The sequence below is a fragment of the Shimazuella sp. NTD247 genome (genome assembly GCF_059510415.1).
On sequence record NZ_JCAJZU010000009.1, the window covers coordinates 1 to 57,671 of the forward strand.

Consider the following 57,671-nt stretch of genomic DNA (forward strand, 5'->3'; position numbering starts at 1 on the left):
ACAAGACTATAAGAGATAGTACCAAGAAAGGAGAACTTGAAATGTCTAAACATAACGAGTTAGTCACTACTCACACTATCAATACACCACGGGAACTTGTATTTAAGGCGTTTACCGAGATTGAACATCTAAAGCACTGGTGGGGTCCGGGTTACAAGATGAATGTCATCAAGTTCGATCTCCGTCCTGGAGGTGTATTTCACTACAGCAAACGGTCGCCTGGAGGTCGAGAATTGCGGAATAAATTTGTTTATCGCGAAATTGTAGATCCCGAAAAACTCGTCTATACAAATTCCTTTTGCGACGAAGAAGGAAATACCATTCGGGCCCCTTTTGGCCCAACATGGCCCTTGGAAATCCTAAATACATTTATATTTACCAAGAATAATGGCAAAACGATCCTCACCATGAGCGCTGTTCCTCTAGCGGCTTCAGATGAGGAGTTCCAAACCTTTGAAGCAGCACACGATATGGTTAAGATGGGGTTTGAAGGTCTCTTACACCTGCTCGATAACTATCTAACTGAATATGTTTGAACCAAACAATAAAAAAGCTAATATTAAAAACGCCTCCTCTTAACTTAGGAAGGCGATTCTCCTTTTTTTAGCAAATAAAAAAACCCTAAATCACTGCATATTTTTATTACTATCTTCTTAGAGATCTGGATGGTCATTTGCTTTTCACTAGTTTTTTAATTTTAACACTTCAAGCGAAACTGAATTAATCATATCCAACTCTTCAGGTTTTAAAGTAATGCTCATCGCCTTAACGTTTTCCTCAGCATGATGAACCTTTGATGCTCCAGGAATAGCAAATACAGTTTCACCATTTGCATGAATCAACCAATTTAATGCAATCTGTGTGGGAGATGCATCATATTTTTGTGCAAAATTTTCAAGAATATCTATAAGGGCTTTTGACTTTTTCAAACCTGATGGACGAAATGATGATGCCCATTTACGCGGACCAGTAAGTGACTTCACAAGCGCAGGATTTTTATGAAATTTCCCACTTAAAATACCTTGCTCAAGTGGAGACCAAGCAATAATTGCAATACCTAGCTCTTTTGCTGTATCCAAAACACCATTTTTTTCTATTCTTCGATCCAATAGGCTGTATTTTACTTGATTCGATACTAGTCGCAACCCGTTTTCCTTCAATACACGGTCTGCTTCGCGCATATTTTTTGCTGAAAAGTTACTCACTCCTACATTTCTGATTTTTCCTTGTTTTACCAATTTTGCCATCTCTCTCATTTGACTTGCAACGGAAGATAAAGAATAAGGCTGATGAATCTGATGAAGATGTATAGTTCGGTGATCAAGCATTTGCATCCGCTCTTCTATTGTGTTAGAAATGCTGCTGGCAGTACGAAAAACAGGCCACCATTTCGTTGCAATGTGTGCTTTATCCGCTAAACTTCCAACTTCTTTCAAAGCTTTTGCAAGCATTTGTTCTGATTGCCCTTTACCGTATACTTCTGCAGTATCGAACCAATTAATACCTCCCTGTAAACTTATCCGAACGATTTGAGACACATCTTCCTGATGAAGTACAGGCCAAAACTTTCCTACTATCCCATTCCCATTACTAAATTGCCAACAGCCCAGACCGAGTGGGGAGAGTTCTAGATCCGAATTTCCCATCTTTCGCAACTTGTATGATGTTACCTGTTCAACCACAAATATCACCCTTCTCTGTTTGTAGCTATCGTCAAGGTCGAATGCCTATTGCATTTGTATAGATATTCAAACTATATCGATGAATATTTCTTATAGTTTAACGAGCTTTTAAGACATTTGTTACTTGCATTATGTTTCACCGGCTTTGTTCCAAATTTCCAGCTTTCTTCTAAGTTACTTTTGTTTCATTTATGCCTTCTTTAACGCTGATGGTGGGTAACCAAATCGATTTTTAAACACTTTTGAAAAATGTGCCACATTCTCAAAGCCAATCGTAAAACAAATATCTGTAACGGATAAATTCGAATGAGTCAGCAGTTCTTCTGCTTTATCCAAACGACGTTTGCGTATCCATTGCAGAGGAGACGTATTGTAGATGGCTTGAAACTCTCTTTTAAAAGAAGATAAACTTCTTCCAGATAAGTATGCAAGATCACTTATTGATACAGGGTTCATAAAGTTTTCTTCCACAACTTCGGCAATATCTCTCCTCTCTTTCTGTTTAAGCTGTAAAAACTGAAGCAGAAACTGTTCATCTGCATCCGCTACATCAAATAACAATTCCAGCAACTTCAATTTTATTAACCCATCATTAATTTTCTCAGGTTCTTTGAAGTAAGGATTGAGAGAATGCAAATAACTGACAAGTCGATCATTTACCTGATGAACGGACACTGGAACAAGCAGTGCCGGATATGTCAATTTATAATCTGCCATCTTCAGAAATTCACGGAGCACATCTTCTTTCAGAAAAAACATCATGTAATCCAATTTATGTCCGGCATCTGGATCTCCTGATTTTTCATATTCAACAGCAATTGATTTTTGTAAAAGTAACATTTCATTTTTACGAACGGTATACTCCTGATTTCCAAACCTTACTATATACATTCCTTCGAGTACGAAGAGTAGGAGATGATCCTCTAAAAACATTGTCCCTTTTGTTCCTTGAGTATGTGTACACGCTTCAATCACAGACAATCCATTCAATTTTAAAATATCTTGGTTATTTGGAGAATTGCTCAGAGCTTGAGGAGCCTTCACAATCACACTATTTCTTACATCCATCATCCATTCTCCCAACTTGTTTGAAACTATGCAAATGAACGAAATGAACAAAAGTATCGAGCTTTATAGCAAAGTAAAGGATGTAGAGCTAAAGTAAACTTACTTCATCAGCAAAAAACAATCAAGTTGGAACAAGAAAGGAAAGAGATAGAAAATGACAAAACAAAAGGTTTGGTTCGTAACAGGAGCATCAAGAGGTTTTGGATTGGAAATTGTAAAAGAAGCACTGGCATCTGGCGATAAAGTTGTTGCGACGGTGCGAAAGTCACCCGAATTATTGACAAGTAAACTTGGTAATCCAGATAACCTTAGTGTGGTCGTACTTGATGTCACCAATAAACAACAAGCTCACAAGGCAGCAGGACAAGCAATCGAACGTTTTGGCAGAATTGATGTACTTGTCAATAATGCAGGATTCGGCATACTTACTGCGGTAGAAGAAGCGACAGACAAAGAGGTAAGGGGAAATTTTGAAGTTAATGTATTCGGGTTGTTAAATGTGACTCGTGCAGTTCTTCCTTATATGAGAAAAGAACGTTCCGGACATGTGATCAATATCTCCTCAGTAGGCGGACTAACAGGGATCGTCGGATGGGGGATATACGGCTCTACTAAATTCGCTGTTGAAGGTTTAACGGAAGCAATGGCAAAAGAATTGGCTCCACTTGGTATCCATGCCACTACTGTAGAGCCTGGCTTCTTCCGTACGGAATTCCTTGATGTAACATCCCTGACTCGCACCAGCAATGTAATCGATGATTACGCGGAAACCGTGGGGGAAATGAGAAGTTACGCAACAGAAGTTAACAAAAAACAGCCCGGTGATCCTGTCAAGTTGGCCAAAGCAATCGTCCTCATCGCAAATGCGGAGAAACCACCTGTGCATTTGCCAATGGGAAAAGACTCTCTTAATTTCTTCAAAGAAAAAATGGAACTTTTCGATAAAGATATCGAGACATGGTATGACATAATAGCAGGTACAGACCATGATGATGTAACTTCTTGACACTCCACATGGCTGAAGCCATGGGATTCTTGGGACGGTAGCCTTCTGACTACTTCATTACCAAGCTAACTCCGTGAGCCCCACGGTTGAACAGAATTTTTGTTGCTATGTTATAGCAAAGACTTACTGCTTGGTTTTCGCATTTCAGTCTAGCCATTTTTCGGTACGCATAGCATTTTACGTGCAAAACGATTGATTTGCACAACCCTATATACTATCCACTTTTCAAAGAGCAACTATCGATAGTTTAACAACAGAATGTATGTTTGTAAAGTGTTTTTTGAAAAATTTGTCAAATTCGCGAGAGGTAGAAACCTCCCTCGTCTACAAAGTGAGACTTGCCACTTTAGTGGATTGACGAAACCTGCGTTCCCGTTGTAGTGATGCCCTCTAACATCCCACGATTCACACCGTGGGTTTTCTCACTCGCAAGACTATAAGTTTTCGCTTAAAGACCACAACATTTACTAACCAATGTAAATACCGTTTAGGAGTAAACATAATGTCTCTAATCATAAAGTTAATTTGTACCGTCAGCCTTGACGATTTGCATATTTGCATTTGAGACATGAATGTATTTACTCCTATTTAAATCAATAAAAATCTGGAGGATTTTATAATGAAGAAACGAATGTTAGGTGAATTGGAAGTATCCGCTATTGGTCTGGGTTGTATGGGAATGTCAAGCTTTTATGGAGAAAGAAACGATAAAGAATCAATCAAAACCATTCATCAAGCACTTGAACTTGGAGTCAATTTCCTTGATACAGCGGATATGTATGGTGTTGGTCATAATGAAGAATTGATCCGAAAAGCACTGGCTGATCGAATTCGTGATGAAGTCGTCATCTCCACTAAATTCGGGTTTGTGATGAGTTCAGAGGGAGAAGTTCTGGGTATCAATGGGCATCCTCAATATGTAAAAGAAGCTGTCGAAGCTAGTTTGCGACGTCTAGGTCTCGATGTCATCGACTTATATTTCCTGCATCGCGTCGATCCAAACATACCTATTGAAGAAACAGTGGGTGCTATGGCAGAATTAGTGAAAGAAGGGAAAATTAGAAATATTGGACTTTCAGAAGTATCTGTTAATAGTATTCGTCGTGCGTATGCAGTACATCCAATTACTTCAGTACAAACGGAGTACTCCCTATGGACACGTGATGTAGAAAAAGAAATTCTACCTCTTTGCAAAGAATTGGGAATCGGCTTTATGCCCTACAGCCCTTTAGGGAGAGGGATGTTAACAGGTCGATTAAATAAACTTGACGAATTAGCCGAGGATGATTATCGGCTAAGCAATCCTCGTTTTACGGCAGAGAACTTTCAACAAAATCTCCAATTGCTTCAAGTGCTAAACAATATGGCTCAACAAAAAAGATGCCAGCCTTCCCAACTCGCTCTAGCTTGGCTTTTAGCACAAGACGAACATATCGTCCCTATCCCAGGTACAAAACAAAGAAAGTATTTAATCGAAAATGCTGAATCTGTTGAAGTTCAACTTACGCCAGAAGATTTAGCTGCGATCAATGATGCTTTTCCCATCGGATTTGCAAGAGGAGAAAGATACGAAGAAGACCCTTCGGTTTAAATCAACCACTCCTTTTCGATTTGTAAATAAGCTCATTAAAAAAATTCATTTTAGCTTTCTTTCATTTAAATTCGTCCGGTGTCCATCGGACGTTTTCATTTAGTCCATTTTCCCTCACCTTGAAGAGAAACAAAAATAAAACGGTTACAACAAATGAAAAAATCGCCATCCACAAACGGAGGCGATTTCGCTTTTGCTGAATATATCGGTGATAATTCAGAGAACAAACATCTCACGGAGTCTGCTCTTACCTGACATCCCTAGTTGAAAGTACAATACTGTTTACTCAGCAGGTACAATGTGAGGATGTCCAGCTAGAAATCCTCCATCGACTGGCAAGGCCACTCCTGTAATAAACGAAGCAGCGGATGAAGCTAAAAAGCACACTGCTTCTGCGACTTCCTCAGGCTTCCCGAACCTTCCTTGGGGAGTCTTTTTTAGAAGGTTGTTTCTATATTCCTGTAGTTTCATCACGTTTTCCGATAGTGAAGTTTGGATATATCCCGGACTAACCGCATTCACTCGAATATTATGTTTTGCCCACTCGACGGCAAGAATCTTTGTGTACTGGAGCAACGCCCCTTTTGACGCAGCATAAGCTCCTTGGTAAGGTGCCGTTATATGAGACATCATCGATGTAATATTGACTATGGAACCATCTCCATGCAGGATCATTCGCCTTCCCACCTCTTGGCACATTCTGTATGTTCCTGTTAAGTTAATATTTAGAATGGTCTCCCATTTATCTTCGGGATAGTCTTCAGCAGGGAAGCGCGAGTTAATACCAGCGCAGTTAACCAATACATGTATCCGATTGTACTTCGAATATAATTTCTCGACGAATTCGGAACAACTTACACGTTCGCCAACATCCAGTGCATATCCTTCCGCGCGACCGCCGTTCTCTCGAATATGCGCTACTGTATTGTCAACTTCTGAAATTGTGCGGCTCCCGATCACTACTTCGGCTCCGTAAATTGCGAATTTTTCTGCAATAGATCGTCCAATACCACGTGAACCGCCGGTTACAACTACAACTTGATCTTTAAGCCCCTTTATCTAAATCACCCCATTAATGTTTTCTTGAAATATGTAGCGGATTCATGATACCCAATAGCGCTGTAAAAATTCCTGGCTCTTCTAGTAGCAAGTGCAACCAGTTTTGAACCACGCTCAACTGCTTTTTCTTCTATTAGTACCATAAGTTTCTTCCCAATTTTCATTCCCCTATATTCGCCTAAAACAAATAATTCTTCCACCCAACTTACTAGACCATTGGCGTAAAAAGTTGAGTGATGAAATGCTAATACATATCCTATTATTTTTGATTCTTTCTCTGCAATAAATAAATCAGCATTTTCGTTGCTCAAAACCCCTTTGAAAACTGTAGAAAAATCCCTTTCATTTATTTGAAAACTTGTCGCAAGTTTTGCTGCTAATAAAAACAAATTCTCTTCATCTTCAAGAAGTGCTTTTCTGAAATTAATATTAATACTCATCTCAACCACCTTAAACAACTTATTTAAATATCAGCAGGAATCACTTTAATATGGGGAAAATAATCATATATAAAAATATTTCCATAATAGTTATCAACCTGCTGTATATATAGGTTTATATTTTATTATCAAACAAACTGTAAAGTCAGAAATACAGATGAAATAAGGAAAATAATCAATCGCCTATGGACACACCCGGAATCAATGAGGTGAATTTTGCTATTCTCCACTTTTTTGGTTATCCATTTGCATCCCGTTACAAGGATTTTCATGATAAAGTTAGTTCCTCATTTTATGGATTCAAGCATCCCATCCAATATGGAAATATGTTAATCAAATCTGTTAGAAAGATCAATACGAAGCACAGATATCCAGCCAGTATAATTCGCTGAATATTTTCTCATTCTTCAATAATGAGCTCTACATCTCTGCTGCTTTTAATAAGTTGAAGTTATTTTGGATTGGTGTTTTGGTTCTAAGATAGATAACATAGTTTTACATAAACAGTAGTTTTTCATTTATATTCAACATCGTACTCATCTTTTTTGATCTATAAAACTGGAAAAATGTTGATCAAATCGAGTAGGAGTAAATTGGAATGTTTCATAAGTAGCTACGCCATTTTGATAGAAAGGGTCCTGCTTTTTAATATCTTCAAGTTCATTTTCAGATGAAACATTGGCTAATATAATCCCGCCTATCCTTTGATATCGTGGTCCAGAAAAGATAAACTTATTTGCTTTATATTGAACATCCAAAAACTCATTATGTTCAGAAAGTAAAGCATCAATTTCTTCTAGTGGTTTCACATAGGTTAATAAGATCATATACATGTATAGATTCCTCTCTGACTATAGTAGTATTTCATTTCTATTTCTTGTGGAGTTCATCTATTTTTTTTGTGATTTTATCTGCATAAAGACGTAGCTTGTTTCCCAAAGTTTCGGTGTTAAATTCGTTTACAGAAGCTACAGGGTAAAAACAGCTGATTACAAGTATAAGATTTTTGTTTTCATCAAAAATGGGAGCAGCTATAGCGGCAATGCCAGAAAGATTTTCTTCAGAACTCACTGCATAGCCCTTTTTCCGAATTTGATTCAATTGTTCCTTATACTGTTCCTCTGTTTGAATATAACCATTGGTATAGTGAGGCAATGATTGTTCTTTCAAAATGTCATTCAGAATATTTTTGACTCGATCATTTGGTTGATAAGCCATATAACATTTGCCAATTGCTCCTGAAATGAGTGGAAATTCATCTCCGATGGATACTGTAATACGAATTTGTTGTTTCGTTTCTTCTTTCGCAACATAAGTGAGATTACTAGGAGAAGCTCGTTTTGCTAAGACGGTAGTCATCTGAAAATCATCAGCAATCATCGACATGAAGTGTTGTGCAATTTCGAAGTACTTTTGTTGCAGACTAGCTCTTTCTCCAATAATAGCTAAGGTAGAGCCAAGTCGATATCTCTTCGAAGTTGGATGGTAACTCAGCATTTCATTTGCATGAAGCGTTTTAAGAATTCGTAAGCATGTGCTTGTATTAATCCCAACAGCAGATGCTATTTCAGTTAAAGTACTATCTTGGTATTCATATTTAGCAAGTAGCTTTAACACGTCAATTGCTGCTTGCAAAGATGGAATAGTATAGTTTCTATTCAATTTATTATTCCACTTCCTTAACGTCCGCCTGATACGGTATGGATTTCCCCTGTTATATAAGATACATAATCAGAAGCTAAAAATACCGCTAAGGGGCAGTATTTTCAGGCTTTCTAATTCCTAATCCAGTATCTGTAACGAAATCTGTTTTTCCGCTTAAAAAACTCACAAACACCCTACCAATATTTCATATATGAAATTCGAATTTTATATATGGAATTATTATAATCCTTATAAATTCAATAGTAAAGATCCTGTTCATTAATGCATGTTAGAAGTCATTTCATAAAGTATAAATATGAGAAGCGATGAATCAAAATAAGATATTAAAAATAGATAAATATCTACTAAACTAAAAAGTATGAATTGACATGAATTAACCGATCATCAGTGGAAAAAGAGACGAGAATACCTTCTAAAACCTTGGAACAGAAGAGGACTATCGAAAGCAGACAGAAGATCAACGGTGAACGGAGTCATCTATACCCTAAAATAGGGTATAGATGACTTGTTGAAAAAACATCATCATTAAGTAAAGCTTGAAATTTGGGATCGGATCTGGAGTTTTTTTATTAAGGGACCTGCAGAGTGGAGGAATTCTGGAATTGGAGTGTGTACATTTAGATGGAAGCTATGTTCCAGCCAAAAGAGGAGGATCAAAAGTCGGGAAAACCAAGATGGGAAAAATTCTCAAGTTTTGAGTCTCGTAGAAAATAAAAAGGGCTACTCTTAATTAGTGGAAGATACAATCCCTTACGAGGTCCACTTTGCCAAGAAAATCGTAGAAAAGATTCGCACCCACAAAAACGGGGAGCATTCTAAAAATATATAAATAATTACCGAACAAAAGACAATAGATCAAACTAACATAAATAAATCACCTTCTTATCACATACAAGAAGGCGATCTCTCTTTACAGCCTTTTTTTCACTTGAAAGAAGTTTTTTAAAGCATCATACTCTTGGCTTTTTTCTCGAATTACTAAATACCGGTAAGCTTTCATAAGAGTGTTGTGGTGATTGTATTGATATAATTGTGCAGGCACAATTCATAAAGAGACATGCTCTTGTATTGCATTTATTACACCTATCATCAAAAAGATAAAACAAAAAAGAACGAACTCCACACAACTACATATTAAGTCATATCACAAGTATTAATAATAGGACTATTACCTCCCCTGTTTAATGAGTATAACTAGACAACTTTTTAATAGAAAATTCCCTGTATTCCTCTTATTGAACAAATTATAGTTCACAGTTCATTTACTGGTTCTAGGATACCAAATTAATTTTCTTCAACTGGATGCAAGTTTACTTGCTTACTATTTTTCCTATTTTACGTCTAACTAATAATGTTAGAAATAACACTAATAGTGTCAGTAGTGCAATAATAACTGACAAAAGAAAAACTGCATGCTCAAATCCTATCAACGTGGTAGCTAAACCACCGCAATAGGCACTAGCTCCCTGAAGCAAGTAAGAGAAGAGGAACACAGAAGACAGTAGTTTCGCTCGATCTTGGGCAGGTGCGTGTTGAGAGGCTAATCCAATCCCCCCAGCTGCAGCAAATCCATATGCAATGCCCCCAGTAATGTCAGATAAGACAAATGCTACAAATGAATGACTAGATGATGAAACGACCAGCAATCCGACTGTCACAATAACAGCAAGAGCTCCTGCAAGAATCGAGGTTATTGGAGTTAATCGACTTGCAAGAAGGGCACTAATAGAGGCGATAAGATACGAAATGGATAGTACAATCCCAATTGTTAGAATGTCATTCGTTCCAACAACGTCTCGAGCAATTTGCGCCCCAAGAGAAAGAAAGATACCTCCTTCCGCAAACCCTGTTCCCACTGCCAATGCAGCGACAATGTACACAGCTAACAGCGCTCTAGGCACCTTCAGACCTTGCGGTTTCCAAGATGTGTGGTTTCTAACATACAGCACATTTTTCCCAGGGAGAAATGAACTTAGTACAGCTGTAATAATAATAAGTCCGACGAGAACCCAATAACTCAAATACAAAGGGAGGGGTGCAAATTTGATGAGAGAAGCACCAATAATCGTCGACATGAATAAACCTACAGACTGAGCTATTGTATTGACCGATCCAGGCAACTTCTGGTTCGATGTAGGGTTGAAGTCAACCAAAGCTGCCGCTCCAGATCCAGATGTCAGTCCTACACCAATTCCTTGAAATACACGCCCCATAAACAACCAAATCATACTGGGAGCTAAGGCGAATAGTAGCGCTCCTATAAACAAAAAACCAAGTCCGATTAATAACGTACTTCGACGTCCTATATAATCAGAAATATTCCCGAATAGAATCAAAACCAGTACCAGTACAACTGGGTAAGTAGCATATATTCCCGTTGTGACTGCTTTAGATAAATGCCAGGAAGACGCGTAAACAGGAAATACAATCGAAGGTGCTGCACTGGACCATAAACTGATCGAAATCACCCAAGCCACAATCCAGAATGCCGTTTTTGATGAAACAGTTTGCATGAGGTTTTTCTCCTCCCCAATCTCTATTACTTGTTTGCAGGAACAAAGCGACTATTTCCAACACAATCTAACCTTGATCAATAATTTGTTAAATGTGATTCCAAATCACTTTTTCAAAGCAGACAAGAGTTTAAACTAAACCATGATAAAATGTTTAAATCACCGGTCACTGCATATAATAAAACTTGGTAAATATTTAAATTCAGATGATGTTTTTCTTCTTAGTTGAATGATCGTTCTAAAATAATTAAAAAAATAATCCCGTCACATCGGAGGGTCTAGAATTTTTAAATTTATGTCAACAATATTATCAAAACGTTCCCTGTCTTGTGATGTCTTGACAAGCACTCGAAGTCCTATCATCGTATTCATTAAGAATTGGGATAGCATCATGGGTTCCCATTGAGCTGATATTTCTCCGGTACGTTGCCCCTCCTGGATCAACTCATATAAAATTCGTTCTGTTTTTTCCAAATAGTCTTGTGATTTACTCCGTACTTCCTCGTCATGCAATGAAAGTTCAACCATCGAATTTATCATTAAACAACCTTGTTGACGAAATTTATCCTCATCTAGAACCATACAAAACAAATTTTTAATGATTTTTTTTACCGATAGGTCATCGATCATCCATTTCATTTTAGATTGTATCATCTGCAGATAACGGTCAACGACAGTTAAGTATAAGGTACGCTTGTCTCCAAATGTATCATATATACTTTTACGATGTATTCCCATGTGGTCAACAAGGTCTTGAACCGATGTTTTCTCGTAGCCTTGATACCAAAATAGCTCCATAGCTCGAAGTAAAACGGCATCTGTATCAAACTGCTTATTTCGACTCAATTTATCACCCCTCGTAGGTTAAATTCATTTATAGACAAGGCTTAAAACGTGATCTAGCATAAAAATTGAGTATTACTCTTTATTTAGAATGATCATTCTAAATAAAACTATATTTCAGTTGTAACGGTTTGTCAACGATAGCTACTTGAAAATAAATTAAGTGGAAGATCAATATATATTGAGATTGTTGCAAAAATAGATTTGAACACTGGATAAAGCCGCTTGATGTGTACACCAAAAACACAAGTCTCACTAGAAAAATCGTGCTGTGTTTTTCGGTAGTTACAGTCGTTGCAAGGGGATGAACCTCAAGAACAGCGGTGGCATCCAAGGTCAATTCAGCATCGAGCGAGTCGACAGCCCTGAGGCTGGGAACTGAACTTCGGTGAGGCCCGCCCTATCACCACTGCTACCCTAAGGGGGAACACCCGACCGATCACTGGGTACCCAAAGTACCAACAGTGATCGGTCGTCGCTTTTACGGAGATTACATCGTATTATGAAATTTTACATAATATTAAATACATAGTGGAAAGATTTATTAGCTTTTCCCAACAAGAATAAGTATCAATCAACCATCCCACTGTTGTCTGTTACAGTTTGATTCACGTTCTTTTTATCAGACAAATATAAAAGAAAATATACATCATTACATCTATATTCCTATTCTAGGGACAGAAACAGAAAAAAACTTGAATAAAATAAAGCGTTCCCTCCTATAAATATGCATACTAACTTTTTAAGACTATTTCTTTACTCTGCAATTCCTTCTGTTTTTAGCTAATCATATATAAATAACAACAAAACGCCCTTCTCCAAATAGAGAAAGGCGTTTTCTTTTATACCACTTCTTTCACTTAAAAAAAATACTTTAAAGCATGATAAACTTGGTTCTTTTCTCAGATGACATGATGCATAAATTTTGGGTCTGCCAGATGGTGATAAGCTGTCATCAAAGTGGAATGACGATTTGTATTGATATAGATGTCCGGGATATATCCAAGGGTTAACTATCCATACGACTGAGTGTTGAGACTCGATAAAAACAACTTTGAAATCTATATTGAAGTTTTTATTCCAAAGCCTATTAACATTACCCCAATAGATTTTTGAAATACTTTTTGAAATTTAGGTTTTTTTAACCACTTTTTCACCTGATCTAAAAGATAAATCAAGATTAAAAACCATCCTACTGCTATTATAATAAGAATTAATCCCAATCCAATCAGTTGGTGATTTACATTTTCATTTAGATCAATAAATTGAGGGATAAAAGTTATATAGACCAAAACAGTTTTAGGATTAAGAATATTACTGATTGCTCCTTGAAAATAGGATTCTCTACAATGCTGTGATGACTTGTCATTTGAACGCTGACGTTCAGTTTGAACAGCGTCTAATGAAAATGTATTTTTAGAAAAAAATACCCGAATACCCAAATAAAACAAGTACGCAGCTCCCAAATATTTGATTACATTGAAAAGAATTACTGACTGGGCTACGACAACTGACAAACCAAGAACAGCAATAATAGTCCAGCAAGTTAGACCTGTCGCTATCCCAAGTATCGTATAGCATCCAGCTTTTGCTCCATGGTTAAGTGTATTTTTCATAATAAGTACTGTATCTGTACCAGGTAACATAGACATCATAAGGGCCATGAAAATATATGCAAGCAAATTATCCATTCTATTCTTCCTCTTTTATAACCAGTTATAAGTCATCCTTTCTTATGAAAAAACGCGAATTACTATAATCTGGTTCTTGTCTACCTGAGCAAAGACAAACCTCCTGTTAATCGATTTACTTTTTTCTTATTCCCATAGATTCCTATCCCAAAGTAACGATAATCTTTTTTGGATATTTTCTGCAGTTTCGCTGTGTATTCTTCGTACGTTTTACAGCTTTGTGCGGTATCTGAAAAATCTACGACAATGAGATCAGCAAACTCTTCTGTTGTGGTCTTATCTCTTAGTTCATGAAGAAGGTTAGTACTCCCTTTTAAAATTGGAACTGGTGTTTTTACAATTCCCAAATGTTCGATGCCTGAACCGTCTGCTACACTGCTACCTACTATTTCGGGAGCATATTTTCCAACAGTTATACCCAAGATTGCTGCTGTATTAGCAATCAAGCCTAAAGGTAAATTCTCATCGACGACAACCACGCATTTTGTTTCAAGACCACTCACTATGATTCTCCTTCACTTTCAAAAATTCTCATATATTGTTTTGGCGTTAAACCAACCAGTCTTTTGAAGAATTTGGTCAAGTGACTTTGATCACTAAAACCTGTTAAAAAACCTACTTCGATCGGCTTTACACCTTGTTCCAAAAGTTTTTTTGCATGATTTACTCGAATGGTTTCTAGGTAACTGTATGGAGAGATACCCTTTTGTTTTGTAAATGATCTTAGCAAATGAAACTTGCTCCATCCTGTTAAGTTACTCAAATGATTAAGTGTAATCGTTTTTGTATAATTTTCCTCCAAATAGTTACATACTGTTTTGATTTCGTTAGATGTTTCTGGAAACGGTGAAAGAATTGTAAGGTCAGAATGCATCTGAATGAGCTCTTCCAATAAGTATAAAAATAACTCTTCCTTCTTAAGTCCACTCTCACCCTGCGAAATTTTTAAATGCAGTTCTCTTAGATTAAAAACAATCTCGCTACGATATAAAACGTTTTTCTTGAAACATGGAAGGTTTTCATCACCATTGATTTCCAATATTGCTTTTTTCATAACTTCTGGTCTCACATTGATGCAGCGATAATCTAACGTTTTGCCGTCTATCTGTTCGCAACTGTGAGTATCATAAGGGTTGAACAATAATAAATCTCCAGAATTAATAATATATTCTTCACCTTTACAAACCAAATAACGCTTCCCTTTCTCAATAAAACCGATTACATAATATTCATGAAAGTGGGCAGGAAACTTTTGCATGATCCCCTTAAATCGATAGGCCTCGATGTTTAAATCAGAATCAAGATAAACTGTTCGGATCTCATTTAACATCCAGCCATCCTCCTGTACTGTAATAACATTTCTAAAAATACCATTTACTATAAAACTTTTCTTGTATGATATTGCGCTTTTTGAGGTAGTGTTTAGTCGTTCAAAAATATAAAAAAATACTAAAAATTTATATTTACCATTTTCATTGGTGCTCCTAAAAAGTATGATCATTTTACCCACTTCTTTACTTGAAAGAAATGCTTAAACACATGGTACACTCAGCTCTTTTTTCGGATTACAAAATGCATACAAAATGATGGAGTCGCTTGTGAAATCAAAAAAACTGCCACTTTTGAGCATAACGAATCGAAAAACAATATGAACTTCGTGTAGGCGCTTTTTCCAAGTTAACAAAAAAGGATTAATTGAAGAAATTCATTCCTATTGGGATTCAGATTCTTTTACTCAGCAATTGAAATTTTTTCTGCTATCTCAACAGGATTGGTGAACATAATTTCGTGGCCACCCGTATAAGATACGAATCGATGAAGACCAAGATATTTTCTGTTAAATTGATAAAATTGATAATTTATCACAGCATCTTCTGTTCCATGTAAATAAGTGCGGGGAATATCCAAAGAATAATACTTTTTTAAATCTATTTTCTCAGATAAATAAGAAAAAGGATTTGGTACTAGTTGTTTGTAAGCTTGTTGAGCCGTTTCTATATCCGTATCATTCATAAAAACATCTCGCCAAATATTAAAAGGAATAAGAACGTCCTTTTCGATCGAAGATGTACCAAAAAGAAAAGACAAATCTGTATCTTTATCAAAAAAAGGCTTTTGATCTTCTACAAAGCATGCACCCATAAAAATTAAGCGTTTGATTCGATTTGGTACTTGTTGAGCTACGAACTGAATCGTGGTTCCACCTAAACTATGTCCTAGTAAAATAATTTCATTTAAATCTTTTTTTACTATTAGATCGACTATTGGTTGGGCTACTTGTTGGAAAGTTATATTTTTATTCTCATCCAGTTCACTGGGTTCATTTCCTCCTGAAGTGGGTGTATATACCTGATGTCCTTTATCCTCCAAGAGTGGAACGACTTTATTCCAACAAGATCCGGTGTGACATAATCCATGAACCAATACAAATGTTGCCATAATATGGCTCCTTTCTTAAAACTAACTTTTCTAAGATCATAAATAAACTAGTATCTTGTATTTACTTTTTATCAACTGAAATTAATCGAGATTTCCCAAATAGAAAACTTGCAATGAGACCAATACAAACAAAAATGAGCTCTACCAAAAATACATAATGCAAAGCTTCACTAAACACTTGTTGAAGGTCATGTATCACAGTGCCAGATAAAGAAGCTCGGATTTGAGGTTCTAAAAGTATCTTCGGATCAACGATTTTTTTCAATTGGCTGATTGGGAGAGATGTCCACTTTTTACTTAATTCTGCTACTTGAGTCGACATGTAATATGTCATAAGACTACCTAAAATACTCACTCCTATGGATCCTCCAATAGATCGAAATAAATGAATAGAAGAAGTAGCAACTCCACGATTTTGATGCTCTACTGATCTAGCTATTGCCGTACTAATAGTAGGAGGAACTGCCCCCAACCCTAAACCGATCAAAAAAAGACAGGTGATTATTTGAATCATCGTTGTACTTATCGATATTTGACTTAGAAACAAGAAGCCTAATGCCATAAGTCCAAAGCTGGGAATAAGTATCATGCGGTAAGGAAACTTTTGTAACAATCGTCCGACAATAGAAGTTGAAACAACAACTGCTAACATCATAGGCATTAACAAATATCCTGCAGCGGAAGGACTAACACCAATTACAGCCTGCGCAAATAACGGGATAAAAGTAAGTGGACCATACATTCCAATACTCATAAAAAATATCGCGATGTTGCCAAAAGTGACCGAACGATTTTTAAAGAGAGAAAGAGGAATGATAGGTTCCTTTACTTTTGTTTCTATCCAAATGAATACTGCTAGCAGAAAAATGCCGATAAGCAGCAACCCAGATACTAATAGAGAGCTCCAGCTATATTGTTGACTGCTTCCTAACTCAATCCCGAGTAAGAGAGAAATAATTGCACTGCATAAAGAGATAGCACCTAACCAATCGATAGAAGGTCTTTTTTTCCTCTCTCCTTCATGGAGATGGATGAGTACCAGCAAACTAGCAACTAGTCCTATTGGAATGTTCACATAAAAAATCCAAGACCAATGCCAATTCTCCACAATAAATCCACCAATAGTAGGACCTAAGATACTAGATATTGCGAAAGTACTGCCAAATAAACCTTGCGTTTTCGCTAATCTTTCAGGTGGAAATACATCTCCAATGATTGTAAAGGATATAGGCATAATTGCCCCTGCTCCTAAACCCTGTAGACCACGAAAAATAATTAATTGAAGCATACTGTCGGAAAGCCCGCATAGAAAAGAACCTAGCAAAAAAAGAAAAAGACCAATTACATACATTTTTTTTCGTCCAAATAAATCTGCCATCTTCCCATACAAGGGAATCGTGAGAGTGGAGGTCAACAAGTAACTGGCAAACACCCAGCTGTAAAGAGAAAGTCCCCCTAACTCTTTCGCAACAGTCGGCATAGCTGTTGATACGATTGTGACATCAAGAGAAGACAAGATTAATCCAAGCATTAAAGCGGTTGTTATCCAACCTAAATGTGTTTTTTTCTTTTCCATGTTTAGACCTCTTTCAAATGATTTACTCACTTCCTAAGATAGTCAATTAATTGACTATATAGCAATAAAAATAAATTCAAATCCAATGTTTAACTGAAGTGAATTTATTTTATTGTGTGGAGATGGTGTATATTTATTGAATTCGCTTAATTAGTTTTTGCAATAGTTGGGAAAAATTTTGCAACTCATCTTCGGAAAAGATATCTGAAATTTTGGTATCGATTTCTTTGCGCATATATTCTAATTGCTTTAGTTTCTCTTTGCCTTTTTGCGTTAGTTCTACAAAAACATAACGTTTATCATTTGGATCTTGATACGTTTGACATAATCCAGACAATTTCATGCGTTCAATTATTTTTGTAATATTTTGCTTTGTCACCGATGTATGTTTCGTAAGATATCCTAAATTAGTCTTTTTTTGTTCCGCGATTGTACTTAATATCAACCATTGTTGTACACTTGGTAAATCACACTTAACAGCTAATTTACTCCCCCATCTTGAAAGTAAGTTAGATGCTTTAAATGTATCCTGGATGATATCAATATTCTTCGTTTCCACCACCATAACCACCTTCATCATATAGTCAACTGGTTTACAGTTAACCATATGAATAAATAATTGTCAACATTCCATTTTCTACAGTATATTAATGTCTCTATGAGAACCAGAAAAAATCGCCTCCTCAAATCCATAAGAGAAGACGACTTCCTTTTATACCATTTTTTGCTCTTGAAAAAAGTGTTTCTAAGCATGGTACACTTAGCTCTTTTCTCGGATTACTTGGCACTCCACACGACTACAGCCGTGGGATTCTTGGGACGATAGCTTTATGACTAATTCATTACCAAGCTAACCCCGTGTGCCCCACGGTTTAAATCGTGGGTTTTCTCGCTCGAATTACATAATGCATAAATTTGGGGTCAACTAAATCACGATAAGCTGTCATCAAAGTCGAATGCCTATTGGTATAGATTTACAGGCTCTATCTGCAATAATTTATCTTAATTTGATCTACTACGAATTTAATTCAAGGATTTCATTTACCTGTGCATCCTAGTAGTTCTCTACTTCATCAAGACTGCACATGTGAATGACATACTAAATCCAAGAGAATCCTTCAGGGTGTAGATCGCCGCTGGAAAGTTGATTTTTTATTTACACCACTTCTTTTTTCTAGAAAGAAATACTTTTATATTTTTCCACTTCTTATACCAGTTGGTTGAATCTTGATCCACACAAACTCCACTCCTATCTGTCTTCATTCGGAAAGACGGAAACAAACCAAAAAGTTCATTCCTAAAAGTTCTTGTATATGCAAGCATCACATTTCAACATATTTTTCCGCTTTCTTTAAGACACTACGTTTCTTTTCAATAGGTAGTCGGAGTAAAGGGACAACAAAGAGCAAGGCAATCATAAATAAAAGTAATGTAATTCCATAAATACCAAACAAGGAGATTTGCTCTTTTAACCAGCCAGCTATAAAACTAGCTATCACCATAGATGCAGTATACGTCGGAACGAGAAGACCATTGACCCTTCCGAAATAATCAGTTTCCGTTTTTTGTAAAATGATCGTATTGAGTCCAATTTGAATACTAGGCATCATAAGCCCACAAATAAACTGGACCATTAAGGTCAACCACAACTGTGTAGATAAAACGGATATCATACAACTAATCGCATTCACAATAATCCCTGCAAAAATTAACTGTTGGGGGATAACTTTTTTTGTGAGCATCATAATGAGAAGACCGCCCAGAATAGTTCCTGCTCCATTAGCTGTCAGTAGCCATTGCAAATATTCGTTACCTAATTTCAATCGTTCTGAAACCAAAAACACACTTAATGGCTGAACGAGCCCAAAACCTAAATAGGTGACAACAAAACATCCAGTTAACATCATAAGCACCTTTTTTGACCATACATAACAGAAACCTTTTTTCATCTCCAGAAAAATCGGGGCTTTTTCACCTTCTTGTTCTACTTTCTGATCCGATGGAAGAAGAAATTGAATGAAGGCGGATAATACATACATCACGCCCATTAAGGCAATCGCTATGTTCACACCAAACTGTTGGAAGACAAATGTACCCAATATTGGACCAGCCAAGATAAATATGGAAAAAGCGGTTTGATAGAGGGAGATCCCTGCTTGCATTTGATCTTCTGATAAATATTTCTTAAAAAGCTTTAATCCCGCAGGCTGTGAAAACTGCATCAAAGCCGCATACGCTAGAGGAAGTAAGTAAACTGCCTTCCATGAAACAAAAATCACTCCGATGAGAAGCGTAAACACAAATACAGCGTTTAAAGAATCACATAAGATCATCTTTCGTTTTGGTGATAACCGATCTGCAAATGTACCGCCTATAAAGGAAAAGAGCACAACAGGTGCAAATTCTGCAACGGTCAACATCGAAATTGCAACGGGGTCGTTGTTTGTCTTTGCCATGACAAACATCATAACCGCATAAAATCGAATCCAAATGCCCGTTTGCCCACTTAATGTCGCAACAAGAATAACCCATACCACTCGATGATGAAGTAGTGCTGATAATTTAAATTTAGTAAGGTTCTGATTAGACATGGAAATCTCCTTTATTGCGTTATTTTGGGAATTCAAACTCTATAAAATAACGTCATATTCCATAAGCTTTGCAGTTGTTTTTGCCACTTCGACTCCCAATAAACGCTTTACCATATGCAAAGACATATTGATACCTGCTGAGACTCCAGCTGCAGTAAGGATGTTTCCTTCATCCACAAATTTCACATTCTGAACAACAGTAGTTTCTGGAAATCGACTTTCTAATTCTTTTATGCTGGCCCAATGCGTTGTTGCTCGCTTCTCAGCTAGTAAGCCTGCTTGAGCTAATAGAAAAACTCCTGTACAAACGGATGCCATAATCTGAACATCTTTCATTCTTTTTTTGATCCATTCGATAACTGTTTTATTTTCAAACTCTTTTAGAGTTCCAGGTCCACCTGGAATAATGATAATGTCAAAAGGTGGAGCAGACTGAAGACTATAATCCGGTTGAATTTTCAAACCATTTCTTGCTAAAACGGTTTGTCCTTTTTGAGAAAAAGTAGTAACGTAAAAAGGTTTTACTCCCTTACTTTGTTGATTGAATTCGGTGACAGAAAAAACTTCAAATGGACCTGCAAAATCTAGCACTTCTACATCTTCGAATATAAATATTCCAACATTTAATATATTCATAATCCATTATCCTCTCTTAATTTATTAAACAAAAATCAGTCTAAACTTCAAAAAGTTATATTGCATGATCCAAAAGAGCTATCTTATTTGTTTTTAATAGATAGATGGAGCTTCTAAACATAATCTGGAAATCAGGCATTTTATCGGCGAAATTGTATGATTAATTATCAGGGAGATTTCCCGTTTTTTTCCCAACCATATATGGAGTGGTTACCCCTTCATAATTCACCATCATGCTCATCCCATGTGCAGCATGCCATAGATTATGACAATGTTCCATCCATAATCCTGGATTGTCTGCTTTAAAGGCAATATCATAGGATTCTCCACCATTTATTAAGAGTGTATCTAAATAGACCGGGCTCCCAGTTAGCGGTTTTCCATTTCTAGTAAGAACTTTGAATTTGTGACCATGTAAGTGCATGGGGTGTTCCCCAATCATGAAGTTTTGGAAGTGAATTTTTACAAGATCACCTTGTTTCACGACAATAGGTGGAATTTCATCAAAAACTTTACCATTAATCTCAAATTTTACACTGGGACTCCCATCTAAAAAGCCTACTCCGAAACCAAGTTTTAAATTGTAAGTTCGATCGAATTTAGACTGCATTGAGATTCCATCTGCTTTTGGGGAACCATAATGACTGAAATCGAAAATAGGTAAGTTACTCAAATTACGCTTGACTTCTTCCTTCATTCCAAATGAAATATGATAACTTTGTTTCAACGTTTCATCGTCTTCTGCACTTACCACTTGAACATTTCCTTGCTTAGGTATTTGAAATAGAATATCGTACCGTTGCCCTCCACCTATCTTTAAAAGCTGATTGCTGATCCATGTAGGTTCATTTAAATCATTGCCATCCAAGGAAACTACTTTAAATCGTGCTCCTACTACTGTCAGTAAATGCGAATTATTAGTTGCATTTACGATTCGCAACCGCACTTTCTCACCAGATTTAGTATTATAAAGAATTCCTTTTGTTTTTTGATTTAGCATCGCAATATCATCTATGGATTGAAGCGTAACAGCATAATCCTTGTCATATGCAAATGTTTTCTTTTTTGGTTCCACTATCAGTCGACCATATAAACCTTTACTTGTTTGAGTGGAGCTTAGTTGGTGTGAATGGTACCAGAAGGTACCAGGCTCTTTTACAATAAAGTTATAAGTGAACTCTTGGCCAGGTTTAACATAATCTTGAGTCACACCCGCAACACCGTCTTGTGAGCAAGGAAGGATAACCCCATGCCAGTGGATCGTTACTCCTTCAGTAATATTCTTATTTTTTAATTTCACAAGGATTCGATCCCCTTCTTGGACCCTTAGTTCAGGGCCGGGACTACCTCCATTAAATGTAAAAGCATCGATAGCTTGACCATTGTCTAGTTTAAGACGGGTATTTTCTGCAGTTAATGTGAATTTTTTTATAGGTACTTTTGTGTCTTTCTCTTTTAAATCAGTACAGGAAATACCTTTTCCGTTCATTGTCTGATGATTCATATTCATTCCGTCCATATTCCCCATATTCATCGCGTCAGGAAATCGGGATTGATACATGGAAATGAAAAATAAAACAACTAAAATAACCAAAGAAGATGAAATAATAGTCCATTTTCTTGCTATATTCATCTGATTCACCTCTTGCTAAAGATTTGCTGCTTCTAATTTAGCTAGAGAATGTCCAGAACTTATGAAGAACTTCTCCTTATTTGTTGGAATGTCTTTTTACAATGAATTTTCATTTATAATAAAAACAAAATCGGACAAGGACGATGTACATTGAAAAATACACTTTTACTAGTAGATGACGAGGTCAAAGTACTAGAAGTAATGGGAAATTATTTACGGCAAGAGGGATATCAGATCTTCACCGCTTCCACTGGAAAAGGTGCATTACAACTTGCAACTGAAAAAAACCCTGCTCTCATCGTTTTAGATTGGATGCTGCCAGAAATGAGCGGAATTGATGTATGCCGTGAACTACGAAAACAGGGTTCCTTTGGAATTATCATGGTAACAGCGAAAAAGGATGAAATGGATAAAATAATTGGATTAGAAGTAGGAGCTGATGATTATATCACCAAGCCATTTAGCTTAAGAGAACTAGAGGCAAGAATTCGTTCTGTTCTAAGAAGAATTTATGGAGATAAAGAAGAGGAAATCGTTTATCAACGAGGAGACCTAACGATTCATGAATCGAAATGCAAGGTATATAAAGGAAAGCAAGAGATTACTCTCACACCAACAGAGTTTAAAATTTTGACTACCTTGGCTGCAAAACCAGGAATTGTATACAGTCGTTTACAACTGCTTGAACTAACTATGGACGATGATTTTATTAACTATGAACGCACAATTGATTCCCATATAAGTAATTTACGAAAAAAATTAGAGGATAACTCAGCAAAACCTCTTTATATCCGTACGATATACGGATTTGGCTATTGTTTTGGAGATCATCTATGAAAGTATATACTAAGCTTTTGCTCGCTATGTCGCTGCTTATTATCGTAATGGAAGTAGTTTTCGGTTCTATCGTCCATTTATATATCAGCAGCCTAGAACATCAAAACAAAATCGAAAATCAAGCTCAACTTAACGATTTAAAGAAATATTTTTATCATTACTACCAAGAAAATCATCTTTCTTGGTCAGAAGTTAACAAATTAGCTGATCCATTTGCTAATTTAAGTAAAACGCAGACAGAAGGAATTGTTCTTCTTTCACCATCTGGTAAAGTTCTTTATCATTCAGGAAATAGAGAATCTAAAGAAGTAATGGAAGATGGATTGACTCAAACGATATATGATGGTGAAAAGAGAATTGGAGACTTATACTTTCTTAACCAAAAAATATTTCAACTCCAAGAATTTGAACGTGAATTTTTACAAACATTTCTATATGTCATGTCGAGGGGTATATTTATTAGTGTTGGAATCACTTTGTTATTTGGCCTTTACTTTGCAAAAAAGTTGACCACCCCTCTCCAACAAATAATGGTTGGAATTGACAAAATAAAAAAAGGCAATCTGGAGTTCCAGCTTCCCGTCACAAGTCGTGATGAATATGCTCAAGTTACCGAGGCTCTCAATCAAATGGCTCACGCATTACTTTGGGCAGAAAAAATTAGAAAACAGCTTGTCGCAGATGTCTCACATGAATTGCGTACTCCACTTACGATTCTTAAAGGTCAATTGGAAACGATTCAACAAAACAGGGAGCCAATCTCCCCTTTTCAATTGCTTCCGATTCAGGATGAGATAATTCGATTATCAAAACTGGTAGATGATTTAGATCAACTAACTTTAGCTGATGCTGGTAAGCTGATTCTAGAAAAAAAGCCAACTGATGTAATCAGCTTATTGCAGAATATTATAAGAAAACTTGCTTTTGAATTAAAAGAAAAGAAGATTTCAGTTCATATCCTAAATGCAGATCAGGAAATCATCTTAAATATGGACCCTCAGCGAATGACCCAAGTATTTTTTAATATATTGATTAATTCAATTAACTATACAAATGAAAATGGGAAGATAAGTATTCAGATTGAAAAAAATTCAGCTGAAACGATCATATCAATTTCTGATACAGGAATGGGAATTCCAAAAGAACAGATCCCATTTCTCTTCGATCGATTTTATCGAGTAGACCAAGCAAGGTCCCGTCATACGGGAGGAATGGGGCTTGGGTTAGCAATAACCAAAGAATTTGTTGAAGCTCACAATGGAAGAATAACAGTAGAAAGTACGCTTGGAAAGGGAAGCGAGTTTAGGATATACCTTCCTTCTTGATTCCAGAACAAAATGATATATATTTTCTTCATCATTAAGAAATCATTTAAATAAATAAACAAAAAGAAGGATATCTATTCTAAAAACATCCAACAATTATATCACTTAGCGCTAAAATTGATTTTAAGTTTTCAGCTGTTATTTCATATTGTCGATTTTCAATTACAAAAAAGTATTTACAGTAGATGAAAATTAACCTTCTCAAAAAATAAGACTGTTTCTCCACATTAAAGCGAAGTCGCCTTTTCTATAAATTATGTAATAAAAATTGATATATTAAATAATAAAGACAACAAAGATACTGCTCGGGAAAATGATTCGGCCAAATACTACGAGTTTAAAACCCGTAATATTTGGCCGATTGATCTCATGAAGAGATCGATGTCCCTATTCCTTCTCGGAGAGAATCTCCCTCATCACCTCGGGAACAAGCTCTTCCACACATGCGCGAAGAGGCGAATACCCGGGCTGACTCGGGTCCTGCAGCACCTTCTTGGCGACCATGTCCGCGGCGTTCGGCAGCTGACGCACGATCGCCTGCCGAACTTCTTCCCGCAAGTGCTCCTTCAGAGAAGGACCAAGTGTTTTAAGCGCGAAGTCCCGCAGGAAACGCTCCCCCTCTGCAGTCTGGAAGAAGTACCCCATGTGCCGAACGATCGTGTTACCGAACTCGGTTCGTACTGTTTCAAACTGATCGGACTCGATCAGATTCGGCATTGCATCAACCACTTCCTTCAGCTGACTTTCCAGCAGCACCTTACCAGCTCCACCATACGAGAAGAAGCTGGAGACAAAGGTAGGAAGCTTTTCCTTGATCGTTTCTCGAACAGTCTTCTTAATCAGCGTCATACTGATCAGACTCTGATCCGAAGAGACAACATCGGAAATCTTGGACTCCAGCAGCTGCTTGCCAGCAGTACTACTGTAAAGGAAGTTACGCACCACAGAGGAGAACTGCCACTCCTCAGCGAGATGACGACGAGTTTCACGGATCACTGTCTCCTGATCCAGCAAGTCGTCCTGTGGATCAAGAATCTGCTTGATCTTTTCATCGATCAGATACTGACCAACGAAATCATACAAAAATCGCCTGATTCGGCCTGCAACCTGCTCCGAAAGCAGCTCCTTGGCTTTGGAAATAACCTCCTCATCCTTGACATCGTTGTCTATGACATTGACGAGGATCTCGGAAATCCGCTGTTGGAGGTACTTGCCAGCATCGCCGTAGGAAAACGAGTTTCGTACCCTCTCCTGCAGCTTTTCTTCCGTCATGAACTCCTTAGCCGACTGAATGATCTGCCGAGGGTCTACCCATGAAGAAAAGTGCTCCATCAGTGTCTTGTTTACAGACTTATCCCCGAATCCGTTAAACCCATTGAAGGCATGTTCCACAGCTGACTCCACCGAGGAACGCACTCCGCCAATGAACTTAGATCGAAGCGACTTTTTGGACATGAATCCTCCACAAGATCAGGGGAGTTGCAAGTGCAACTCCCATTATCAATTCCTTGAATTCATTTTATTTATAATCTAAGTAAAGTTCAACTTTGTATTTTGATAATCAACTGTTTTTAGGTCATTTTATATGTTTTGAGACAGAGGGATGGTTCTTGTAATCTCAACTCAACAACTCTAATAAGTATCGCTCCTGTTTCCGAATCTTCTCCACCTCATACTCCCAAATATACATACTAAGGGAAGAATGAAAATGGATGACCTCTTCCCTTAATTACTTATGACAGTACAGTTGAGCTAACAGATGCAACAAAGAGACGGTTCTCCTATCTCAGTTGTATATGATAAAAAAATCGCCTTCTCAATGAGAAGGCGATCTCTTTTTTACACCACTTCTTTCTCCTGAAAAAAGTGCTTCAACGCATGGTACACTTGGCTCTTTTCTCGAATGACATAATGCATAAATTTTGGGTCTGCCAGATTGCGATAAGCTGTCATAAGAGTGCTGTGGCGGTTGTATTGATTTACTTCACCATAGCCAAACATGTTGCTTCTCTCCATCAAAGCTTTGACTAAACCTACACATCTTTCGTTGTCAGAGGTTAAATTGTCCCCATCGGAAAAGTGAAAGGGGTAAATATTGTAACGATTGGTAGGAAAACGACTATCGATAATCTCAATTGCTTTTTTATACGCAGAAGAACAAATCGTTCCTCCACTCTCTCCTTTGGTGAAAAATAAGTCTTCTGTAACTTCTTTCGCTTCTGTATGGTGTGCGATAAAGACAATTTCCACGTTTTCATACTTGGTTCGCAAAAATCGAACCATCCAGAAGAAGAAGCTGCGGGCGATATACTTTTCAAAGATACCCATCGAACCACTTGTATCCATCATTGCAATGACGACTGCGTTTGAATGTGGAAGTATTTTTTCTTCCCATGTTTTAAAACGCAAATCATCGATAGATATTCTTGTTTTTTCTTTAGATCCAGCCAAGGCATTGCGTTTGATCGCTTCTATCAACGTGCGTTTCTTATCAATATTTCCCATCAAACCTTTTTTGCGTATATCTGTAAATCGAATTTCTTCAATTGTGATGTTTTCTTCTTCTTTTCGCTCTAGATTAGGCAGCTCCATTTCAGAGAATAAGATATTCTCTAATTCCTCGATTGAGACTTCTGCTTCAAAATAATCATCACCTGCTTGGTCCCCTGCTCCTTGACCTTTCCCTTTTGCTGGTGAGCCTGAGGGATCTCTAGCTATCACATCACCAACTTGACTGTCACCATCGCCCTGTCCAACTTGTTTGCCTTTATTGTAGTTGTAACGTATTCGATATTCTTCAATGGAACGAATGGGAATCTTCACCATTTGTTTTCCATCTGACATGATAATACTCTCTTCACTCACCAGATCAGGCAAATTCTTCTTGATTGCTTCCTTTACTTTCTCTTGATGGCGCAGCTGATCTTGATAGCCTTTGCGATGGAGGGACCAGTCTTCCTCTGACACAATAAACAGGGGATTCTTCATATTCGGTTCACCTCCCGCCTCTTTGGTTATCGATTGAGTAAACTTCCTACGTAACGCAATAATCCATTTGCACTGGAAGGAGTATAGCCATAATCTTCAACCAATCGGGAAATTACCTCATTCATTTTTTTCAATTGCAACTCATCTGGCGTTTTGGTTGAGGTAGTTATTTTTACAACATCTTTCAAATCAGCAAATAATTTCTTTTGGATCGCTTCGCGTAATCTCTCATGGCTGTTATAATCGAAGCGCTTTCCTTTTCGAGCAAAAGCGGAAATACGGATAAGAATTTCTTCACGAAATGCTTTTTTGGCATTTTCCGAAATACCGATCTGTTCTTCAATGGAACGCATGAGCTTTTCATCTGGTTCCATTTCTTCTCCAGTCAATGGATCGCGAATTTTCCCCCAGTTGCAGTAAGCTTCTACGTTATCCAAATAATTATCCATCAATGTCTTTGCAGATTCTTCATACGAATATACAAACGCTTTCTGCACTTCTTTTTTAGCGATTTCATCATACTCTTTCCGTGCAACAGAGATAAAATGCAAATACTTTTCACGTTGTTCATTGGAGATAGAAGGATGTTGGTCGAGACCATCTTTGAGTGAACGCAAGATATCCAATGCATTGATATAATCTTGATCAGTACGAATTAAAGCACTCGAAATACGGTTGATGACATAACGAGGGTCAATTCCTGACATACCTTCGTCCAAAAATTCATTTTGTAATTCTCGAACATCGATATCTTTCATACCTTCAACAGACTCCCCGTCATACAAACGGAGTTTTTTGAGTAAATCAACGCCTTGTTTCTTCGATTCTTTCAAACGGGTCAAAATGGAGAATATTGCGGCTGCTCGAAGTGAATGTGGTGCTATGTGGATATGGGACAAATCACTTTGTTTGATCAATTTTTCATAAATACGTTCTTCTGCTGTAACTTGCAAATTGTATGGTATCGGCATTACGATCATCCTAGACTGCAATGCCTCGTTCTTTTTATTCGCAATAAATGACTTGTATTCCGATTCGTTCGTATGGGCGATAATCAATTCATCAGCAGAGATTAACGCAAATCGACCAGCTTTGAAGTTTCCTTCTTGTGTCAGAGAGAGCAAATTCCATAAAAATTTCTCATCACATTTCAACATTTCTTGAAACTCCATCAAACCACGATTTGCCTTGTTCAATTCTCCATCAAATCGATATGCCCGAGGGTCCGACTCGGAGCCGTAATCAGTGATGGTGGCAAAATCAATACTACCTGTCAAATCGGCTATATCCTGCGATTTAGGATCAGAAGGGCTAAACGTTCCAATTCCTTGACGTTCATCTTCAGAAAGAAGAATTCGTTCGACGATCATGTCCTCTATTCTTCCGCCATACTCTTCCTGTAAACGAAAACGGCAAGAAGGACACAAATTACCTTCAATGCGGACTCCAAGCTCTTTTTCCGCTTCAGCCCTGAGTTCCCTTGGAATTAAGTTTAGTGGGTCTTCCTGCATCGGACAACCTTTAATGGCATAAAGTGCTCCTTCGTCCGTGCGGGAATACTGTTCCAAACCTTTTTTCAACATAGCAACTATCGTCGATTTACCTCCACTAACTGGACCCATAAGGAGAAGAATTCGTTTCCTCACGTCTAATCTGCGTGCAGCTGAGTGAAAATACTCTTCTACCAGCCGCTCAATCGCATGATTGAGACCAAAGAGTTCCTCACTAAAAAACAGGTAAGATTTCCTTCCATCTGCATGCGTCTTGACTCCATGACTTTTAATCATGTTGTAAACTCGTGAATGGGCTGTTTCTGCAACTTGTGGTTGTGACTTCACAATTTGCAAATAATCCGCAAATGTACCCTCCCATAAATAATCCAACTGTTTTTCACGGTAGTCAGAAATACGTTTTAAGATGTCCAATGGAAGCCTCCTCTCCGGTACGAACCAGCTTCACTTGCTTAACCGTTTAATAAACGTATTCCACCAAAGCACCTACTTTGAAACCTATAAATAGAGAAAAAGTTATATTACTATATGCTTTTCTATAGCAAAAGGATACGATAAGTTTTAAACTTTTAGAAAAATGGGAGTCAATAACTGCCGCTGGGTCATCTCGAAAAACGAGAGATCTCCCATGTTGCAGCGTTTTTACAAAAGAATGGAACCTGAAAATTCCATTCTATCCCCTACTTATTATTATACCTCAACAGAAGCACTTTTCGGTTGATTTACAGTTTTTTAACCATTCGTCCTTTCCTTTTTTTTCAATTAAGAATCCTATAATTTTCCATTAATGCATGAATTAACCATCAAACAAGTGCAGGAAAATCCAATTGCCGTAAACCTTCATATAAAACAATCGCCACAGAGTTTGCCAAATTTAATGAGCGTACACTCGGGAGCATAGGAACACGAATTAAGGTGTCTCGGTTTGCTTCCAATATTTTATTCTCTAATCCTTTTGTTTCTTTGCCAAAAACGAAGAAATCACCCTCTTTATAGGTGAATGCTGTGTATGATTTTTTAGCCTTTGTTGTCGCACAGAAAAAGCGATTGGTTGAATACTTCGCACGCAATTCATCAAAGGAATCGTAGAGTTGAACGTCTACTTCATGCCAATAATCCAAGCCTGCTCTTTTTAATTGAGTATCATCAATGGAAAAACCCAGCGGTTTTATCAAGTGAAGTTTTGCACCTGTCACAGAGCAAGTACGAACGATATTTCCGGTATTTGGTGGTATTTCTGGTTCAACTAATACAATATGAAAAGGCATTTATCTTTTCTCCTTACATGTTACGATTTAATTGTCATCCTAAGAAAAGGAGTTTGGTATCTTGTTTTACACGGATAAAAAAAATTCATTCATCATTATTAGTTACATGTTATTTTATTTTATCGCAATAGGCGCTTTTATGCCTCTTTTTAGTTTGTATCTAAAAGAATTACACTTTTCTGGAACACAAATCGGTTTTACTGCTTCAATTAGTCCGTTTATCATGTTACTTGTCCAACCAATCTGGGGACTTATTGCCGATCATACCAAGGGTTTTCATATTTTACTAGTAATAGCCACGATAATTGCATCCATTACAAGTATTGCCTTCATATGGATTGAAGGGAAATTCTTCACCGTTGTAATTCTAACGATTATTTTATCAGTCTTTTTAAGTGCAATTGAACCCATTTCTACCAGTATGATTATAAGCTATTCAGAAAACAGAGGGCTGTCTTATGCAGATTTTCGGTTATGGGGGGCGGTCGGCTTTGCTCTTTCTGTCTGGGCATTGAGTCAATTAACTTCCCATGGTTCCCTGCAAATTGTTTTTTATGTACTCTCTATTTCTCTATTTCTTTCGGCACTCTATGCTTGGAAATTGCCATTATATCAAATACAGCAAAAAGAAAAAATATCCAAATATCAAATTAAAAAACTGATTTCCAACCGTACATTCCTGCTTTTTCTTTTTGCATGCTTCTTAGTATACGGTGTGATGCTTGCAAATAATTCATTCTTTGGACTGCTGTACACAAGTCTTGGTGGTACACTTGCTGGAGTTGGTGTAAGTTTTTTAATCAGCGTAGGTAGCGAAGTTCCATTTATGCGACTGGCAGGAAAATGGTTACAGACACTAAATATTACGACCATTTTAATCATCGCATCTGCTGTCTCATCGATTCAATACTTTTGTTTTTTCTATCATCCTCCGGAAATGATCATCTATGTACTTAATATCGCACAAGGATTTTCTCTTGGTATTTTTATTCCTGTTTCTCTCCAATACGTTCAACTGCATACACTGAAATCTCTTCAAACTACAGCAGTGGGTATATTCAATGGAGTGAGTTTTGGTCTAGGAAATTGGTTTTTTACACTTGTCGGGGGATTTGTATTGGACTTAGCTGATATTCATTATGTTTATTTACTGTTTAGTATCGTTTCTTTCTTCGGCACCTCCATCCTTATTGTTTTGCGAGTTCTAGAAAACAATACTAGACACACCGAAATCCCTAACACAGAATAAGAAACCTACCGTAAACAGTAGGTTTCTTATCGAATATGAAAAAACGCATATTTTATTTGAGGTGTCCATGCAGCAGAATCTTGGTATTCCCAATAACGATACTGGCTATTATTTGTATGCGCATTCACATACGCTTGCCCATTTTCATCTTTATATGTGACAATCGTGTTGTGATTCCATCTGCCATCACCTTCAAAGTCATAACAGATAACATCGCCGAGTTGTAAATCTTCTACCCGCGGAACCATCTGTGCTCTATTGCGCAAAAACCAATACAAGCTATTGGCGATAGCCCAACTATAACTCCAATTACCATTACGATACCACCAGCCTCTTCCCCGATGATCCCCACCTACCATAGGATATCCACCTGCGTGTAAGCATTGTGAAATAAAATTCGTACAGTCATTGGTGGAAAAAAAGCGATAAGCTGGATTATGGGAATTCCAGTACGTATTTGCATAGGCTACTGCTTGTTCACGATTGTACACACTAATCCCCTCCTTCTCTTATCTATATGAGAAAGACAATTAGTGGTAACCAAAAAATACAATAATCTGTATCTAAGCGTTAGTCGAAAAGTTGGAAAAAGTAGCCAACTGGCCAGATGATACAGTAAATAAACAGATCTCATCACCATTTTCTAAGGTGAAAATGCCATTTGTATTCGTTTTTTAAGGTCTTGGATTCAAATAAAAAGGCATTTCCTTTGGCTGATAGGTCATCGCATAACGTGGTGCTACTTGAGAATTTTCTTTTAGTGTGAACTTGTATTTTTGCACAAACGTTACCAATAACAGTAATGCGATAGTTAGAGACATATCTTGTCCAATACAAAGTCGTTGACCTTTCCCAAAAGGATAGTACGAGTTACGAGCTTTTTGATCAAATCTATCTGGTGAAAATCTATCTGGATCAAAAACATGAGGTTTATCCCAAAAATTCGGATCATGGTGAGTAGCAAAGGGACTGATAATAATTGGCTTTCCACCGTGAATTTTATAGTTCCCAATTGTATCTTCCTTAACTGATGTACGAAAATACATTGGGAATGCAGGATATAATCGCAAAGTTTCATTTAACACCATTCTTGCATATTTTAGTTTTGCTAAATCTGAATATGCTGGTATCCGTCCATCCAATACTTCTGTCGCCTCTAGGTAAAGTCGATCAGCAGCTTCCGAATTTTGACTCAACAAATAAGTTGCCCACGTTACTGCGCTCGCTGTTGATTCATAACCAGCTAGAAAGATGGTGAACACTTCATCTCTAATTTGTTGATCCGTCATCCTATTACCATCATCATCTGCTTCTTTTAATAAGATTCCTAGTAAATCATCCGTTACCGTATTGGTCTGTCTTCGTTGCCTGATAATCGAATAGATTTCTTGGTCTAGTTCTACGATAGATTTCCGATATGCTGACTTTCCTGGGCTAGGAAACCAATTCGGAACAAAAAAGGTCCATACTCTTTTTGTCATGCCTTGAAATACAGTATTTGTTAATTCTACTAATCGTTTTGACTGGTTCTTCTCCACCGATGTTCCTAACAATGTTTTGAGTACTACATCCACATTCGTTTCTGTGGCATCTGCCAGCATATCTAATGGCGTTTCTGTTTTTGCACACTGGTCCCAGCGAAAAACTGCTTCTTTAACGGACTGGTTCGCAATCACAGCCATTTTTTCAATTTGCTTTGGATGGAATGCGGGTTGCATTAATTTTCGCTGTCTTCTCCAGTCATCTCCTTCCGCTGTGAATAAACCATTTCCTAGAGCATAACGAATCCCATCCATCATTCTTCCCTTTATGTAGTTGGATGCGTTATCGATTAAAATATGATGGACATAATCAGGATGACTGACTAAATATGCACTTGCTGATCCAGATCCAATTCGTACCAATCCTTCTCCTTTTGCTGCCTCCTCCATGCAGAAACTAAATGGATCTTTCGCCAATCTAGGAATGGATGAGAATAATTGGAATCCTTTTGGTCCTGGAGGAGAGATTCGTTTTTCAGTTATTTTCGACATGAGTTGATACTCCTTTTTGCGAATAAAAACCTATAAAGAAAAATGTTTGTGTGAGGATTATAACAAATATAGAGATTTTTGTGATTATTTTATACATTTTTATCTACTCGAATGCTCGTTTTCTAAAGAAATGTTCTCTACTATGACGTTTATTTTCATATTTGATAGAAACTATATTTTCTCATTCATAAGCATAAAAATATTAATTGAATATTTTTTATGTTTTATATTGAAAAATATGTTATATTTGTACCTACTTATATATTTTTTTATCATTTAGGAAGGAAGATACAATGAATTGGAACTTTCAAATTAACTGGGCGCAAATTGCTGAAATCATTATTCGTTGTTTTGTAATCATTGCTATTTCGTACATCGCTTTTCTTATCATCAAAAACCTCATTTATCGTTTTATGATCGGTAAAAAGCAAAAAAATGCTAGACTTCAAACACTAACAAGTCTTGCCACCAACTTTATAGGATATGTCATTTTCTTTGTAGCACTCGTTTCCTTATTAGATCAATTTGGGATTAACGCTACTGGTTTAATTGCTAGTGCAGGCATCATTGGATTAGCTATTGGATTTGGAGCTCAAGGACTTGTAAGTGATATTGTAACAGGTTTCTTTATTTTAATGGAGGATCAAGTAAATGTGGATGACCATATAACCGTCAACGGTTTCTCCGGAGTAGTAGAACAAACAGGATTACGCGTCTTAAAAATACGTGATCTCAATGGAGACTTACACTTTATCCCAAACCGCGAGTTAAAATCATTGACTAATCACTCAAAAGGCACTTCCAACACGATTGTCAATGTAAAAATTCATTACACTAATGGACAAAACATGCATAATCAACTGTCCGAGATTCAAGCGAAACTAAACGAGTTAAAAGAAAATATGCCACAAGTAGTACAAGGTCCTGCTGTTTTGGATGTCCACACACCAAATAAAGCAGAAAATTATATCCGAATCATTGCGAAAACTGAACCTAATCAAGGGCAGGCCGTAGCAGACGTTCTTGAACAACACGCAAAAAAAATTATCGAAACTGAAAATAAGGTGCTTGTTTGACACTCCCCATGGCTGAAGCCATGGAATTCTTGGGACGGTAGCCTTCTGACTACTTCATTACCAAGCTAACTCCGTGAGCCCCACGGTTGAACAGAGTTTTTGTTGCTACGTCATAGCAAAGACTTACTGCTTGATTTTCGCATTTCAGCCACTTTAAGTGGATTGGCGAAACTTGTGCTCCCGTTGTAGTGATGCTCGCTAACATCACACGATTCAAACCGTGGGTTTTCTCACTCGCAAGACTATAATACATAAAACCAAGAGATTTTCATCTCTTGGTTTTTTCTACGATTCAATCCTATCCATCGCATTTTTTATTTCTGATAAAACCATTTCATCTTGTTCCGTTTGCATGGCATTTTTTAAACTTCCTTCTGCTTCAGTTCCGCCTATCTTCCCCAATGCCCATGCAGCTGTCCCTCGAATCATCGGACGAACATCATTATGCAAAAATGAAATGAGCTGTGGGATTGCCGATCTATCCTTAAAATGAGCCAAAGCGATAATAGCATTCCGTTGAATTGGATTTTTCCCTCTCCATGACCCTGACATATGCCCAAACTGCTCTTTAAACTGACGATTTGTTAAATGCAACAACGGTTTTAACAATGGTTTAACTTTCTCAGCTTCAGGCTGTAATTCAGGATGATGATCAAAATAACGTTTTCTATTTTTCGGGCAAACGGTCTGACATGTATCACACCCATAAAGCCTATTGCCAATTTTATTTCGGTATTTTTCCGGTATTATTGTTTTCGTTTGGGTCAAATAAGCAATACATGACTGTGCATCTAGTCGTCCAGCTTCTACCAATGCACCAGTAGGGCAGGCAGTCATGCATAATGTACAATCTCCGCATCTGTCTTGAATAGGTTCATCAGGAGGAAAATAAATATCGACAAGCATCTCTCCTAAATAAACCCAAGAACCAAACTCTTCTGTTATTATTGCAGTATTTTTTCCACTCCAGCCAATCCCTGCTCTTTCGGCTACTGCACGGTCACTAAGTGCACCTGTATCAACCATAGATTGGATAGTAGCATAAGGAATCAATTGGTGTATATAATCAGTTAGCAACTCTAACTTTTGCTTTAACACAAGATGATAATCTTTGCCCCATGAAGCACGGCAAAAAATACCTCGATATTCTCCGGATTCAGATTTAGGAGGATTTTTTAATTTGGCAGGATAAGCGATAGCGATAGCAATAATTGTTTTTACCTTAGGCATTATTTTAACTGGATGGGTTCTCAACTCGATATCAGATTCTTCAAATCCAGAAGCAAATCCAAGATTTTGTTGTTCACGTAGTCGTTCTTTTAATTCGATGAATGGATCAGCAGAAGCAAAACCTATCTTATCAATACCCAACTCTTTTGCCTTATTTATCACTTTTTCCTTTAACTGCTCCGCTTTCATCTATCCTGCCTCCTTTCTTTAATATGGAACTGCAGCTCGTGCTAATTCATCGCAGCGATTATTCAGTTCGACATTGCTATGGCCTTTTACTTTTACAAATTCTACTTCGTGTTTACGGTACAATGCGAGTAATTCTCTCCATAAATCTTCATTTTTTTTAAATCCTGTTTTTTCCCATTTCACATACCATTTATCATGAAAACAATTCACAATATAGGCACTATCCGAACAAACTTTTACTCTGCATACTTGTTTTAATAGCTTCAACGCTTGGATAACAGCCATTAATTCCATTCGATTGTTGGTCGTTTGTTTTTCTCCACCAGAAATTTCTTTGCTGTGCTCACCATACAACAAAATAGCTGCCCATCCACCTGGACCTGGATTTCCCGAACATGCACCGTCCGTATAGATGGTCACTTCTTTCAAGTAATTTCCTCCTCATCAAATTCTAAAAACCAATTCGATTACCAAAAGGGTCACTTACAAAAAACGAATCCTTCCATCAATTGGAGCTTCCTGTTTTATATCTACTCCTTGTTTCTCTAAATAACTCCGAAATGCCTCTAAAGAACGAATGACGAAAGCAGGATGAGCTTTTGTCACTGGAACAAAATCCTCTTGAATTCCAATGTGAATTTGAAGTGATCCAATAGCAAACCAACATCCACCACGATCTAGGAGGTTACTAGGTTTTGAAATTTCTTTCAACCTACTATTCCACCATAAAATTTTCTAGCGGTTTCTTCACTGCCTCTAGGAGCTGCTAATTGTACATGATCAATCCCGACAAAAAAGCCCAGGACAAACTCCTCCACCTCTTTAACAAAGAAAAAGACACATTAGATTAGTTCTAACATGTCTTTTTCATAACACCTAATTGTGTGGTCGGGGTGACAGGATTCGAACCTGCGGCCCCTCGCTCCCAAAGCGAGTGCTCTGGCCAAACTGAGCTACACCCCGATATGCAATTGGTGGTACCGAAGGTGGGACTCGAACCCACACTCCAAAGGAACACGATTTTGAGTCGTGCGCGTCTGCCAGTTCCGCCACTTCGGCTCAGCGACAAAATCTATATTACGACAAATCGAACAAAGTGTCAATCCTTTTTTTGAAGAAATTTATCTATTTGTTTCGTTTCATTTTTTAAAACCTAAAAATCAAGGATTTTCAACTTTTGATAAAAAATCATCTATATCATTTTTATTCTGTAATACAACAATTTTTTTATTTCTTCTATTGATTTGCAACATCTCCATCACTTTCCCTCTTTTTTTCTCTGGATATTCCCAAACATAACGAATAAATTCTATATCTAGCTTTTCTGGACATCCTTGTCCCATATCCGAACGTGTTTCTTTTCGATATCTCCAAAAGCGCTGAAGGATCCGAAAAAGACATATCCATCTAGAAAAATCTAAAAAAATAATCGTATCTGCTCTTTCTATTCGAGACTTCCATACACTGCTATATGTTCCATCCATAATCCACTTGTCATTTCTAATGTAAACAGCTTGAGCTTGTTCTAATTGTTCTGTCGAAACAGAAACCCATCCTGGCATCCAAAACAACGTGTCTAAATGAACGACTTCTATTTTTAATTTTTGCCCAAGATGTTTCGCAAGTGTTGACTTACCTGACCCAGGTGAGCCAATAATACAGATTCTCTGCATCTCATTCGCTCCTATAATCTAAAAAAGAGAGGATGGATATTCCTCTCTCATCTCAGTAATCTCAATCCATTTAAAATAACTAAAATCGTGCTGCCTTCGTGACCGACAACTCCTAAAGGTAAATTAATCAATTCTGTGAAATTTGAAAGTAATAACAGACCAATAACACTTGCAGCAAAAAATAAATTTTGATGAACAATTCGTTTCATTCGTTTCGATAGTTTTACTGCTGTAGTGATATGGGATAAATTATCATTCATTAATACCATATCGGCGGTTTCAAGTGTAATATCACTGCCTCCTGCACCCATTGCTATCCCCATACTTGCTTGACTCAATGCTGGTGCGTCGTTTACACCATCCCCAACCATTGCAATTTTCCGATAAGAATTTCGCAATTCTTTTACTTTCGCAACTTTATCTTGCGGTAACAAACTGCTATAAAATTCTTTTATACTGAGCTCATGAGCAATTACTTCAGCTGTTCGTTTTTGATCCCCTGTCAACATTACTGTATGAACTCCCATAGCATGTAATGATTCTATTAATGCTTTCGCATCTTCTCGAATCGTATCCAGAAGAGCAATAGCACCGATCACTTTTTTCATTTTTTCTACTACTACAACTGTTTTTCCTTGATCTTCTAATCTTTGAACGATCTGACCAATGTCCGTTTCAAGATCAAACCATTCCGGCTTGCCAATTCTCCAATCTTGTCCTTCAAATTTTGCTTTCACCCCAAGACCAGATTCCGAATGGATTGCTTCTAGTTTACTGCGTTCCACATTATTTTCGTTAGCATAATTTACGATTGCTTTTGCAATCGGATGCTCAGAAAGCCATTCAATAGAAGCAGCCGTTCTGAGTAACTCATCCTCTTTTATATCTACAAACAATGTAACATCCGTTACTTTTGGTTTTCCTTCCGTCAGTGTACCAGTTTTATCAAAAGCAACCACATCCACTTCGGAGAGAATCTCCAACTGCATTCCGTTTTTAAATAAAATGCCTTTGCGTGAACCATTTGACATTGCAGATAAAATAGCTGGCATAATAGAAGCTACCAGAGCACAAGGTGATGCTACAACAAGAAAAACACACGCTCGGTAAAATGTTTCTGACCAGCTCCATGCAAACAGATAATGAGGAGCAAACAACAATATAGAGGTAACAAGCAAAATTACTTTGGCATATGTCTGTTCCAATTTCTCCATTTTCAATTGTGATTCCGGTACATCTTCTTTTGCTTGATCAACCATTTTTACGATTTTCGCAAACAAACTGTTCTCATTGGAAACAGTAACTTGAATAAACAAAGATCCCGATCCATTGATCGTTCCAGCATACACACTATCCTTTTTATGTTTGCTTACTGGAATTGATTCTCCCGTAATCGTTGCTTGGTCCACTTCTGATTCTCCATCAATAATGATTCCATCCGCAGGGATTTTTCCACCAGGTCTTACTACTACCACATCATCTATCCGAAGTTGTGATACAGCAACTTGTTCTTCTGTTCCATCTGCATGCAGCACAGTTGCAACTTCTGGTTGCAAGCGCAACAATTTAGATAAATCACGCTCACTTCTTGCCATCGTGTATGTCTCTAAAGCACCGCTTAATGAAAAAATAAAGATTAACATAGCTCCTTCTAGCCAATACCCAATACTTGCAGCTCCAATTGCTGCAATCATCATCAATAAATCTACGCCAAATTGTCTTTCTTTCCATAGCTCAACGAGCCCTTCTCTTGCTTTGATATAACCGCCTATACCAAAAGCAAGAAGATATAAAGCTACTGCATAGTGTGCATTTTCTTTCTCCAGCAAAAATGCAGATAACGTGAAAAAACCACTTATAAATGCAAATGTAAACTCATAATAATATTCATTTTTATTAATTGGAGGAAGAGATGCTTGATCGTTTTGTTTTTTCATTGGATACGTAGCCATTTCCATACTTATCACCACCACTGGTTATATTTTATATGCAGATATCAATGAGAATGATTTTCATTTTTGCCTACGTGCAACTTATTTATAATTATTATAAAATAAAAATCATTATTTGTGAATACTTATTTTCATAAGATAGAAGTAGATAAAATTTAGATGATTGTGAGTGGAGAAACACATTTGTTTGAATCGTCGATAGATAAAAACATTTCAAACAAAGAGCATATTAATGACAGAAACACCAAAAATATAAAAAGAAGCCAATCAAGGCTTCTTTTTATATTTTTCTTATGATTTCCGTTTTGACAAAAAAGTAAATATTTCATATATTATGGTTCGTCTTCCTATCATTAAAAATGAAATCAGCAGACATGGTTTTGATATATCTTACTTAAACGAGTAGTTTACTCCACAATTCTGTTTTTACTATCGTTTTCTGTACTATTATGATAAATTTAAAGAAAATCTGACCTAATTCATTATTAAAGCGGATCCGGTCAATCAGCAGAACTTAAACCAGCCTTACATCCAACGTAAGGGAAAGGAGCAGATATATTTGAAGAGGTTTCACTTCTTGCCCTTTTTGATTCCAGAAGGGATCACATATGAAATGCAAACACTAGTTGGTGGTACACCTGATTATGTTCGAACACAAAAATCTTTAAACAACTACATCGAATATATGAAATTTAAATGGTACCGCCGCTTTCCCTTTCGTATGGTCGAACCATGGATTTCATGGGAAATATATGCAGATGATACTAGTACCCGATACTTTTTTTGGGCGCCAAATAAACAGTGGGGTAATGAATTTTGGAATCGTTTATATACAATGAGTCCTGAACTTAATTTCATATTAGCAGATCCACCGAAGATGGATTTTTCTTTACCGCATGCTGGAATAAAATTGAGTTTGGAACGTGACTTTGCTGTACCGATGCGTGTATATGATAAAAATAATATAGATACACAGTCAGCTTTGCTGGAATTCCTTAGTAATGTTGATGAAGGGGAGCAAGTAGGTCTTCAATATTTAATGCGACCGGTCTTTCATTATCAAACAGCAGCCAATTTTCAAAGAGCAATGCGGGATGTAAGTCGAGATAAAACTGCATCCAAACGTGAAAATGATATGTATCTCAAAGCGATTAAGGAAAAAAGCAGTCAATTACAATCCGAAGTTTCCATTCGAATTGTCGCAACTGCCCAAACATACGAACGTGCATTTGAACTCGCAGATCAAACCGCAAGAACATTGAGCTACATGAACTCAAAAGAACTCAACCGCTTTGAATCAAGAGAGTGGTGGCAAATATTCCGTCCATTATTTCGCTATGAGTGGAATAAACGAATCTTCTCTTTTCGAAAACGCGAAAATCGAGTCATTTTAGGCACACCAGAATTAGCAGGGTTAATGCGTATGCCAACTATTGCAGGAACTACTAAATTTATCAAATTAAAAGGAAAAAGAATTTTAATTCCGATCGAGGCAAGAAACTTAGCGAATCACCCAGAACCTACCCTTTTAGTAGGGCATAACAACCGAAATATTAATTCTCCTCCTGTATATTTACCTGTAGACGATTTAAAAAATCATATATCAATTATAGGAGGACCAAAGACAGGAAAGAGCAGTTTGGTTCTCAACGTACTTTCCGATTTTTTAAAGCTGAAAACAGAAGAAAACAAATACGGTTTGACCTTAATTGATACACAAGGAACACTTGCTGATCAATTAATGGAACAAATACCTCCTAAGTGGCATCACTTGGTAAAAGTAGTACGATTCAGATCTGGTGGTCCTTTCAATTTGTATGATATGGATTTTCCAAGCAGTGACAACCGAAAAGCAAACTTGATATCCGAAATCATTCGACGAGTGACAGGAAACTGGAACCCAATGATGCAAGAAATATTTTTAGTAGCAAGCCTTGCCCTAATGAAAGTAAAAATGGCGACATTAGAAAATTTACTCAAATTAATCGAAGATGAAGAATATATCAAACGCATCATCAGTTTATTAGATGAGGATGACCCAGAAGAAGCGACACTCATCAGAAGCTTGATGCGAAATTTACGAGATGTCAAACGAATCGATTGGCGGAAAGAATTTGTATTAAGTTCTACAATGGCAAGATTCAGAGGAATGCTCATTTCTTATTCTGGGAAGATGGTTAATCAAACGACAAACTGTATCAAATGGAGACAAGCACTTGACGAAGGACATATTGTTATTCTCGACACATCCGCTTGCCCTTCGTATGAGCGTACTTTTTTTGGTACTGCAGCATATGTCCTGTTCCGCCAAGCTATGGTTACTCGTTCCGGTGACTTCACCGGTGGCAAGTATATGCCGTTACATCCATTAATCGTTGACGACGCCAGTCTGTATATGAATAACGCATTAGATAATATTGAACTAACACTAAACGAAGCAAGAAAATACCATGTGCCATACATTCTTGCAAACTCCGGCTTAAAGGCGCATGTGAATGACCAAGGAATCGAAACATTGTTCCGAAACTTTGGAACCATATTTGCTTTCCGCCAAGGCAGTCCTAGTGATGCAAATATTGCAGCAGAAAATATGTTAGTACATGGAATTAGTTCTCGTGACCTCAGTTTTGTGGAGGACAAAATCGCTTATTTGCAAATGACTATTAATGATCAAAAAATTAAGGTATTTAGTATCAATACAAGACCGGAACCCAATCCTGTTCATGACACGTCACCTGATGAGATATATACAAATTTCTTAAATGAAGCAAAAGAAATCGAACAAAAAGCAGCACTCTTACAAGAAAAGTATGTGAAGAAAAGTTGGTTAGAGGTAAAAGATAAAGTGGCTGTTCTCACGAAAAAACTGGATAAAATGGAATTAATTCAAGATGAAAATGAAGATGAGGATGACTTTATCGATATTTTCTATGAAGACTAATATATTAAGAAAGGAGAAATAATTATTGAAACGATTTCACTTCTTACCACATTTAATCCCCAAAGGGATACTTTATGAAGTAAATACAATGGTTTCAAGTTCTCCAAATTATCATCTGACTGCCGTAGCATGGCAAAATATTATTGAATTCCTACAACAAAAATGGTTTCGCAGGTTCCCTTTTGCCATAAATGAACCTTGGGTATCATGGGAAGCATTTGCGACAGGCACTCGTACTCGCTTTTTTTACTGGGCGCCTAATGAAACGGTTGGACAACATACTTTGGATCGCATTGCATTAGAGCATTTTGAGTTCAATTACGAATATGCACAGGATCCATATCAGCTTGACTTTTCCAAACCGCATTATGGAATGAAATTGTTTCTCCAACGAGATTTCACGGTGCCAATCCAAATCCATCATTCTGATGTAGACAGCCTTTCACAATTAGTTGAGCACATGAGTAACATTGCACCAGGTCAAGAATTGCTTGTCCAATATTTAATCAGACCAGTATATGACCGGCAAATGCTGCCAAAATTTCGCAGTGTACTAAACAAGCTAAAAAAAGACAGGTCACCAGATACATCGATGTATATACAGGCGATTGAAGAAAAGATGGAGCAGCCAAAAGCTGAACTTGCTATTAAAATTATGGGTTTTGGTAACTCCATAGAAGAAGCAAGAAGTATTACTGAGCATGCTTATCGCTCACTTGGATACTTAAACTCAGGTGAATTAAATCGATTCCATTCGCGAGAATGGTGGCGAATCATCCATCCAATGTTTCGAAATGAAATAAAAAATCGTATATTTCCATTTCGCAGAAAACAAAACGCAGTTATTTTAGGTACTCCTGAGATGGCTGGAATGACGAGATGGCCTACTTCTTCTGGATCAAGTAAATTAATTCGTGTAAAAATGCAGTATCCTCCTGCACCCATTGCTGTTAGAAAAATAGCCAAAGAACCGAATACAATTTTTATTGGAAATGGCCTCCGTTTTACGGCAAGATTTCCAATCTACTTCCGACAAGAAAATCTCGATGATCATGTAGCCGTAATGGGAGGAGCACATTCTGGGAAAAGCAGTTTTATTCTCAATATAATTGATGATCTAATAAAATTGCGAACAGAAGAAAACCGCACAGGTTTTACCGTAATAGACACCAAAGGTACGTTAGCAAATGATGTTTTAGCGAGAATTCCACCAGAAATGCATGATAAAGTAACTGTTGTACGTGCAAGAGAAGGAACTTTTCCTTTTAATCCATTTGATGTGGACTACTCCATCACGCAGCGTGGAGGACAAGTCGTAGAGATACTGGCGAGAGCTGATTCAAATGACTGGAAACCTGTTGTGACTGAAACTTTACTACTTATTGGATATTCTCTTGACAGTTTAGGAATTGCGACATTGAGAAATATACAGCGGGTAATTGAAGAACCTGAATTTTGTAATTGGGTTATTGATCAACTAGATGAATCGCTCCCAGCTATTGCCACTTTAAAACGCTCGCTGAGAAAATACGTACAAAAAGATACAAACAAAGTAAATTGGCCGCGGGAATTTATTGAGAGCTTCAGTACAGCACGTTTAAGAAACATTAATACTTCAGGTGTTGGAGGAATGCTGAATTCATACACTAATGGAGTAAAATGGGTAAAAGCTTGGGAAGAAGGCCACTATCTCATTTTTGATTTATCTGGAATGTCACCTGGTGATCAACGTTTAATAGCATCTGCTATCATTTGTCATTTTGAATTAGGAATGGTATCAAGAGGTAAGAAAAATGCAAATGGAGAATATGCTAGACATCCTTTGATTGTTGACGAAGGATCAACGTTTATTGATCTATTTGGAAATCTAAAAACAATGGCAGATATGTACCGTGAATTCAACATGCCACTTATTTTATCAACACAAGGATTAAAAGAACATATTCCTCCTCATTATGTGGAAGCATTTTTCCGTAACTTTGGTACACATGCAGTATTTCAATTAGGAAGTCGAAAAGATGCTCAAATTGTACAGTCAAGTCTAAACTCAAAAAGTTTTTCTCTAACGGAATTTGATTTTTATGAAATTATTCCCAGACATTGCTATATGCAGCATACGGTTCTTCGATCCGAAGTATTTATATTAAAACCAAAAGATATTACTCCACCCAAATTCCAAGGTTTGGCTGAAAAAATCGTAGAAAAATCACGTTTGCGTGCATTAGCAGAAGAAGAGGAAAAACGAGCAAATACCATTATTGGGTTAAAGGCTATCGAGAAAGAGAAACAAGAAGATCCAATAACAAAACTGATTGATGAACTATATGAAAATGATGTGTCCTGATAATTGGTAAAAAAAGGACTGCATCTTGTGTTACTAAATATTTTAATTTTGTATACTCTTCCTTCACTCGATTATAGTATGATGTTGATAACTTATATACGAGGGGAGGAAGACTATGTCCAAATTAACAGAGCTCTTCAAGAAAAAATCACCAGCTAACAAATTAACAAGATGGTTAGAATTAACATCGATTGGAGTAATTTGTACCTTTGGTGGTTTTTTCGTCTATCACTATACACAAACATTTGCTCAATCATCTACAGTTAAACAGCAAAACAACAAAACCTCAGTTGTAGTCAGTACAGTAGTATCAAAAGATGTTAATAAACGACTGATGGAAAATCTTCCATCCAAAAGTGTAGAAACTACGCTAAAAGTTACACCTATCTCGTACAAAAACACTGATCAGGCAGACTCAGAACCAATTATAGAAGATAGCAGTAACTCACCTGTTATTGGCGACAGTGATGGGGTAGAAGCGCCAGACTCTAATAATGTTACGCCATCTGATACAACAGGGGCATCGAAGTCCACAGCCACTGATGCACCCATTGAAATTATTGGTAACCCAGATCAAATTGCTGGCAGTCCCGATCTCTCGAAAGTAACAGGTTCTGAAAATAAAGAGAAACCATCAAAAAATCCGATCACAGCGATTATTCATCACCAAAAACCAAAACCAGCTGCAAAAACAAAACCAACACCAATTACTTCAAAACCAGTTACTTCGAAACCGAGTATTCCAAAACCTAGCACTTCGAAACCTAGCACTTCGAAACCTAGTACTTCAAAACCTAGTACTTCAAAACCTAGTACTTCAAAACCTAGTACTTCAAAACCTAGTACTTCAAAACCTAGTACTTCAAAACCTAGCACTTCAAAACCTAGTACTTCAAAACCTAGTACTTCAAAACCTAGTACTTCAAAACCTAGTACTTCAAAACCTAGTACTTCAAAACCTAGTACTCCAAGCAAACCGAAAGCACCTTATCCAGTTACCAAAACATTCCCAGGAACGAAATACTTCAAAACAGGTGCAAAAAACAAATATGTTACACAGCTTGGATACATGCTTGTAACAGCAGGTTATGGAAAATACTATAAAGTCGGACCTAGTCCAGAATGGTCTTCTGCTGATTTAAAGAATTGTCAAGCTTTCCAGCATGCACAAGGTTGGACTGGTAAAGATGCAGATGGATATCCAGGACCTGAAACTTGGAGCCGACTCGTCAAGATCTACTACAAAAAATATAGTGCTTGACCACTCCCCTCGCATAAACGCGGGGTTTTTTTGAATAATCTTCGGAGTACAGAAGTTCAGACCGCAAGCTCCGAGCGATTATACTTCACCTACTTGGACGATGTTTTTCGCTGCATTAATATCCTGATCATTGTGTCCCTTGCAGTTTAGGCATGTCCATTCTCGTAATTGGAGCCCTTTTACTTTTGTATGTCCCAGCAGATTACAAAAAAATTGTCAGGAGAAAACCCCTAATCTAACGCTAGAAGTTTTCAAGATATAAAAAAAGGCTACTTATTTAGTAGCCTTTTTGTTATCTCATTTATTTTGTTCACTCTTTCGCTTATTGTGCACAAACAAATAATAAATAACATAACAAATTATGATTGCAGGTATACCTAAATAAACAGACATAGCTGTTTCTGGATCTAGAACCTGACTCAACATTACAATTGCATTTAACACAAATGCTAAAATCGGAACAAATGGATAAAGAGGAGTGCGAAAAGGCAATTCTTCTACTTTTCCTCCATTAGCCAAATATTTTCTTCTAAAGAAAAATTGAGATGCTGCAATACCCATCCAGGCGATAACTGCAGTTGTACCAGCAATGGAAAGAATCCACATATAAACTGTATCAGCTGCATATACAGAAGTTAATAATGATAATCCTGCAATACAGAAACTAATAATCAAAGCCCATAAAGGAACACCGCGTTTTGTCGTTTTTCCAAGTATTTTAGGGGCCATTCCATTATTTGATAACGCATACAACATTCTAGTAGCAGCATATAATCCTGAATTTGCAACAGATAGCAAAGCAGTGATGATAACAAAATTCATGATATCTGCAGCGTATGGAATCCCCATCCTTTCAATAGCTATCACAAATGGACTTTCCACAACCCCTGCTTGTTTCCAAGGAACCAAACAAACCAATACCGCAATAGCTAGTCCAAAAAACAAAATGGTACGATAAACCGTTTGATTAATGGCTTTTGGTAAAGTTTTTTCTGGATTTTCACTCTCAGCTGCAGCTACTCCAACTAATTCTGTACCCTGGAATGAAAAATTAACCGCTATCATAGTCATAAGAATCGTACTTATCCCATTTGGAAAAATACCATCTTTAAAGAGATTACTAAATCCTGTATTTCCACCATGCAGAGGGATAAACCCAAAGATAGCAATAGCTCCTAGCACGATGAACAGAACAATCATAGATACTTTAATGATAGCGAACCAAAATTCTGTTTCCGCAAAACTTTTTGCTGAAAGCGCATTCACTACAAACAAAACTGCACCAAAAATTATACTCCAAACCCAAATGTGTACGTCAGGAAACCACCGTTTCATTGTAGAACCGATGGTGACAAGTTCTAAAGCAACCGTTGCTGCCCATCCTAACCAGTACAGCCAACCGATCATAAATCCCGTACCTGGTCCAATAAATCGTGTTGCATAATCTTGAAATGATCCAGAAGATGGATTGGCTAATGTCAGCTCCCCTAAGCAAAGCATAATGAGATACATGACTATGCCACCAACAATATAAGATAAAATTGCTCCAATTGGTCCTGCTTGGCTAATAGTATACCCTGAACCATTAAAAAAACCAGTTCCAATTACACCACCAAGCGCGATCATGAAAAGATGTCTACTCTTCAATGATCTTGTAAGTTGATTATTCTTTTCCATATTAACCTCCCAACTTTGTATTCTAGTATGACATTTTTTTATATTTTTTGCAAATAATTTCTAATTTGTTTAAATTTTACAATCAATTATGATTAATTGCATTTCACAATTGATATATACATAGAATAAACTGTGTTTCCATTATATAGTAAAAATATATTCGGACTACCACTTTTCAAGAGAAAGGAGTTCATCTTAATGGCTTGGTCGTACGGAATATTATTTTGACAATGCTGAAGCACTCCTTGCTTATTTTTTGACAGCTTGTCACGTACAACTCACACACCAACCATCACCAACTTCAAGACAGTAAAAACTGCCCTGAAACAAATATCAATAAAATTTGGTTTATCAGTCTTGTAAAAGAAAAAACGAAACTATCTGTTCCAGAAGATGATTATGTGCCGAAAGTCAACAAGCATATATTATATAACCATCAACTAACTTATAAAGTTCCCATATAAAAGGAAATGATGTACTTGTGCTGCAAGAGAGGTTACAAATACAACAAGATCATCCTATTTGGTCCAAATACACGAAATGCATTGTTACAATTGCAAAAAACGCATGTCATCTGTACTACAGGCAGGGTATATTATGATGTTTGGGATGCTCTATTTCAACCCATTTCCAAAAAGATATCACTCCTCTCCATCATTTCGCCGTACATTGTATATATCACTCCTCTGAAGTTCAAACATGCTTAATATTCCTACTATTGGGTATTTTAGGGAAGTAACAGATAAAGCTGTAATACTTTGGAAACAACATGATGAAAATGGAAAAATAGAAGAAGAAGGGAATGGTCTTTCTTTTATTGGTGAAGTGGATAAAAAGACATGAAAGTCCCTATTTCCTCCTCGATTAAAACATCTCCTTTTTTAATTACTTTATTAGAATTGAAAAAAATCGCGAATGAGTCTTTATTTTGCCATTTTTGTGTTGTTCTTCTTGAATTTTTTGCATAGTTTGTTACAATAGTGACTAGTTTCACTACAAATTTTAAAGGAGTCCATCTTATTATGTTAAAAAAAGCTCTCATTCTTTTTAGTTGTATATTATTGCTTTCCGGCTGCTCATTACTGGCAGATTCTGGAACAAAAAAAGAATTAATGGACCAAATGGACAAATTAATGGATCATCATGACAAAAACATGACAGACCAACGTACTTTGATCAACGACTTTAATAGTGCATATGACACAGGCACAAGAATTACGCAAACTTTGAATCAAGGTACATCAATGAGCCAAGACCAGTACAGCCAATTGATGACTGCAGTTGATAAAGCAAATACAGATTTAGCTACATATAAAAACAATGTAAATTCATTATTAGGAGAAATCACTACAGTAGAAAGTAAAGCAAATGAATTAAAAGATGAAGAGTCAAAATCCCGTGCAACAAAATATTTAGCTGATTTTAAACAAGCTACACAATCTCAAATCGATTATATTAATAATTTCCAAAATCTAATTGATTCTTATAAAGGTGTATTTGAACAAATGTCACAGGGGAAAACACCAGATACTTCTAAATACCAAGAGTACTCTGATAAAGAGGGCACTTTGGTTGACAAATTCAACAAAGAAATTGATGCTTTTAACAGCAGTTGGACAACATTAAACCAAGAAGATTTCAATCGAAAAGTAAAACCTAATCTTTCTTATTAATAATTCTAGTCCCAGCTTTCGAAATGAAAGCTGGTTTTTCTTATCTATTATGTGAGAGAATAAGAAGAAGTGTATAGTTGTATGTGAAAGGCAGGCCTCTAAATTCATGGTAAGTGATTTTCTTTCAAACTTTCCTCTTTGGACATCGTTATTAGCGATTTTACTCGCACAATTTTTAAAAATTATTTGGAACCTATCTATGACAGGAAAATGGGATTGGATTTGGATCTATCATTCTGGCGGTATGCCAAGTGGTCATACTTCCGCTGTAAGTTCCTTATCCATAGCTATTGGACTCACCCAAGGATGGGATTCAGCTGCATTTGCAATTGCTACTATTCTCAGCATTGTTGTGATGTATGACGCAACTGGGGTTCGTCGTCAAGCTGGCGTTCATGCCCAAGTACTTAATCGCCTTGTAGAAGATATGACAAAACTTTTAAGTGAAGCAAAAGAAAAATCCCCTGCTGAAACAAGGGAAAAATTAAAAGAAATATTAGGACATAAACCGATTGAAGTTTTTGTCGGTCTTTGGTTTGGAGTTATTGTAGCAATTATAAATTATTATCTTTGGTATTAAAACATTCGATAACCTTTTGCCCTCAAAAATCGTATGGTTAAACCACTACCTACAACACCTACTAAACTAGCGGCTAACCATGTTATATCAGCAATATGCACAGAATTTATTTGAAAGGCAAAATAAACAATTAAAGCAATAAATAAGTAAATTGGTAACCAAGTGGTTTTTAATATCATATTTAAGATAAATCCTATCCCAAAAAAGAAAACAAATAACAATGGAATAGAAATAATTAATTGAACAAGACTAATTGGTGGAGCAGCTAACATCGTCATCGAAACTTATCTCCTTCCATAAGCTGCCTATATGTTATAAAAAATGAGACTGGCGGTCAATGCCTATCAATGCTATCCTCAAGAAAAAGAGCAATCCTACTTGTAAATCAGGATTGCTCTTTTTCTTAAAAAACGAACAAAGTATGACAACTCACTAGAACTTACCTTTTCGCAAAACAAGCGAAATACCACCGAGTAAATATAACCAACGCAATTCAACGATTTTTTTCATAAATGAGGCTTTAAATCCCATTAATTTGTTATTTTTACCTAAAACTCCTATTGCTTCCTTTTGTCCAAGGGAGGCGAATGTACCTTTTGCGTGGTAAACAAAATTTTCCTCTATCTTTTCATTTCTAATAAGTGCCGGCAAATTCTTTCCTAAAAATTGCCCTTGTTGTGTCGCTATTTGAGCCGTTGGTGGATATGGTCTTTCATTTTCTCCTGGGAACACAAGGGAACTATCTCCAATAATAAAGATATCCTCATGACCTGGAGCATGTAATTGACCATCAACTTTTACACGTCCCCGCATAGTCTCAATTCCTGCGTCTTCTACAACTTTGTTGCCTCTTACTCCACCAGTCCATACAACAGTTGAAGACTTGATTTCTTCCCCGCCTTTTAAAATTACTCCCTCAGGAGTACATTCTGCAATTGGCGTATTGATGTGGAATTCCACACCTTTGTTTTTCAAATAATCCGTCGCATAATTAACGAGATCTGCATCAAAACCAGGGAGAACGCTAGGAGCAGCTTCTACATTGACAATGCGAACTTTCTCAAGTGGTATATCGTATTCTCTGCACAGTTCTGGCATACGATCTACTAGTTCACCTACATACTCAATTCCGGTAAATCCTGCACCACCAACAACAATGGTTATAAGTTCATCTTTTTTCTCTTCTGCATATCGGGAAAACATATATTCCATATGTTCACGTATCATACGGACACTGTCTATACTTCTAATAAAGAAAGCATTTTCTAGCAGACCTTTGATACCAAATGTTTCTGGTGCACTTCCTAATCCAATAACAAGATAATCGTATGATAATGGCTCTTTCTTTTCTTTTAATTGTACTTCTTTTGCGGTTGTATTAATGGATACTACTTGATCTTGAATAAAGTTAACACGATGCGGATGAATGACAGACGAAATAGCTAATCTAGCGTTATCATGATGCGATGTCCCTGCAGCTGGTTCATGTAACTTCGTTGTAATGTAATGGTAAGAATTTTGATTTACCAATGTAACTTCGGCTTCTCCTGGGCGGAGATGCTTTTGAAGACCTTTTGCAGTCATAAGTCCACCGTAGCCGGCGCCTAAAATAAGTATTTTAGGTACTTTCACTTTTCATCACTTCCATATTATATTTTCTGTTTCTATGACCTTACAGTCACTATGTGTGAGAGATCACAATCTTAACGGAAGCAACCCCTTAGGTTATCCCAAAACACTAACAATATTATGATATGTATTTCACGAACTTTTTACAAGAGATTTCTGGTTTTCAATACTTATTCTATAACTTTCTATGCTCAATCATGCATGAATCCCATCGAATATTCCCATCCTAAGAAAAAACAGGATGATCACTATGAATCAGAAAACATATGCATGTCCGTTATGCAATGGTTTTGTTGTCATTAACCGTTCATGTCCAATATGCAACCAAAAAATGGTAGACTATGGACCTGTATCTTTTTTATTTGGAAGTTACAGTCCTTATCGATCAATGGATGATTTGAAACAAAGCGATGGTTTTCTTAATAGCCAAACACACCAATGTGCACATGAAATATATTGCCCGAATTGTGGTTATGATCTTGTTGCCATGATAAATGAAAAATAAAACATCCCTCTAAATGAGAGGGATGGAAAAGATTAACAATCTTTGTCTGGTTTACCTTCATCGCTAGCAGTTCGAAAGGAAGAGCCGCATCCACATGTAAGAGAAGCATTTGGGTTATCGATTTGAAATCCACCACCCATTAATGACTCTTTGTAATCGACTACTGTTCCTTTCATCAGACGTTGACTTTCATCATCTATGAGTACTCGAACCCCATGCTGTTCAAGTTCTAAATCATTTGAAGTTTTGTCCTCATCAAAACCCATGAGGTAAGAGAATCCACTGCATCCACCATGTTGAACTCCAACACGTAAGTATTGTTTTCCTGGATTCTCAGTCTCTTGAAGCATTTCTCTAACTTTAAATGCTGCTTGTTCGGTTAAGGTTATCATCTTCGATCACTCCAGTTGTGACTGTTGATACCCTAGTTTACCATACTTTTATACAACAGTACGGTATTTTTCATCCAAGGACTCTCTTATTTGATGTTTTGGGCGAGTACGCACATATACTCGATCTTCTTTTGATTTCTGCCAATTTCTTTGCCATTCATTATGAAGATTATCCAGTTCGACGCTTAACTCATACACGGCAGGATGACCAATCCCTAATAGCAGTGCAGATTCAACCATCTTTACACGCAATTTTTCGATGCGCTCCTCTAGATCCCACGCTCCCATCTTTTAGCCCTCCTTCATAACTTTATCTGCTACCAATTTTTAGTATACATGTTAACACGAATTTTGTAAGCTATTTTTTTACATTTTTTTCATCTTTGTTTTTTTTTGTATTATTGTATCGAGTAAATCCTTGACAAATATCTACAACTTACAATTTTACCCATTTACAATTACATATTTGGGGATAGGTACGATTATAACTTTGTGATAAAATGAACGCAGTCAATGATCTATGCAAGATAAGCTAAAGCAAATTCTGAACGATGTGGTTTGCTTTTTTCATTTATTTCGCAACTAGAAAATTATTTCTTTCTAATAATGTAGAATAAGAAAGGAATGTATAAAAAAATTGAGGACTCAACTATGATAAGTGATCATTTATCCGTTTTAGTTGTCACTTCTGTTTCAGCTGAAAAAAATGCTTTCCTGCAAGGATTTGGTGAATCCTCTAATGTGGATATTGAAGTGATTGGTGTAGGTCCCATTTCTGCCGCAATGGAAACAACCAAACACATGTGTAAAAAAAATTATGATTTTGTTTTATGTGTAGGAATAGCCGGTGGATTTGAGAAGCATACATCCATTGGTACATTGGTATTATCAAATCATGTTGTTTCAGCTGACTTAGGTGCTCAATCAACAGAAAGATTTTTGTCGTTAGAAGAATTACAACTAGGTGCTTCTTGTCTTACTACTACTTCTAGTATTGCAGAAAAAATTAAATCAGCCGTGCAGCAGCAAATAACAAATTCAATAAAAGGCACTATTTTAACGCTATCTACTGTCACTGGCACAAAAGAAACAACAATAGAATTAACATCTCGATTTCCTGAAGCACTGGCAGAGGCAATGGAAGGATTTGGTGTAGCGACGGTAGCAAATTCTTTTTCGGTTCCATTTTTAGAAATAAGAGCAATTTCCAATCTCGTGGGTCCAAGAGATAAATCAAAATGGAATCTACCAATTGCATTTGAAAAGCTTCAAACAGTTGGTAAGATTATAAGAAGCGTTCTTGCTGCAAATTCAAAAGAAAGAAGCAGATAAATATGGACATCGTTTTCTCGCCATGCCCAAATGATACCTTTATTTTTCACGCCTGGGTTAATGGCCTAATTCCAAATGCTCCAGATTTAAATGTTACGTATGCAGACATCGATATTACTAATTCATTAGCTGAACAGCCTGATGGTCCAGATATTATGAAAATATCCTATGCATCTTTACCATGGGTACATAAAAGTTATGGTTTGCTTCCATGTGGCGGTGCCTTAGGACGAGGTTGCGGTCCTTTAATTCTGACTAAAAATGAATCAATATCGTTAAAAGGCAAAACAATTGCTGTCCCAAGTGAACGATCTACTGCTTATTTGCTCTTTCGACTATGGATTGCCAAACATGTTTCAGAAGGAGTGAAAGAAATAATCGTTCTCCCCTTCCATGAAATTATGCCAGCGATACGTGATGGAAAAATTGACGCTGGTTTGGTAATTCACGAAGCTCGTTTTACTTATCCATCCTATGGATTACACTGCTTAGTTGATCTAGGAGAATGGTGGGAGAATGATACTTCATATCCAATACCGCTTGGTGCTATCATCGCTAAAAAAACATTAGATTTAACCAATATAACGGATTGGATTCGACGTTCATTAGACTACGCTTGGAACAACCCCATGGCATCAAAATCATATGTTATGGAGCATGCACAAGAATTAAATTGGAACGTAGCACAAGAACATATTGATCTTTATGTCAATTCATTTTCCAGAGACCTAGGAAATGAAGGATATGAAGCAATTCATGTTTTGCTAGAAAAAGCAATGGAAGAAAAACTTATACCAAATGTAAATTTTACATCCCTTCTGTTAAAGTAGACAAATAGAGAGAGGAGTACAAAATATGCTTCAAGAAATTACAGAAAAGGTAAGATCAGGAGAAAGATTAACACTTGAAGATGGATTAAAACTTTACGAGTCGCCAGATATACTTTCTATCGCTCAACTTGCAAATGAAGCAAACCTCAAAAAGAATGGAAACAAAGTGTATTTTATTGAGAATCTTTACATCAATCCAACTAACGTGTGTGAAGCAAAATGCTCATTCTGTGGTTTTCGACGTGATCCTGATGAGGATGGCGCTTATACTATGTCCACTGATGAATTATTACACTATGTTGAAACTCGCATTACGAAAGGTACACGTGAGTTCCATATTGTTGGAGGACACAATCATAAGGTTCCATTTGACTACTATTTAGATACCATTTCAGTCCTAAAAAAACATTATCCAGACATCACGATAAAAGCTTACACAGGCGCTGAGATTCAATTTTTTGCGAAAATAACTGGCAGATCTCCAGAAACCATTCTTCGCGAATTGATCGATTCCGGTTTAGATACCCTTCCAGGCGGAGGAGCAGAGATACTTACAGAACGTTACCGCGCAAAAATGAGCCCGGATAAAGCGAGTACAGATGGCTGGTTAGAAGCTCATCGGATTGCCCATTCACTTGGTCTGAAAACACATGCAACAATGCTGTATGGTTCTATCGAATCATTAGAAGAACGTTTAACACATATGATACGTGTACGAGAATTGCAAGACGAAACAAATGGGTTCATGGTCTTTATTCCATTAGCTATGCAACCCAGGAAGACATCGGCTTCGCTGAAACGACGCACTTCGGCAATGGATGATATGCGAACCATCGCAATTAGTCGTTTAATGTTAGATAATTTCCCTCATATCAAAGCATATTGGATCAATATTGGACCACAACTAACTCAGCTCGCCACTCATTTTGGAGCCTCTGATATACATGGCACATTAGTAGAAGAACGTATAAGCCATGCGGTTGGTGCTCTAACACAATCTGGTATTACACGTGATGAACTGAAATGGTTGATTCAAGGAGCTGACCGGATTCCTGTTGAACGAGATACATTCTACAACGAAATAAAAGTATACGCTTAGTCTGCTTTTACAACACGCCATGATGAAAAACCCACTTATTTATTGAACTGCACCCCATTTGAGTTCAGATCAATAATTAGTGGTTTTTTTCATTTGGACTCGTTTTATATACACTTTGTATAAAGAAAGTTGCAGAATACATATTAAAAATGATAGAGTAACTTAGTACCTAGTACTAATATCAGGTCTTAATAATAATCGAAACGGGGACATAAAATGGCGAAATCAAAAGCTCGAATAACAGCAATTGGCACCTACGTTCCTGAACAGATTTTAACGAATCAGGATTTAGAAAAAATGGTTGAAACAAGTGACGAATGGATTACACAGCGGACAGGAATCAAAGAACGAAGAATTGCAGGAGAAACGGAATATTCTTCTGTACTAGCATTTAAAGCGATAGAAAATCTTATACAGAGATATAAAAAGAGTTTGGACGATGTTGATTGTATCATTGTCGCAACTTCAACCCCGGATCATATTTTTCCTAGTGTAGCATGTCAAATTCAGAACCATTTTTGCATTCCTTTTACTGGCGCATTTGATTTAAATGCAACATGTGCAGGATTTACTTATGCTCTGCACATGGCCAACAGTCTTATTACTTCTGAAGCACACAAAAAAATTCTAGTAGTGGCAACAGAAACATTATCCAAAGTGACAGATTACACGGATAGGACAACTTGTATATTATTTGGTGATGGTGCTGGTGCATTGTTGATTGAATACGATCCAGAAAACCCTAGTTTTATCGAACAATATATGGGGACAAATGGACAAGGAGGAGTTCATTTGTATCGAACAAATCTTTCTGACTCTATCGGCAATAATTCATTAAATCGTTCAGGGAAAATAATTCAGAATGGAAGAGAAGTATATAAATGGGCTGTGCGTACTGTTCCACAAGGAATTGAAAGACTACTTGATAAAACAGGGTATGCAAAAGAAGATATCAATTGGTTTGTTCCTCACAGTGCCAATTTAAGAATGATTGAAGCCATCTGTGAAAAATCAGGCATTTCCATAAATCAAACATTAACAAGTGTAATACAATATGGGAATACATCTGCCGCATCTATTCCATTAGCTTTAGATTTAGGCATTAAAGCAGAAAAAGTTCAAACTGGAGATACACTTATGCTCTATGGTTTTGGTGGTGGATTGACACACTTAGGAATTATATTCCAGTGGAATATTGAATCATAATCTCCTAAAACTATTTACCAATAATCCCCTATTAAAAGAATTAGCTTATGAATATTATTATCCAAGGGCACTACTTCTTTAGGTTGATTTGTCCCTTTTTGTTTGTTTATAAATGCATACACAAATAAGCCTTGATTAATAAAATCAAGGCTTATTATCAAAAACGGAATTCCATCTCTTCACATGCTTGTAGTATCTTTTTATATAACTCATCGGCTGTATCAGCTGAGATCAATTCTCCATTGACTAACGCATAAGGTGACTTCGCACATATTCCACAATTGCCAAGACATCCATACTCCAAAACATCAAAATCCATGTTGCTTTCGAGCTTTGCTTTTATCTCAAGTACATCCGAAGTTAAATTATTGACACAAAACTCAATAAGTGGCCTCATGATCAATCACTTTTCCCTAACCCTAATTTCTCCAATTTATC

Annotated in this window: 53 protein-coding genes, 2 tRNA genes and 2 pseudogenes (1 of these 57 running past the window's edge); 19 read left to right on the plus strand and 38 right to left on the minus strand. The window is 36.9% G+C overall.

Annotation, left to right across the window (positions count from 1 at the left end; genetic code table 11):
- The first annotated feature begins 41 nt into the window (after nt 1-41).
- Complete coding sequence (locus tag AC5WOC_RS19015) at nt 42-536, plus strand: SRPBCC family protein (RefSeq protein WP_496056999.1); 495 nt, start codon at nt 42-44, stop codon at nt 534-536.
- A 147-nt stretch (nt 537-683) separates the two neighbouring features.
- On the opposite strand, the gene AC5WOC_RS19020 is transcribed toward AC5WOC_RS19015, so the two are convergent.
- A complete protein-coding gene (locus AC5WOC_RS19020; protein WP_496057129.1) occupies nt 684-1,646 on the minus strand; it encodes an aldo/keto reductase in 963 nt (320 codons plus the stop codon).
- 225 nt (nt 1,647-1,871) lie between these two features.
- Entirely contained in the window at nt 1,872-2,753 is an 882-nt protein-coding gene (locus tag AC5WOC_RS19025) for an AraC family transcriptional regulator (protein WP_496057000.1), read from the minus strand.
- A gap of 151 nt (nt 2,754-2,904) precedes the next feature.
- On the opposite strand from AC5WOC_RS19025, the gene AC5WOC_RS19030 reads away from it, so the two are divergent.
- Together AC5WOC_RS19030 and AC5WOC_RS19035 are read left to right on the plus strand one after the other, a co-directional pair.
- Complete coding sequence (locus AC5WOC_RS19030) at nt 2,905-3,756, plus strand: oxidoreductase (RefSeq protein ID WP_496057001.1); 852 nt, start codon at nt 2,905-2,907, stop codon at nt 3,754-3,756.
- Between the two features lie 619 nt (nt 3,757-4,375).
- Nucleotides 4,376-5,347: an aldo/keto reductase gene (locus AC5WOC_RS19035; protein ID WP_496057002.1), complete on the plus strand. Its 972-nt coding sequence runs from the start codon at nt 4,376-4,378 to the stop codon at nt 5,345-5,347.
- A gap of 282 nt (nt 5,348-5,629) precedes the next feature.
- On the opposite strand, the gene AC5WOC_RS19040 is transcribed toward AC5WOC_RS19035, so the two are convergent.
- Nucleotides 5,630-6,406, minus strand: coding sequence for an SDR family NAD(P)-dependent oxidoreductase (locus tag AC5WOC_RS19040; protein ID WP_496057130.1), 777 nt, complete (start codon nt 6,404-6,406; stop codon nt 5,630-5,632).
- A gap of 5 nt (nt 6,407-6,411) precedes the next feature.
- On the minus strand, nt 6,412-6,846 hold the full coding sequence (locus AC5WOC_RS19045) for a GNAT family N-acetyltransferase (protein ID WP_496057003.1): 435 nt from the start codon (nt 6,844-6,846) through the stop codon (nt 6,412-6,414).
- 188 nt (nt 6,847-7,034) lie between these two features.
- On the opposite strand from AC5WOC_RS19045, the pseudogene AC5WOC_RS19050 reads away from it, so the two are divergent.
- A pseudogene (locus AC5WOC_RS19050) lies at nt 7,035-7,205 on the plus strand (Tn3 family transposase); the annotation flags it as partial.
- 177 nt (nt 7,206-7,382) lie between these two features.
- Here AC5WOC_RS19050 and AC5WOC_RS19055 read toward each other — a convergent pair.
- The 13 genes from AC5WOC_RS19055 to AC5WOC_RS19115 all read right to left on the minus strand — a co-directional run bounded on the left by AC5WOC_RS19055 (nt 7,383) and on the right by AC5WOC_RS19115 (nt 22,433).
- Entirely contained in the window at nt 7,383-7,679 is a 297-nt protein-coding gene (locus AC5WOC_RS19055; RefSeq protein ID WP_496057004.1) for a YciI family protein, read from the minus strand.
- 37 nt (nt 7,680-7,716) lie between these two features.
- The gene (locus AC5WOC_RS19060) at nt 7,717-8,508 is read right to left on the minus strand and encodes an IclR family transcriptional regulator (protein ID WP_496057005.1); all 792 of its coding nucleotides are present in this window, start codon (nt 8,506-8,508) and stop codon (nt 7,717-7,719) included.
- A gap of 1,313 nt (nt 8,509-9,821) precedes the next feature.
- Nucleotides 9,822-11,024, minus strand: a complete 1,203-nt coding sequence (locus AC5WOC_RS19065; RefSeq protein WP_496057006.1) for an MFS transporter — start codon at nt 11,022-11,024, stop codon at nt 9,822-9,824.
- 264 nt (nt 11,025-11,288) lie between these two features.
- Nucleotides 11,289-11,870, minus strand: coding sequence for a TetR/AcrR family transcriptional regulator (locus AC5WOC_RS19070; protein WP_496057007.1), 582 nt, complete (start codon nt 11,868-11,870; stop codon nt 11,289-11,291).
- A 1,058-nt stretch (nt 11,871-12,928) separates the two neighbouring features.
- On the minus strand, nt 12,929-13,558 hold the full coding sequence (locus tag AC5WOC_RS19075; protein WP_496057008.1) for a LysE family translocator: 630 nt from the start codon (nt 13,556-13,558) through the stop codon (nt 12,929-12,931).
- Between the two features lie 80 nt (nt 13,559-13,638).
- Nucleotides 13,639-14,061, minus strand: a complete 423-nt coding sequence (locus tag AC5WOC_RS19080) for a DUF2000 domain-containing protein (protein ID WP_496057009.1) — start codon at nt 14,059-14,061, stop codon at nt 13,639-13,641.
- Nucleotides 14,061-14,888, minus strand: a complete 828-nt coding sequence (locus AC5WOC_RS19085; RefSeq protein ID WP_496057131.1) for an AraC family ligand binding domain-containing protein — start codon at nt 14,886-14,888, stop codon at nt 14,061-14,063. Before AC5WOC_RS19085 ends, AC5WOC_RS19080 begins: the two co-directional genes overlap by 1 nt.
- A gap of 401 nt (nt 14,889-15,289) precedes the next feature.
- A complete protein-coding gene (locus AC5WOC_RS19090; protein WP_496057010.1) occupies nt 15,290-15,997 on the minus strand; it encodes an alpha/beta fold hydrolase in 708 nt (235 codons plus the stop codon).
- Nucleotides 15,998-16,058: 61 nt separating this feature from the next.
- The gene (locus AC5WOC_RS19095; RefSeq protein ID WP_496057011.1) at nt 16,059-17,573 is read right to left on the minus strand and encodes an MDR family MFS transporter; all 1,515 of its coding nucleotides are present in this window, start codon (nt 17,571-17,573) and stop codon (nt 16,059-16,061) included.
- 133 nt (nt 17,574-17,706) lie between these two features.
- On the minus strand, nt 17,707-18,132 hold the full coding sequence (locus tag AC5WOC_RS19100; protein ID WP_496057012.1) for a MarR family winged helix-turn-helix transcriptional regulator: 426 nt from the start codon (nt 18,130-18,132) through the stop codon (nt 17,707-17,709).
- 763 nt (nt 18,133-18,895) lie between these two features.
- Nucleotides 18,896-20,164 (minus strand): MFS transporter, encoded by a 1,269-nt coding sequence (locus tag AC5WOC_RS19105; protein ID WP_496057013.1) that lies wholly within the window; start codon nt 20,162-20,164, stop codon nt 18,896-18,898.
- Between the two features lie 39 nt (nt 20,165-20,203).
- Entirely contained in the window at nt 20,204-20,803 is a 600-nt protein-coding gene (locus tag AC5WOC_RS19110) for a DJ-1/PfpI family protein (RefSeq protein ID WP_496057132.1), read from the minus strand.
- A 157-nt stretch (nt 20,804-20,960) separates the two neighbouring features.
- Nucleotides 20,961-22,433 carry a multicopper oxidase family protein gene (locus tag AC5WOC_RS19115; RefSeq protein WP_496057014.1) on the minus strand — a complete coding sequence of 491 codons (1,473 nt, stop codon included), beginning with the start codon at nt 22,431-22,433 and terminating at the stop codon, nt 20,961-20,963.
- Nucleotides 22,434-22,583: 150 nt separating this feature from the next.
- On the opposite strand from AC5WOC_RS19115, the gene AC5WOC_RS19120 reads away from it, so the two are divergent.
- Nucleotides 22,584-23,270 (plus strand): response regulator transcription factor, encoded by a 687-nt coding sequence (locus AC5WOC_RS19120; protein ID WP_496057015.1) that lies wholly within the window; start codon nt 22,584-22,586, stop codon nt 23,268-23,270.
- Nucleotides 23,267-24,595 carry a HAMP domain-containing sensor histidine kinase gene (locus AC5WOC_RS19125; protein WP_496057016.1) on the plus strand — a complete coding sequence of 443 codons (1,329 nt, stop codon included), beginning with the start codon at nt 23,267-23,269 and terminating at the stop codon, nt 24,593-24,595. Before AC5WOC_RS19120 ends, AC5WOC_RS19125 begins: the two co-directional genes overlap by 4 nt.
- Before the next feature lie 387 nt (nt 24,596-24,982).
- On the opposite strand, the gene AC5WOC_RS19130 is transcribed toward AC5WOC_RS19125, so the two are convergent.
- The 4 genes from AC5WOC_RS19130 to trmL form a co-directional block, all read right to left on the minus strand.
- Complete coding sequence (locus tag AC5WOC_RS19130) at nt 24,983-26,050, minus strand: hypothetical protein (protein WP_496057017.1); 1,068 nt, start codon at nt 26,048-26,050, stop codon at nt 24,983-24,985.
- A gap of 384 nt (nt 26,051-26,434) precedes the next feature.
- The gene (gene yhbH / locus AC5WOC_RS19135; protein WP_496057018.1) at nt 26,435-27,583 is read right to left on the minus strand and encodes a sporulation protein YhbH; all 1,149 of its coding nucleotides are present in this window, start codon (nt 27,581-27,583) and stop codon (nt 26,435-26,437) included.
- Between the two features lie 26 nt (nt 27,584-27,609).
- Nucleotides 27,610-29,508, minus strand: a complete 1,899-nt coding sequence (locus AC5WOC_RS19140) for a PrkA family serine protein kinase (protein WP_496057019.1) — start codon at nt 29,506-29,508, stop codon at nt 27,610-27,612.
- A gap of 389 nt (nt 29,509-29,897) precedes the next feature.
- Nucleotides 29,898-30,362 (minus strand): tRNA (uridine(34)/cytosine(34)/5-carboxymethylaminomethyluridine(34)-2'-O)-methyltransferase TrmL, encoded by a 465-nt coding sequence (gene trmL, locus AC5WOC_RS19145; RefSeq protein ID WP_496057020.1) that lies wholly within the window; start codon nt 30,360-30,362, stop codon nt 29,898-29,900.
- Nucleotides 30,363-30,423: 61 nt separating this feature from the next.
- Between trmL and AC5WOC_RS19150 the strand changes: the two genes are divergently transcribed.
- On the plus strand, nt 30,424-31,611 hold the full coding sequence (locus AC5WOC_RS19150; RefSeq protein ID WP_496057021.1) for an MFS transporter: 1,188 nt from the start codon (nt 30,424-30,426) through the stop codon (nt 31,609-31,611).
- Nucleotides 31,612-31,637: 26 nt separating this feature from the next.
- Here AC5WOC_RS19150 and AC5WOC_RS19155 read toward each other — a convergent pair whose 3' ends face one another.
- Nucleotides 31,638-32,102 (minus strand): amidase domain-containing protein, encoded by a 465-nt coding sequence (locus tag AC5WOC_RS19155; RefSeq protein ID WP_496057022.1) that lies wholly within the window; start codon nt 32,100-32,102, stop codon nt 31,638-31,640.
- A gap of 183 nt (nt 32,103-32,285) precedes the next feature.
- Nucleotides 32,286-33,644 (minus strand): cytochrome P450, encoded by a 1,359-nt coding sequence (locus AC5WOC_RS19160; RefSeq protein WP_496057023.1) that lies wholly within the window; start codon nt 33,642-33,644, stop codon nt 32,286-32,288.
- Between the two features lie 293 nt (nt 33,645-33,937).
- Between AC5WOC_RS19160 and AC5WOC_RS19165 the strand changes: the two genes are divergently transcribed.
- Nucleotides 33,938-34,720 (plus strand): mechanosensitive ion channel family protein, encoded by a 783-nt coding sequence (locus tag AC5WOC_RS19165; RefSeq protein WP_496057024.1) that lies wholly within the window; start codon nt 33,938-33,940, stop codon nt 34,718-34,720.
- A 285-nt stretch (nt 34,721-35,005) separates the two neighbouring features.
- Here AC5WOC_RS19165 and queG read toward each other — a convergent pair whose 3' ends face one another.
- The 7 genes and pseudogenes from queG to AC5WOC_RS19200 all read right to left on the minus strand — a co-directional run bounded on the left by queG (nt 35,006) and on the right by AC5WOC_RS19200 (nt 39,770).
- Nucleotides 35,006-36,139, minus strand: coding sequence for a tRNA epoxyqueuosine(34) reductase QueG (gene queG, locus AC5WOC_RS19170; protein WP_496057025.1), 1,134 nt, complete (start codon nt 36,137-36,139; stop codon nt 35,006-35,008).
- Between the two features lie 18 nt (nt 36,140-36,157).
- A complete protein-coding gene (gene rnhA / locus AC5WOC_RS19175) occupies nt 36,158-36,568 on the minus strand; it encodes a ribonuclease HI (RefSeq protein ID WP_496057026.1) in 411 nt (136 codons plus the stop codon).
- A 22-nt stretch (nt 36,569-36,590) separates the two neighbouring features.
- A pseudogene (locus AC5WOC_RS19180) lies at nt 36,591-36,942 on the minus strand (VOC family protein).
- Nucleotides 36,943-37,024: 82 nt separating this feature from the next.
- Nucleotides 37,025-37,102: transfer RNA gene (locus AC5WOC_RS19185), tRNA-Pro, on the minus strand.
- Nucleotides 37,103-37,114: 12 nt separating this feature from the next.
- Nucleotides 37,115-37,198: transfer RNA gene (locus AC5WOC_RS19190), tRNA-Leu, on the minus strand.
- A 101-nt stretch (nt 37,199-37,299) separates the two neighbouring features.
- On the minus strand, nt 37,300-37,812 hold the full coding sequence (locus AC5WOC_RS19195) for a DNA topology modulation protein (RefSeq protein WP_496057027.1): 513 nt from the start codon (nt 37,810-37,812) through the stop codon (nt 37,300-37,302).
- 47 nt (nt 37,813-37,859) lie between these two features.
- Complete coding sequence (locus AC5WOC_RS19200) at nt 37,860-39,770, minus strand: heavy metal translocating P-type ATPase (RefSeq protein ID WP_496057028.1); 1,911 nt, start codon at nt 39,768-39,770, stop codon at nt 37,860-37,862.
- A 553-nt stretch (nt 39,771-40,323) separates the two neighbouring features.
- Here AC5WOC_RS19200 and AC5WOC_RS19205 point away from each other — a divergent pair.
- The 3 genes from AC5WOC_RS19205 to AC5WOC_RS19215 all read left to right on the plus strand — a co-directional run bounded on the left by AC5WOC_RS19205 (nt 40,324) and on the right by AC5WOC_RS19215 (nt 46,310).
- On the plus strand, nt 40,324-42,705 hold the full coding sequence (locus tag AC5WOC_RS19205; protein ID WP_496057029.1) for a type IV secretory system conjugative DNA transfer family protein: 2,382 nt from the start codon (nt 40,324-40,326) through the stop codon (nt 42,703-42,705).
- A 25-nt stretch (nt 42,706-42,730) separates the two neighbouring features.
- Complete coding sequence (locus AC5WOC_RS19210) at nt 42,731-45,049, plus strand: helicase HerA domain-containing protein (RefSeq protein WP_496057030.1); 2,319 nt, start codon at nt 42,731-42,733, stop codon at nt 45,047-45,049.
- Nucleotides 45,050-45,164: 115 nt separating this feature from the next.
- On the plus strand, nt 45,165-46,310 hold the full coding sequence (locus AC5WOC_RS19215; RefSeq protein WP_496057031.1) for a peptidoglycan-binding protein: 1,146 nt from the start codon (nt 45,165-45,167) through the stop codon (nt 46,308-46,310).
- A gap of 78 nt (nt 46,311-46,388) precedes the next feature.
- On the opposite strand, the gene AC5WOC_RS19220 is transcribed toward AC5WOC_RS19215, so the two are convergent.
- Complete coding sequence (locus AC5WOC_RS19220) at nt 46,389-46,511, minus strand: zinc ribbon domain-containing protein (RefSeq protein WP_496057133.1); 123 nt, start codon at nt 46,509-46,511, stop codon at nt 46,389-46,391.
- A gap of 96 nt (nt 46,512-46,607) precedes the next feature.
- Nucleotides 46,608-47,987 carry an amino acid permease gene (locus AC5WOC_RS19225; RefSeq protein WP_496057032.1) on the minus strand — a complete coding sequence of 460 codons (1,380 nt, stop codon included), beginning with the start codon at nt 47,985-47,987 and terminating at the stop codon, nt 46,608-46,610.
- A 699-nt stretch (nt 47,988-48,686) separates the two neighbouring features.
- Between AC5WOC_RS19225 and AC5WOC_RS19230 the strand changes: the two genes are divergently transcribed.
- The 3 genes from AC5WOC_RS19230 to AC5WOC_RS19240 all read left to right on the plus strand — a co-directional run bounded on the left by AC5WOC_RS19230 (nt 48,687) and on the right by AC5WOC_RS19240 (nt 50,240).
- A complete protein-coding gene (locus AC5WOC_RS19230; protein ID WP_496057033.1) occupies nt 48,687-48,830 on the plus strand; it encodes a hypothetical protein in 144 nt (47 codons plus the stop codon).
- A 179-nt stretch (nt 48,831-49,009) separates the two neighbouring features.
- A complete protein-coding gene (locus AC5WOC_RS19235; RefSeq protein ID WP_496057034.1) occupies nt 49,010-49,660 on the plus strand; it encodes a hypothetical protein in 651 nt (216 codons plus the stop codon).
- 106 nt (nt 49,661-49,766) lie between these two features.
- Nucleotides 49,767-50,240 (plus strand): divergent PAP2 family protein, encoded by a 474-nt coding sequence (locus AC5WOC_RS19240; protein WP_496057035.1) that lies wholly within the window; start codon nt 49,767-49,769, stop codon nt 50,238-50,240.
- On the opposite strand, the gene AC5WOC_RS19245 is transcribed toward AC5WOC_RS19240, so the two are convergent.
- Both AC5WOC_RS19245 and AC5WOC_RS19250 read right to left on the minus strand, forming a co-directional pair.
- Complete coding sequence (locus AC5WOC_RS19245) at nt 50,237-50,518, minus strand: YuiB family protein (RefSeq protein WP_496057036.1); 282 nt, start codon at nt 50,516-50,518, stop codon at nt 50,237-50,239. The genes AC5WOC_RS19240 and AC5WOC_RS19245 overlap by 4 nt on opposite strands.
- 154 nt (nt 50,519-50,672) lie before the next feature.
- Nucleotides 50,673-51,872 (minus strand): NAD(P)/FAD-dependent oxidoreductase, encoded by a 1,200-nt coding sequence (locus AC5WOC_RS19250; protein WP_496057037.1) that lies wholly within the window; start codon nt 51,870-51,872, stop codon nt 50,673-50,675.
- Between the two features lie 247 nt (nt 51,873-52,119).
- On the opposite strand from AC5WOC_RS19250, the gene AC5WOC_RS19255 reads away from it, so the two are divergent.
- Nucleotides 52,120-52,374 (plus strand): hypothetical protein, encoded by a 255-nt coding sequence (locus AC5WOC_RS19255; RefSeq protein ID WP_496057038.1) that lies wholly within the window; start codon nt 52,120-52,122, stop codon nt 52,372-52,374.
- A gap of 32 nt (nt 52,375-52,406) precedes the next feature.
- Here the strand turns inward: AC5WOC_RS19255 and AC5WOC_RS19260 are convergent, their stop codons facing one another.
- Nucleotides 52,407-52,766: a HesB/IscA family protein gene (locus AC5WOC_RS19260; protein WP_496057039.1), complete on the minus strand. Its 360-nt coding sequence runs from the start codon at nt 52,764-52,766 to the stop codon at nt 52,407-52,409.
- Nucleotides 52,767-52,814: 48 nt separating this feature from the next.
- Nucleotides 52,815-53,054, minus strand: coding sequence for a Spo0E family sporulation regulatory protein-aspartic acid phosphatase (locus AC5WOC_RS19265; RefSeq protein WP_496057040.1), 240 nt, complete (start codon nt 53,052-53,054; stop codon nt 52,815-52,817).
- A 363-nt stretch (nt 53,055-53,417) separates the two neighbouring features.
- Here AC5WOC_RS19265 and AC5WOC_RS19270 point away from each other — a divergent pair, with 363 nt between their 5' ends.
- The 4 genes from AC5WOC_RS19270 (at nt 53,418) to AC5WOC_RS19285 (ending at nt 57,233) form a co-directional block, all read left to right on the plus strand.
- Nucleotides 53,418-54,098, plus strand: a complete 681-nt coding sequence (locus AC5WOC_RS19270) for a futalosine hydrolase (RefSeq protein ID WP_496057041.1) — start codon at nt 53,418-53,420, stop codon at nt 54,096-54,098.
- A gap of 2 nt (nt 54,099-54,100) precedes the next feature.
- Nucleotides 54,101-54,928, plus strand: a complete 828-nt coding sequence (locus AC5WOC_RS19275) for a 1,4-dihydroxy-6-naphtoate synthase (RefSeq protein ID WP_496057042.1) — start codon at nt 54,101-54,103, stop codon at nt 54,926-54,928.
- A 25-nt stretch (nt 54,929-54,953) separates the two neighbouring features.
- Nucleotides 54,954-56,027, plus strand: a complete 1,074-nt coding sequence (mqnE, locus tag AC5WOC_RS19280) for an aminofutalosine synthase MqnE (RefSeq protein WP_496057043.1) — start codon at nt 54,954-54,956, stop codon at nt 56,025-56,027.
- Nucleotides 56,028-56,243: 216 nt separating this feature from the next.
- Nucleotides 56,244-57,233, plus strand: coding sequence for a ketoacyl-ACP synthase III (locus AC5WOC_RS19285; protein WP_496057044.1), 990 nt, complete (start codon nt 56,244-56,246; stop codon nt 57,231-57,233).
- Between the two features lie 157 nt (nt 57,234-57,390).
- On the opposite strand, the gene AC5WOC_RS19290 is transcribed toward AC5WOC_RS19285, so the two are convergent.
- Together AC5WOC_RS19290 and AC5WOC_RS19295 are read right to left on the minus strand one after the other, a co-directional pair.
- Nucleotides 57,391-57,630 (minus strand): YuzB family protein, encoded by a 240-nt coding sequence (locus tag AC5WOC_RS19290; RefSeq protein WP_496057045.1) that lies wholly within the window; start codon nt 57,628-57,630, stop codon nt 57,391-57,393.
- Nucleotides 57,631-57,632: 2 nt separating this feature from the next.
- Nucleotides 57,633-57,671 carry the 3' end of a DUF1462 family protein gene (locus AC5WOC_RS19295; protein WP_496057046.1) on the minus strand. 273 nt of this gene lie beyond the right edge of the window, so only the last 39 of its 312 coding nucleotides appear in the window; the start codon falls outside the window, past its right edge; it ends in the stop codon at nt 57,633-57,635.

Excerpts from the sequence above, each read along its gene's own strand:
- AC5WOC_RS19265 (WP_496057040.1), bottom strand. The coding sequence starts at position 53,054 with ATGGGAGCGTGGGATCTAGAGGAGCGCATCGAAAAATTGCGTGTAAAG.
- AC5WOC_RS19130 (WP_496057017.1), bottom strand. The coding sequence starts at position 26,050 with ATGTCCAAAAAGTCGCTTCGATCTAAGTTCATTGGCGGAGTGCGTTCC.
- AC5WOC_RS19045 (WP_496057003.1), bottom strand. The coding sequence starts at position 6,846 with ATGAGTATTAATATTAATTTCAGAAAAGCACTTCTTGAAGATGAAGAG.
- AC5WOC_RS19125 (WP_496057016.1), top strand. The coding sequence starts at position 23,267 with ATGAAAGTATATACTAAGCTTTTGCTCGCTATGTCGCTGCTTATTATC.
- AC5WOC_RS19200 (WP_496057028.1), bottom strand. The coding sequence starts at position 39,770 with ATGGAAATGGCTACGTATCCAATGAAAAAACAAAACGATCAAGCATCT.
- AC5WOC_RS19245 (WP_496057036.1), bottom strand. The coding sequence starts at position 50,518 with ATGACGATGTTAGCTGCTCCACCAATTAGTCTTGTTCAATTAATTATT.
- mqnE (WP_496057043.1), top strand. The coding sequence starts at position 54,954 with ATGCTTCAAGAAATTACAGAAAAGGTAAGATCAGGAGAAAGATTAACA.
- trmL (WP_496057020.1), bottom strand. The coding sequence starts at position 30,362 with ATGCCTTTTCATATTGTATTAGTTGAACCAGAAATACCACCAAATACC.
- AC5WOC_RS19290 (WP_496057045.1), bottom strand. The coding sequence starts at position 57,630 with ATGAGGCCACTTATTGAGTTTTGTGTCAATAATTTAACTTCGGATGTA.
- AC5WOC_RS19235 (WP_496057034.1), top strand. The coding sequence starts at position 49,010 with ATGTTAAAAAAAGCTCTCATTCTTTTTAGTTGTATATTATTGCTTTCC.
- AC5WOC_RS19240 (WP_496057035.1), top strand. The coding sequence starts at position 49,767 with ATGGTAAGTGATTTTCTTTCAAACTTTCCTCTTTGGACATCGTTATTA.
- AC5WOC_RS19225 (WP_496057032.1), bottom strand. The coding sequence starts at position 47,987 with ATGGAAAAGAATAATCAACTTACAAGATCATTGAAGAGTAGACATCTT.
- AC5WOC_RS19055 (WP_496057004.1), bottom strand. The coding sequence starts at position 7,679 with ATGTATATGATCTTATTAACCTATGTGAAACCACTAGAAGAAATTGAT.
- AC5WOC_RS19015 (WP_496056999.1), top strand. The coding sequence starts at position 42 with ATGTCTAAACATAACGAGTTAGTCACTACTCACACTATCAATACACCA.
- AC5WOC_RS19035 (WP_496057002.1), top strand. The coding sequence starts at position 4,376 with ATGAAGAAACGAATGTTAGGTGAATTGGAAGTATCCGCTATTGGTCTG.
- AC5WOC_RS19075 (WP_496057008.1), bottom strand. The coding sequence starts at position 13,558 with ATGGATAATTTGCTTGCATATATTTTCATGGCCCTTATGATGTCTATG.
- AC5WOC_RS19030 (WP_496057001.1), top strand. The coding sequence starts at position 2,905 with ATGACAAAACAAAAGGTTTGGTTCGTAACAGGAGCATCAAGAGGTTTT.
- AC5WOC_RS19270 (WP_496057041.1), top strand. The coding sequence starts at position 53,418 with ATGATAAGTGATCATTTATCCGTTTTAGTTGTCACTTCTGTTTCAGCT.
- AC5WOC_RS19230 (WP_496057033.1), top strand. The coding sequence starts at position 48,687 with ATGCTTAATATTCCTACTATTGGGTATTTTAGGGAAGTAACAGATAAA.
- AC5WOC_RS19020 (WP_496057129.1), bottom strand. The coding sequence starts at position 1,646 with ATGGGAAATTCGGATCTAGAACTCTCCCCACTCGGTCTGGGCTGTTGG.
- AC5WOC_RS19165 (WP_496057024.1), top strand. The coding sequence starts at position 33,938 with ATGAATTGGAACTTTCAAATTAACTGGGCGCAAATTGCTGAAATCATT.
- AC5WOC_RS19255 (WP_496057038.1), top strand. The coding sequence starts at position 52,120 with ATGAATCAGAAAACATATGCATGTCCGTTATGCAATGGTTTTGTTGTC.
- AC5WOC_RS19105 (WP_496057013.1), bottom strand. The coding sequence starts at position 20,164 with ATGTCTAATCAGAACCTTACTAAATTTAAATTATCAGCACTACTTCAT.
- AC5WOC_RS19275 (WP_496057042.1), top strand. The coding sequence starts at position 54,101 with ATGGACATCGTTTTCTCGCCATGCCCAAATGATACCTTTATTTTTCAC.
- AC5WOC_RS19215 (WP_496057031.1), top strand. The coding sequence starts at position 45,165 with ATGTCCAAATTAACAGAGCTCTTCAAGAAAAAATCACCAGCTAACAAA.
- yhbH (WP_496057018.1), bottom strand. The coding sequence starts at position 27,583 with ATGAAGAATCCCCTGTTTATTGTGTCAGAGGAAGACTGGTCCCTCCAT.
- AC5WOC_RS19065 (WP_496057006.1), bottom strand. The coding sequence starts at position 11,024 with ATGCAAACTGTTTCATCAAAAACGGCATTCTGGATTGTGGCTTGGGTG.
- AC5WOC_RS19095 (WP_496057011.1), bottom strand. The coding sequence starts at position 17,573 with ATGGAAAAGAAAAAAACACATTTAGGTTGGATAACAACCGCTTTAATG.
- AC5WOC_RS19085 (WP_496057131.1), bottom strand. The coding sequence starts at position 14,888 with ATGTTAAATGAGATCCGAACAGTTTATCTTGATTCTGATTTAAACATC.
- AC5WOC_RS19025 (WP_496057000.1), bottom strand. The coding sequence starts at position 2,753 with ATGATGGATGTAAGAAATAGTGTGATTGTGAAGGCTCCTCAAGCTCTG.
- AC5WOC_RS19195 (WP_496057027.1), bottom strand. The coding sequence starts at position 37,812 with ATGCAGAGAATCTGTATTATTGGCTCACCTGGGTCAGGTAAGTCAACA.
- AC5WOC_RS19115 (WP_496057014.1), bottom strand. The coding sequence starts at position 22,433 with ATGAATATAGCAAGAAAATGGACTATTATTTCATCTTCTTTGGTTATT.
- AC5WOC_RS19285 (WP_496057044.1), top strand. The coding sequence starts at position 56,244 with ATGGCGAAATCAAAAGCTCGAATAACAGCAATTGGCACCTACGTTCCT.
- AC5WOC_RS19090 (WP_496057010.1), bottom strand. The coding sequence starts at position 15,997 with ATGGCAACATTTGTATTGGTTCATGGATTATGTCACACCGGATCTTGT.
- AC5WOC_RS19160 (WP_496057023.1), bottom strand. The coding sequence starts at position 33,644 with ATGTCGAAAATAACTGAAAAACGAATCTCTCCTCCAGGACCAAAAGGA.
- AC5WOC_RS19260 (WP_496057039.1), bottom strand. The coding sequence starts at position 52,766 with ATGATAACCTTAACCGAACAAGCAGCATTTAAAGTTAGAGAAATGCTT.
- queG (WP_496057025.1), bottom strand. The coding sequence starts at position 36,139 with ATGAAAGCGGAGCAGTTAAAGGAAAAAGTGATAAATAAGGCAAAAGAG.